Annotated in this window: 56 protein-coding genes (2 of these 56 running past the window's edge); 37 read left to right on the top strand and 19 right to left on the bottom strand. The window is 60.6% G+C overall.

The window, feature by feature from the left end:
• From tolQ to IU397_RS11565, 13 genes are all read left to right on the top strand, one after another.
• Positions 1–447, top strand: the 3' portion of a protein-coding gene (gene tolQ / locus IU397_RS11625; RefSeq protein WP_204413670.1) for a protein TolQ. The gene continues 249 nt to the left of window position 1, outside the view; 447 of the gene's 696 nt are visible here — the last part of the coding sequence; its start codon lies beyond the left edge, outside the window; the stop codon is at positions 445–447.
• Between the two features lie 3 nt (positions 448–450).
• Positions 451–921: a protein TolR gene (gene tolR / locus IU397_RS11620; protein WP_204413669.1), complete on the top strand. Its 471-nt coding sequence runs from the start codon at positions 451–453 to the stop codon at positions 919–921.
• A gap of 6 nt (positions 922–927) precedes the next feature.
• Positions 928–2,136, top strand: a complete 1,209-nt coding sequence (locus IU397_RS11615; protein WP_204413667.1) for a hypothetical protein — start codon at positions 928–930, stop codon at positions 2,134–2,136.
• Positions 2,133–2,702, top strand: coding sequence for a hypothetical protein (locus IU397_RS11610; protein WP_204413664.1), 570 nt, complete (start codon positions 2,133–2,135; stop codon positions 2,700–2,702). Before IU397_RS11615 ends, IU397_RS11610 begins: the two co-directional genes overlap by 4 nt.
• Complete coding sequence (gene tolB / locus IU397_RS11605; RefSeq protein WP_204413662.1) at positions 2,699–4,021, top strand: Tol-Pal system beta propeller repeat protein TolB; 1,323 nt, start codon at positions 2,699–2,701, stop codon at positions 4,019–4,021. Before IU397_RS11610 ends, tolB begins: the two co-directional genes overlap by 4 nt.
• Positions 4,022–4,092: 71 nt before the next feature.
• A complete protein-coding gene (pal, locus tag IU397_RS11600; RefSeq protein ID WP_370541670.1) occupies positions 4,093–4,599 on the top strand; it encodes a peptidoglycan-associated lipoprotein Pal in 507 nt (168 codons plus the stop codon).
• A gap of 16 nt (positions 4,600–4,615) precedes the next feature.
• Positions 4,616–5,467, top strand: a complete 852-nt coding sequence (ybgF, locus tag IU397_RS11595) for a tol-pal system protein YbgF (RefSeq protein ID WP_204413658.1) — start codon at positions 4,616–4,618, stop codon at positions 5,465–5,467.
• A 3-nt stretch (positions 5,468–5,470) separates the two neighbouring features.
• On the top strand, positions 5,471–6,718 hold the full coding sequence (gene tilS, locus IU397_RS11590; RefSeq protein WP_204413657.1) for a tRNA lysidine(34) synthetase TilS: 1,248 nt from the start codon (positions 5,471–5,473) through the stop codon (positions 6,716–6,718).
• A 75-nt stretch (positions 6,719–6,793) separates the two neighbouring features.
• Positions 6,794–8,713, top strand: a complete 1,920-nt coding sequence (ftsH, locus tag IU397_RS11585) for an ATP-dependent zinc metalloprotease FtsH (RefSeq protein ID WP_204413654.1) — start codon at positions 6,794–6,796, stop codon at positions 8,711–8,713.
• Between the two features lie 112 nt (positions 8,714–8,825).
• Entirely contained in the window at positions 8,826–9,416 is a 591-nt protein-coding gene (locus IU397_RS11580; RefSeq protein ID WP_204413653.1) for an MOSC domain-containing protein, read from the top strand.
• 174 nt (positions 9,417–9,590) lie between these two features.
• Positions 9,591–11,267: a formate--tetrahydrofolate ligase gene (locus IU397_RS11575; protein ID WP_204413652.1), complete on the top strand. Its 1,677-nt coding sequence runs from the start codon at positions 9,591–9,593 to the stop codon at positions 11,265–11,267.
• Between the two features lie 184 nt (positions 11,268–11,451).
• The gene (folD, locus tag IU397_RS11570; RefSeq protein WP_204413651.1) at positions 11,452–12,342 is read left to right on the top strand and encodes a bifunctional methylenetetrahydrofolate dehydrogenase/methenyltetrahydrofolate cyclohydrolase FolD; all 891 of its coding nucleotides are present in this window, start codon (positions 11,452–11,454) and stop codon (positions 12,340–12,342) included.
• Positions 12,343–12,422: 80 nt separating this feature from the next.
• Positions 12,423–13,271 (top strand): LytTR family DNA-binding domain-containing protein, encoded by an 849-nt coding sequence (locus tag IU397_RS11565; RefSeq protein ID WP_239479740.1) that lies wholly within the window; start codon positions 12,423–12,425, stop codon positions 13,269–13,271.
• Here the strand turns inward: IU397_RS11565 and pdeM are convergent.
• The 5 genes from pdeM to IU397_RS11540 form a co-directional block, all read right to left on the bottom strand.
• Positions 13,268–13,924, bottom strand: a complete 657-nt coding sequence (gene pdeM, locus IU397_RS11560) for a ligase-associated DNA damage response endonuclease PdeM (RefSeq protein ID WP_204413650.1) — start codon at positions 13,922–13,924, stop codon at positions 13,268–13,270. The two genes, IU397_RS11565 and pdeM, sit on opposite strands and share 4 nt — an antisense overlap.
• Positions 13,925–13,955: 31 nt before the next feature.
• Positions 13,956–16,370, bottom strand: a complete 2,415-nt coding sequence (locus IU397_RS11555) for a ligase-associated DNA damage response DEXH box helicase (protein WP_204413785.1) — start codon at positions 16,368–16,370, stop codon at positions 13,956–13,958.
• An 84-nt stretch (positions 16,371–16,454) separates the two neighbouring features.
• Positions 16,455–16,955 carry a CHRD domain-containing protein gene (locus tag IU397_RS11550; RefSeq protein ID WP_370541666.1) on the bottom strand — a complete coding sequence of 167 codons (501 nt, stop codon included), beginning with the start codon at positions 16,953–16,955 and terminating at the stop codon, positions 16,455–16,457.
• A 206-nt stretch (positions 16,956–17,161) separates the two neighbouring features.
• Positions 17,162–17,977: an NAD(P)-dependent oxidoreductase gene (locus tag IU397_RS11545; RefSeq protein WP_255569797.1), complete on the bottom strand. Its 816-nt coding sequence runs from the start codon at positions 17,975–17,977 to the stop codon at positions 17,162–17,164.
• Positions 17,978–17,979: 2 nt separating this feature from the next.
• Positions 17,980–19,290, bottom strand: coding sequence for an ATPase (locus IU397_RS11540; protein WP_204413648.1), 1,311 nt, complete (start codon positions 19,288–19,290; stop codon positions 17,980–17,982).
• A 140-nt stretch (positions 19,291–19,430) separates the two neighbouring features.
• Between IU397_RS11540 and IU397_RS11535 the strand changes: the two genes are divergently transcribed.
• Complete coding sequence (locus tag IU397_RS11535; protein WP_204413646.1) at positions 19,431–21,047, top strand: hypothetical protein; 1,617 nt, start codon at positions 19,431–19,433, stop codon at positions 21,045–21,047.
• 4 nt (positions 21,048–21,051) lie between these two features.
• On the opposite strand, the gene IU397_RS11530 is transcribed toward IU397_RS11535, so the two are convergent.
• Positions 21,052–21,915, bottom strand: coding sequence for a lytic transglycosylase domain-containing protein (locus tag IU397_RS11530; RefSeq protein WP_204413643.1), 864 nt, complete (start codon positions 21,913–21,915; stop codon positions 21,052–21,054).
• A 363-nt stretch (positions 21,916–22,278) separates the two neighbouring features.
• Here IU397_RS11530 and IU397_RS11525 point away from each other — a divergent pair, with 363 nt between their 5' ends.
• From IU397_RS11525 to IU397_RS11470, 12 genes are all read left to right on the top strand, one after another.
• A complete protein-coding gene (locus tag IU397_RS11525; protein ID WP_204413641.1) occupies positions 22,279–22,470 on the top strand; it encodes a Flp family type IVb pilin in 192 nt (63 codons plus the stop codon).
• A gap of 239 nt (positions 22,471–22,709) precedes the next feature.
• Entirely contained in the window at positions 22,710–22,895 is a 186-nt protein-coding gene (locus tag IU397_RS11520; RefSeq protein WP_204413639.1) for a Flp family type IVb pilin, read from the top strand.
• 178 nt (positions 22,896–23,073) lie between these two features.
• Positions 23,074–23,916 (top strand): Flp pilus assembly protein CpaB, encoded by an 843-nt coding sequence (gene cpaB / locus IU397_RS11515; protein ID WP_204413637.1) that lies wholly within the window; start codon positions 23,074–23,076, stop codon positions 23,914–23,916.
• Positions 23,917–24,111: 195 nt separating this feature from the next.
• Complete coding sequence (locus IU397_RS11510) at positions 24,112–25,527, top strand: type II and III secretion system protein family protein (RefSeq protein ID WP_204413635.1); 1,416 nt, start codon at positions 24,112–24,114, stop codon at positions 25,525–25,527.
• Between the two features lie 6 nt (positions 25,528–25,533).
• Positions 25,534–26,193, top strand: coding sequence for an OmpA family protein (locus IU397_RS11505; protein ID WP_204413633.1), 660 nt, complete (start codon positions 25,534–25,536; stop codon positions 26,191–26,193).
• A gap of 302 nt (positions 26,194–26,495) precedes the next feature.
• Positions 26,496–27,749, top strand: a complete 1,254-nt coding sequence (locus IU397_RS11500) for an AAA family ATPase (RefSeq protein WP_204413631.1) — start codon at positions 26,496–26,498, stop codon at positions 27,747–27,749.
• A gap of 29 nt (positions 27,750–27,778) precedes the next feature.
• Positions 27,779–29,215 carry a CpaF family protein gene (locus tag IU397_RS11495; protein WP_204413629.1) on the top strand — a complete coding sequence of 479 codons (1,437 nt, stop codon included), beginning with the start codon at positions 27,779–27,781 and terminating at the stop codon, positions 29,213–29,215.
• 5 nt (positions 29,216–29,220) lie between these two features.
• Complete coding sequence (locus tag IU397_RS11490; RefSeq protein WP_204413628.1) at positions 29,221–30,189, top strand: type II secretion system F family protein; 969 nt, start codon at positions 29,221–29,223, stop codon at positions 30,187–30,189.
• 9 nt (positions 30,190–30,198) lie between these two features.
• A complete protein-coding gene (locus IU397_RS11485) occupies positions 30,199–31,197 on the top strand; it encodes a type II secretion system F family protein (RefSeq protein WP_204413623.1) in 999 nt (332 codons plus the stop codon).
• A 126-nt stretch (positions 31,198–31,323) separates the two neighbouring features.
• Complete coding sequence (locus IU397_RS11480; RefSeq protein ID WP_204413622.1) at positions 31,324–31,887, top strand: tetratricopeptide repeat protein; 564 nt, start codon at positions 31,324–31,326, stop codon at positions 31,885–31,887.
• 34 nt (positions 31,888–31,921) lie between these two features.
• Entirely contained in the window at positions 31,922–32,779 is an 858-nt protein-coding gene (locus tag IU397_RS11475) for a lipopolysaccharide assembly protein LapB (protein WP_204413620.1), read from the top strand.
• An 18-nt stretch (positions 32,780–32,797) separates the two neighbouring features.
• The gene (locus IU397_RS11470) at positions 32,798–33,286 is read left to right on the top strand and encodes a prepilin peptidase (RefSeq protein ID WP_370541665.1); all 489 of its coding nucleotides are present in this window, start codon (positions 32,798–32,800) and stop codon (positions 33,284–33,286) included.
• A gap of 103 nt (positions 33,287–33,389) precedes the next feature.
• On the opposite strand, the gene IU397_RS11465 is transcribed toward IU397_RS11470, so the two are convergent.
• The 7 genes from IU397_RS11465 to IU397_RS11435 form a co-directional block, all read right to left on the bottom strand.
• Entirely contained in the window at positions 33,390–34,127 is a 738-nt protein-coding gene (locus IU397_RS11465; protein ID WP_204413615.1) for an SDR family NAD(P)-dependent oxidoreductase, read from the bottom strand.
• Positions 34,124–35,422, bottom strand: a complete 1,299-nt coding sequence (locus IU397_RS11460) for an FAD-binding oxidoreductase (RefSeq protein ID WP_204413613.1) — start codon at positions 35,420–35,422, stop codon at positions 34,124–34,126. Before IU397_RS11460 ends, IU397_RS11465 begins: the two co-directional genes overlap by 4 nt.
• A gap of 1 nt (position 35,423) precedes the next feature.
• Complete coding sequence (locus IU397_RS11455) at positions 35,424–36,398, bottom strand: lysylphosphatidylglycerol synthase transmembrane domain-containing protein (protein ID WP_204413611.1); 975 nt, start codon at positions 36,396–36,398, stop codon at positions 35,424–35,426.
• A 90-nt stretch (positions 36,399–36,488) separates the two neighbouring features.
• The gene (locus tag IU397_RS11450) at positions 36,489–37,460 is read right to left on the bottom strand and encodes a threonine dehydratase (RefSeq protein ID WP_204413608.1); all 972 of its coding nucleotides are present in this window, start codon (positions 37,458–37,460) and stop codon (positions 36,489–36,491) included.
• The gene (locus tag IU397_RS11445; protein ID WP_204413607.1) at positions 37,457–38,743 is read right to left on the bottom strand and encodes a 3-deoxy-D-manno-octulosonic acid transferase; all 1,287 of its coding nucleotides are present in this window, start codon (positions 38,741–38,743) and stop codon (positions 37,457–37,459) included. Before IU397_RS11445 ends, IU397_RS11450 begins: the two co-directional genes overlap by 4 nt.
• 70 nt (positions 38,744–38,813) lie before the next feature.
• Positions 38,814–39,587 carry a tRNA pseudouridine(38-40) synthase TruA gene (gene truA, locus IU397_RS11440; RefSeq protein ID WP_204413606.1) on the bottom strand — a complete coding sequence of 258 codons (774 nt, stop codon included), beginning with the start codon at positions 39,585–39,587 and terminating at the stop codon, positions 38,814–38,816.
• A 37-nt stretch (positions 39,588–39,624) separates the two neighbouring features.
• Entirely contained in the window at positions 39,625–40,251 is a 627-nt protein-coding gene (locus IU397_RS11435) for a LysE family translocator (protein WP_204413605.1), read from the bottom strand.
• Between the two features lie 123 nt (positions 40,252–40,374).
• On the opposite strand from IU397_RS11435, the gene IU397_RS11430 reads away from it, so the two are divergent.
• The 8 genes from IU397_RS11430 (at position 40,375) to IU397_RS11395 (ending at position 49,594) form a co-directional block, all read left to right on the top strand.
• A complete protein-coding gene (locus tag IU397_RS11430) occupies positions 40,375–41,787 on the top strand; it encodes a YcjX family protein (RefSeq protein WP_204413604.1) in 1,413 nt (470 codons plus the stop codon).
• Positions 41,788–41,803: 16 nt separating this feature from the next.
• Positions 41,804–42,889, top strand: a complete 1,086-nt coding sequence (locus IU397_RS11425; RefSeq protein ID WP_204413603.1) for a YcjF family protein — start codon at positions 41,804–41,806, stop codon at positions 42,887–42,889.
• A gap of 129 nt (positions 42,890–43,018) precedes the next feature.
• Positions 43,019–43,888, top strand: a complete 870-nt coding sequence (locus IU397_RS11420) for a dihydroneopterin aldolase (RefSeq protein ID WP_204413602.1) — start codon at positions 43,019–43,021, stop codon at positions 43,886–43,888.
• Entirely contained in the window at positions 43,885–44,877 is a 993-nt protein-coding gene (gene folP / locus IU397_RS11415) for a dihydropteroate synthase (protein WP_370541664.1), read from the top strand. The genes IU397_RS11420 and folP overlap by 4 nt, the downstream gene beginning before the upstream one ends.
• Positions 44,878–44,904: 27 nt before the next feature.
• A complete protein-coding gene (gene glmM / locus IU397_RS11410; RefSeq protein WP_204413600.1) occupies positions 44,905–46,248 on the top strand; it encodes a phosphoglucosamine mutase in 1,344 nt (447 codons plus the stop codon).
• A gap of 81 nt (positions 46,249–46,329) precedes the next feature.
• On the top strand, positions 46,330–47,034 hold the full coding sequence (locus IU397_RS11405; RefSeq protein ID WP_204413599.1) for a hypothetical protein: 705 nt from the start codon (positions 46,330–46,332) through the stop codon (positions 47,032–47,034).
• 77 nt (positions 47,035–47,111) lie between these two features.
• Complete coding sequence (locus tag IU397_RS11400) at positions 47,112–48,320, top strand: multidrug effflux MFS transporter (RefSeq protein WP_370541663.1); 1,209 nt, start codon at positions 47,112–47,114, stop codon at positions 48,318–48,320.
• A 41-nt stretch (positions 48,321–48,361) separates the two neighbouring features.
• Positions 48,362–49,594, top strand: a complete 1,233-nt coding sequence (locus tag IU397_RS11395; RefSeq protein ID WP_204413598.1) for an MFS transporter — start codon at positions 48,362–48,364, stop codon at positions 49,592–49,594.
• Here the strand turns inward: IU397_RS11395 and IU397_RS11390 are convergent, their stop codons facing one another.
• Genes IU397_RS11390 through IU397_RS11380 form a run of 3 tightly spaced genes read right to left on the bottom strand, consistent with a single transcriptional unit; the run spans position 49,595 to position 52,796 of the window.
• Positions 49,595–50,206 carry a LysE family translocator gene (locus IU397_RS11390; RefSeq protein WP_204413597.1) on the bottom strand — a complete coding sequence of 204 codons (612 nt, stop codon included), beginning with the start codon at positions 50,204–50,206 and terminating at the stop codon, positions 49,595–49,597.
• 51 nt (positions 50,207–50,257) lie between these two features.
• Positions 50,258–51,178, bottom strand: a complete 921-nt coding sequence (locus IU397_RS11385) for a DMT family transporter (protein ID WP_204413596.1) — start codon at positions 51,176–51,178, stop codon at positions 50,258–50,260.
• Between the two features lie 49 nt (positions 51,179–51,227).
• Positions 51,228–52,796 carry a winged helix-turn-helix domain-containing protein gene (locus tag IU397_RS11380; protein ID WP_204413594.1) on the bottom strand — a complete coding sequence of 523 codons (1,569 nt, stop codon included), beginning with the start codon at positions 52,794–52,796 and terminating at the stop codon, positions 51,228–51,230.
• 684 nt (positions 52,797–53,480) lie between these two features.
• Here IU397_RS11380 and IU397_RS11375 point away from each other — a divergent pair.
• Entirely contained in the window at positions 53,481–53,651 is a 171-nt protein-coding gene (locus IU397_RS11375; RefSeq protein ID WP_204413592.1) for a hypothetical protein, read from the top strand.
• Between the two features lie 129 nt (positions 53,652–53,780).
• On the opposite strand, the gene ilvC is transcribed toward IU397_RS11375, so the two are convergent.
• Complete coding sequence (ilvC, locus tag IU397_RS11370) at positions 53,781–54,803, bottom strand: ketol-acid reductoisomerase (RefSeq protein WP_204413590.1); 1,023 nt, start codon at positions 54,801–54,803, stop codon at positions 53,781–53,783.
• Between the two features lie 132 nt (positions 54,804–54,935).
• Here ilvC and IU397_RS11365 point away from each other — a divergent pair, with 132 nt between their 5' ends.
• Together IU397_RS11365 and IU397_RS11360 are read left to right on the top strand one after the other, a co-directional pair.
• Complete coding sequence (locus IU397_RS11365) at positions 54,936–55,394, top strand: Lrp/AsnC family transcriptional regulator (protein ID WP_204413588.1); 459 nt, start codon at positions 54,936–54,938, stop codon at positions 55,392–55,394.
• On the top strand, positions 55,391–55,849 hold the full coding sequence (locus tag IU397_RS11360; protein WP_204413587.1) for an Lrp/AsnC family transcriptional regulator: 459 nt from the start codon (positions 55,391–55,393) through the stop codon (positions 55,847–55,849). The genes IU397_RS11365 and IU397_RS11360 overlap by 4 nt, the downstream gene beginning before the upstream one ends.
• Positions 55,850–56,038: 189 nt before the next feature.
• On the opposite strand, the gene IU397_RS11355 is transcribed toward IU397_RS11360, so the two are convergent.
• Positions 56,039–56,842: a serine protease gene (locus IU397_RS11355; RefSeq protein ID WP_204413586.1), complete on the bottom strand. Its 804-nt coding sequence runs from the start codon at positions 56,840–56,842 to the stop codon at positions 56,039–56,041.
• A 101-nt stretch (positions 56,843–56,943) separates the two neighbouring features.
• Positions 56,944–57,671, bottom strand: partial view of an FAD-dependent monooxygenase gene (locus IU397_RS11350; RefSeq protein WP_204413585.1) — the 3' portion only. It continues 469 nt past the right edge of the window; 728 of the gene's 1,197 nt are visible here — the last part of the coding sequence; the start codon falls outside the window, past its right edge; the stop codon is at positions 56,944–56,946.

Raw genomic sequence — 57,671 nt, 5'->3', positions numbered from 1 at the left:
AACGGTCAGAGCGAAAAGATCTTTGCCGCCGGCATGACCGAATGGCGCCGCAGCCACAAATCTGATGGCGGATTGATCGCGGGTGCCACGGCCCGGATCGATCGGTCGATGGATGTGGCCATCGCCAAACAGGCTGAAACGCTTAATGGCGGGCTGTCTTTCCTGGCAACCGTCGGCTCCACCGCGCCGTTCGTGGGTTTGTTTGGCACAGTCTGGGGCATCAAGCACGCGTTTGAGCAAATCGCCATTGCCCAGAACACCAACCTGGCCGTCGTCGCCCCCGGTATCGCAGAGGCGTTGTTGGCCACCGCGCTAGGTCTTTTGGCGGCGATCCCCGCGGTGGTCTTTTACAACAAGCTCAGCGCCGACAGTGATCGGATCATCGGCGGCTATGAAAGCTTTGCTGATGAATTTGCGACGATCCTGTCGCGCCAGTTGGACAGTTAAGCCATGGGCGGCGGAGTGGTTCAGAAATCCGGCGGCAATCGGCGGGGGCGGCGCAAATCCCGCCCCGCCGCGATGTCCGAAATCAACGTGACGCCGTTTGTCGACGTCATGCTTGTCTTATTGATCATCTTCATGGTCGCGGCCCCGCTGTTGACGGTTGGTGTGCCGGTCGAACTGCCCAAAACAGCCGCCCAGGCTCTGCCAACCGAACAGGAAGAGCCGCTGACAATAACGGTGACCGCCGAAGGCACCGTCGCCATCATGACGACTGAAACGGATGAGGCCGATCTGATCCCCAAGCTGCGGGCCATCGCGGCGGAACGCGCGGATAACAAGGTCTACCTGCGCGCCGATGAAAGCGTGCCCTATGGCCGGGTTGCCACCATCATGGGGGCGCTCAATCAAGGTGGGTTCAACGATATCGGCCTTGTCACCGATACAGGCGGGCCGCGTCTTGACGGGCAGGGCGGGTAACCCCCCGTGCAACCGGGCACCTATATCTCCGGGGCCGGTCACCTGTTGTTGATCGGATGGGCCGCTTTGGCGGGCTTTTTTGATGCGCCGCCGCCCCCACCCGTCACCACGACCAATGTTTCGGTCATGACCGGACAGGAATTTGCAGCGCTGACCAATCAGCCTGTCGAGACGCCGCCTGACGCCATCTCGGAACAGCCCCAGGCCCCCGATACACCGGAGGCGACGGAAAGCCCGGCCGCCCCGGCACCGGAGACGGCACCTGACGTGGCCGCGGCACCGGATGTCACCGAAACACCGCCACCTGATGATGCGCCCGATGTTTCAGAAGTTCAGCCGATCCCCCGGGCAGAGGTGACGCCCGATGCGCCCGAGGCCCCGGATCAACCTGATACGGTCCCCGGTGCCTCCCTGGTGATCGGTGATAGCGACACACCAACGCCGCGCTCGGTCCCGCGGATCGCACCGGAAGCTGCCCCCGAACCCTCGCCCGAGGCCGAAATCGATGAGATCGTTCGGGAGGCCACGCGTTCGGACGACGCAGAGCAGGCCCCGGATCCTGTTGAGGATGAGCCCGAAACCGCGCCCGAAGCTGCAGCGACCGAAACCGTGACCGAGGCGGAGGAAGAAACCGGCGGCACCCAGATCTCGACCCTGGCACCTGCGCAGTCGCGCCGTCCACCGCAGCGCCCAAACCGGCCTGAACCCACACCTGCCGCACAGCCGGTTGAGGAAACGCCCGAGGTTCGGGAAACCCCTGCAGCCGAGGAGCCCGCGCCACAGGAAGCAGAGCCCGAGACGCCGCCGTCGGATGCCATCAATGACGCGCTGAACGAGGCGCTGGCCGGTGGCGGCGCTGACACTGACGCTCCCGCCCCCGCCCCGTCCGGCCCACCCATGTCCCGCGGTGAAAAAGATGCCCTGCGCGTTTCTGTCCAGCGCTGCTGGAATGTCGGCTCGCTGTCATCCGAGGCGCTGCGTGTAACTGTCGTCGTTGGCGTGTCGATGCAGCAAAATGGTCAGATCGTCCAAGGCTCGATCCGGCAGATCGAAGCTTCGGGTGGATCAGGTGCCGCCGCTAAACAGGCGTTCGAGGCCGCGCGCCGTGCGATCATCCGCTGCGGCGCCAGCGGCTTCCCACTGCCAGCCGAAAAATACAGCCAGTGGCGTGAGATTGAGATGGTCTTTAACCCCGAAGGAATGCGCCTGCGATGACAGCTATCCGTACCAGCACCTTGGCCTTGGCGGTTTTGACCGCAACCTCTGGGCAATCGAATGCAGAGACCCACAAACCAGGCGACGTTCAAACCAGTGTGTCGGCGCCCAATACGTCGCGCCATCCCGAGGAGCGTCCACGCAACAGACCCGTTACCCAGCCCTTCGCCCGCGGCAAAGCGCAACCAAAAGCGCCGCGTGGATATGAACAAGCCCAGATTGCCAGCAACATGCCCGAATCCGAGCCCCTGACTGCCGATGAAATCGCCGCCTTCCGGACCAGCATTCAGCGCTGCTGGAACATCGGTGGCCTCTCGAAAGAGGCGCAGGGCATATCCCTGAATATCGGGCTGACCCTGGATCGCGACGCAAAGCCCGATCCCGCCTCCGTGACCCTGATTAGCGCTTCCGAAGGCTCACAGGAAGCCGTTGCGCAGGCATTCAATGCAGCCCGCCGGGCAATTATCCGCTGTGGTTTGCGCGGTTTCGATCTTCCCAAAGACAAGTACGCCCAGTGGCGCGACATAGAAATGGTATTCAATCCCGAAAGGATGCGGATCAAATGACGATAGCCCGCCTGTTCCTGGCCGCCCTGCTGGCACTACCCATTGCTCCGGCACTCGCCCAAGACGGTCCTTTGCGGATCGACATCACCGAAGGCGTGATCGAGCCGCTGCCTATCGCGGTCCCAACTTTTGTCGCCGAAAATGCCGAAGCGCAGCAACTGGCGCAGCAATTGGCGCAGGTGGTTGTGGATGATTTGGTGGGCACGGGTTTGTTCCGGCAGATCCCGCAAGAAGCGTTCATCAGCAACATCACCAGCTTTGACAGCCCGGTCCAGTATGCGGACTGGAAGGCGATCAATGCACAGGGCCTCGTAACAGGATCCGTCAATGTCGGCAGCGGCGGGCGGGTCAACGTCAAGTTCCGTCTCTTTGATGTCTTTGCCGAAACGACTTTGGGGGATGGTTTGCAATTGGGCGGGTCCACCGATGCATGGCGCCGCATCGCGCACAAGGTCGCCGACCAAGTCTATAGCCGGATCACAGGCGAAGACGGTTATTTCGATAGCCGCGTCGTCTTTGTGTCTGAAGACGGTCCCAAGAATGCCCGTCAGAAACGCCTCGCGGTGATGGATCAAGACGGGGCGAATGTGGCCTATCTGACCAGCAGCGACAGTATCGTTCTGGCGCCTCGGTTTTCGCCGACAGGGAACCAAGTTCTTTATACCAGCTATGAAACGGGCTTTCCCAAGATCTACGTTTTGGACGTGGGCACCGTGCAACGCCGGGTATTGGCTGATCAGCCTGGCACCATGACCTTTGCCCCGCGTTTTGCGCCCAATGGCCGGACGGTGGTGTTTTCGCTCAGCCAAGGCGGCAATACGGATCTTTATTCGCTGGATATTGGTGGTGGGTCGCCGCGCCGCCTGACCGACGCGCCCTCGATTGAGACCGCGCCCAGCTTTTCCCCCGACGGCAACCAGATCGTGTTCGAAAGTGACCGCTCGGGCGCGCCGCAGCTTTACATCATGCCCGCCGCGGGTGGAGAGCCGCGCCGGATCTCCAACGGGGCAGGTCGCTATGGCACGCCGGTCTGGTCGCCCCGCGGCGATTTGATCGCCTTTACCAAGCAGAACCAGGGCCGGTTCCACATCGGTGTCATGCGCACCGACGGATCCGAGGAAGTGCTGCTCACGGCATCGTTTCTGGACGAGGGGCCCACATGGTCCCCCAATGGTCGCGTAATCATGTTCACGCGGGAGACATCGGGGGCGGGCGGGGCTCCAGCCCTTTACTCGGTCGACATTACCGGAAGAAACCTCAAGAAAATTCCAACGCCATCCCTGGCCTCAGATCCGGCCTGGTCGCCCCTGCTGCCCTGACAAGGCGAGATCACCGTGATAGACTTCCGTTTAACGAGCATCAGACAAATAAAAACAGGACACCTGAAATGATCCGCTCCCTTCGCCTTCCGCTTCTTTTGGTTGCCGTCCTTGTCGCAGGCGCCTGTACTGATCCCGACCGCCTGCGCGGGGGTGCCGGGGCCAATGACCCTAACGCCCTAGGCTTGAATGGCGGCGGCGGCGATCCAGCGTCACCCGCGTATTTCCAGTCCACCGTCGGAGACCGGGTCCTGTTCGCCGTGGATCAATCCACCCTGGGTGACGAGGCCAAGCAGGTTCTGGCCGGGCAGGCCCAGTGGCTGAACAACAACACCTCCTATTCGGCCATCGTCGAAGGCCATGCGGACGAACAGGGTACGCGGGAATATAACCTTGCCCTTGGTGCGCGCCGTGCCAATGCCGTGCAGGAATACCTGATCAGTCAGGGCGTGGCAGGCACCCGTTTGCGGACCGTCACCTATGGCAAGGAACGCCCGCTTGAAATCTGCTCCGAAGAGGCATGTTATGCCAAGAACCGCCGCGCCGTGACACTGCTCAACAACGCCACTGGCAGCTAATCCCAAGGGTCCGCCCATGCTGAATGCCTCTCGCCTGTCCCATTCGATCCGGGCCCTTCTTGTGACAGCGGCGCTTTTGGCGCCTCTGCCGCTTGCCGCGCAGGACACCCAGACGCTGGCCGACATCAAACAGGAGCTGACCGTTCTGTCGGTCGAGATGCAAAAGCTCCAGCGTGAGCTATCAACCACCGGCAGCCCCAATGTGCCAACCCTCGCAGGCTCGGCCCTGGATCGGCTGACCGCGATGGAAAGCCAGCTTCAACGCCTGACCGCCCGCACCGAAGAGCTTCAGTCAAGGATCGACCGGGTGGTGGCCGATGGCACCAACCGGATCGGCGATCTGGAATTTCGCCTGACCGAGCTGGCGGGCGGTGACCTCAGCAAACTGGGTGCGACCGAACCGCTGGGCGGCGGCGCTGGCGCGGCCCCGACCGCGATCACTCCCGCCCCTCAGCCGGGGCAAAACAATGGCGGTCCCCAACTGGCCGCGAGCGAACAGTTGGACTTTGATCGGGCGAAGGAGGCGCTCGATCAGGGTAGCTTTCGCAGCGCCGCAGACCTCTTTGCGGCCTTTGCCCAGGCCTATCCGGGCGGACCGCTGACCGGGCAGGCCCATTTCTACCGTGGCGAAGCTTTGACTGAACTGGGGGACACGGCCCCGGCAGCCCGCGCCTATCTGGAAAGCTTTTCGGGCAGCCCGGACGGCGCACTTGCACCCTCCGCCCTTTACAAACTTGGAACAACGCTCGAAGAGTTGGGCCAGGTTGACGAGGCTTGCGTGACCCTGGGTGAAGTCGCCACCCGCTTTCCCGGCACCGATGTCGCTTTCGACGCCGATGCCGACCGTTTGGCGCTTGGCTGTTCCTAACCCATGACCGGGCCGCGGGATCTCGGCCAGACTCTGGACCGCTTGTTTGACGGTCAGGTGCCCTTGGCCCTAGGCGTGGCCGTATCGGGGGGTGGGGACTCGGTCGCTCTTTTGGCCATGCTGGCGGACTGGAGCCGGACCCGCCGCAATATTCTGTTCGCGGCCACTGTGGATCATGGTCTAAGGGAGGGCTCGGCGGCAGAGGCGGCTTACATTGCCCAATTATGCGCTGAACTCGACATCGGTCACACAATATTGCCTTGGACCAACCGGCCGGACAGCGGAAACCTGCAGGACGCCGCCCGACGCGCCCGCCAGTCATTGCTTGGGGCCTGGGCCAGGAATCTGGAATTGCCTGCCATTGCGCTGGGGCACACCCGGGACGATCAGGCGGAAACGGTGCTCATGCGGCTTGCGCGCGGGTCGGGCGTGGATGGCCTGGCTGCCATGGCTGAAACGCGCCGCGATGACGGCTTCCTCTGGATCCGCCCCCTTTTGACCCGGAAACGCGCGGCGTTGCGCCGCTACCTGAAGGATCAAGGCATCCGCTGGCACGATGACCCCTCGAATGAAGATGACCGGTTTGACCGGATCAAGGCGCGCCAGGCGCTCCAAACCCTCGCCCCCCTCGGGTTGACGACCGAGACACTTGCGCGCACTGCAGGCCATATGGCCGATGCCCGTCACGCGCTGGAATGTGCGACCCAAGATCTGGCGAGCCGGGCCATGACCCTTGATCACGGCGACCTGCTGATCGATCGCACAGCCTTGGCCGTGGCTCCGTTCGAGTTGCAGGCCCGCCTCATGGCTCATGCGCTTGGCTGGGTCGCCTCGACCGATTATCGCCCCCGGTTCCGGGCGCTGACAGCGGTGATGCAGGCCTTGGCGGAGGGGCGGACCCAAACGCTGCAAGGGTGCTTGGCCACTGCAAATCAACGGTATTTTCGCGTTACGCGGGAATTTAGCGCCGTTGAAACGCTTCGCGTCCCCGCGAGCCAACAGGTCTGGGATACCCGCTGGCGCATCACTGGCCCCGCCACTGAAGCGACCTGGATTGCGCCGCTTGGGGAGGCCGGTTTGCGTCTGCTGGACCATCCCGGGCCGCTGCCCCGATCCAGCCGCATCGCTCTGCCCGCCATCTGGGATGGTGATGATCTCATCGCTGCACCGCTGCCCGATGAGGGCTCTGATTGGTGCTTGACCCTGCGCCACGGGGCAGAAGATCCGTTCACTTCTATTATATCGGATTGAAGAGACGAAATTGTTTTCTATCTTAGAGGCAACGCGCTAAGACCGCGCGACAACCATCTCAAGGAGCATCATCCAGTGGGTAACGCGCGCAATATCGCATTCTGGGTCGTCCTTTTTCTTCTGATCCTCGCCCTGTTCAATGTGTTCAGTGGCGGTCAGTCGAACATGTCTTCCCGGTCGATGGACTATTCGGAGTTTGTAAACGCCGTTGAATCTGGCCAGGTTACGACTGCGACGATCGACGGGGAACTGATCGAATTCCGCCAAAGTGACGGACAGACCTACAACACGGTTATCCCTCCCGAAGAAGACGTGACTGCCCGCCTGATCGAAAATAACGTGGCTTTCAGCGCCGAACGTCAGCAACAGTCGGGTCTTCTGACCTACTTGTCGACGCTTCTTCCCTTCATCATCCTGATCGGTATTTGGATTTTCCTGATGAACCGAATGCAGGGCGGTGGGCGTGGTGGCGCCATGGGCTTTGGCAAGAGCCGGGCCAAGTTGCTGACCGAAAAACAGGGTCGGGTCACCTTTGACGATGTCGCTGGCATCGACGAGGCAAAGGACGAGCTCGAAGAGATCGTCGAGTTTTTGCGCAACCCGCAGAAATTTTCGCGACTTGGCGGCAAGATCCCAAAGGGTGCATTGCTCGTCGGTCCTCCGGGGACAGGTAAAACGCTTCTGGCGCGCGCGATTGCGGGTGAGGCTGGCGTACCGTTCTTCACCATTTCCGGCTCTGACTTCGTTGAAATGTTCGTGGGTGTCGGTGCGAGCCGTGTCCGTGATATGTTCGAACAGGCCAAGAAAAATGCCCCCTGCATCGTGTTCATCGATGAGATTGATGCCGTTGGCCGCTCCCGCGGCGTCGGCTATGGCGGCGGCAATGACGAGCGTGAACAGACCCTCAACCAGTTGCTGGTCGAGATGGACGGGTTTGAGGCAAATGAAGGCATCATCATCGTTGCGGCCACCAACCGCCCCGACGTGCTGGACCCTGCCTTGTTGCGCCCGGGCCGTTTTGACCGTCAGGTTCAGGTGCCGAACCCGGACATCAAGGGTCGTGAAAAGATCCTGGGCGTCCATGCCCGCAAGGTGCCCCTCGGCCCCGATGTGGATCTGCGTGTCATCGCCCGCGGTACGCCCGGCTTCTCTGGCGCCGACCTCGCCAATCTGGTGAACGAGGCCGCGCTGATGGCTGCCAGGATCGGTCGACGCTTCGTGACGATGGAAGACTTCGAGATGGCCAAAGATAAGGTCATGATGGGCCCCGAGCGCCGCTCCATGGTCATGACCGATGACGAGAAAAAGCTGACTGCCTACCATGAGGCTGGCCACGCCATCGTCGGCATCCACGTACCGCAGCACGACCCCGTGCATAAGGTCACGATCATTCCGCGCGGTCGCGCCTTGGGTGTGACCTTTTACCTGCCCGAGCGTGACAAGCTGTCGATGACTCGAGAATCCGCGATCTCGAAACTGGCCTCCGTCATGGGTGGTAAGGCGGCTGAGGAACTGGTCTTTGGCGCCGAGAACGTGACCAACGGCGCCTACAGCGACATCCAGCACATGACAAACTTGGCCACAGCCATGGTCTCGCAATGGGGCATGTCGGATAAGTTGGGCAACATCAACTACACCTCCACCCAGGAAAGCTATCTGGGCAACCAGTCGCAATTCAACGCCTCTGCCGAAAGTCGCAAACTGATTGACCAGGAAGTGCGCCGCCTGAGTGATGAGGCCTATGACCGTGCAAAACAAATCCTGACGGACAATTGGGACGAGATGGAAAATCTGGCCCAAGGTTTGCTGGAATATGAAACGCTGACCGGTGACGACGTGAAGCGCGTGATGCGGGGCGAGCCGCCAGCGCAGGATGATGATGATGAGAGCGGACCGAGCAAGGATGACAAGCCATCCCTGACGGCCATTCCAAAGACCAAGCCCAAAAAGCCGCCCACCGCGGATCCGGGCCTGGAACCGGAACCCTCGACCTGATCCACGAAAACCTCGGCCTCTGCGCCGGGGTTTCTCTTTCAAAGGTGGCTTATTCCGATTCAAATATGCGCTGCGCTGGGATATCCCTCCCGAAACGGAGAGAGCGGATACGATGCCAGCCTTGAAACCCACAGAGTTTATCGGAGAGATCACCTGGCTGGGCTGCGTCCCACACCGGGACCAGCCAGAGATTGATGGCCACCCGGTCCAGGCGATGCAACTGACCTTTGCCGGACTGGCGGGGGAGGTGCATGCTGGCCTGACGCGCCCCTCCTGCTCCCGCGTCCTGTCGCAATATCCGCGCAAAACCACGATCCGCAATACACGCCAGATCTCGATCATCAGTACCGAGGAACTGTCCCAGATCGCCGCCAAACTTGGCCTGCCGCGTATCGATCCGGCCTGGCTTGGCGCCTCGATCGTGATCAGTGGTATTCCCGATTTCACCCATATCCCGCCATCGTCCCGTCTGCAGGCCCCGACGGGCACCACCCTGACCGTCGATATGGAGAACCGTCCCTGCCAATTTCCCGCCAAGACGATCGAAGCGCGTCATCCCGGCCATGGCACCGCCTTCAAGGCCGCCGCCAAGGACCGGCGCGGTGTGACCGCCTGGGTCGAGCGGGAAGGGGACCTGATCGTTGGCGACCAATTGCGCCTGCATATCCCTGATCAGCGGGGGTGGTCGCCAGAGGGTTCGTGAAATTATGCTCGTAACTTTCATAGAGGTCATAAATTTCTGATCCGAAACTTCAGCCGATCAGAACGGCGCGGATCGCAAGGGATATGTCGAAAACGGACTGTGGGTGCTTGCAAATCGGTGCTAAACTCTGTGGTATACCAGAGACCACAGAGTCCACCCCGGGGAGACAGCGCCATGAGTTTCAAATCAGATATCGAAATTGCCCGCGAGGCGAAGAAACGCCCCATCCAGGAGATTGGCGCAAAGCTGGATATCAGCACCGACGATTTGCTGCCCTATGGCCATGACAAGGCCAAGGTTAGCCAGAACCTGATCGACAGCGTCAAGGACCGCCCCAATGGCAAGCTGATCCTGGTGACTGCGATCAACCCGACCCCGGCCGGTGAAGGCAAAACCACCACGACCGTGGGCCTGGGGGACGGGCTGAACCGGATCGGCAAGAAGGCGATGATCTGTATCCGTGAGGCCTCACTGGGCCCGTGTTTCGGGATGAAGGGCGGGGCGGCTGGCGGCGGGTATGCACAGGTCGTGCCGATGGAAGAGATGAACCTGCATTTCACCGGGGATTTTCACGCCATCACCTCGGCCCATAACCTGCTTTCGGCGATGATCGACAACCACATCTATTGGGGGAACGCGTTAGAGATCGACACACGCCGTGTCGTCTGGCGCCGGGTCATGGACATGAATGACCGTGCCTTGCGGACGATCACCGCCAGTCTGGGCGGTGTTGCCAATGGTTTCCCGCGGGAGGCCGGGTTTGACATCACGGTCGCGTCCGAGGTGATGGCCTGCCTGTGCCTGGCCCTGAACCTTGAGGATCTGCAAAAGCGGCTGGGCGACATCATCGTCGCCTATACCCGCGACCGCCGCCCGATCTATGCCCGTGATATCAAAGCCGATGGTGCCATGACCGTGCTGCTGAAGGATGCGATGCAGCCTAACCTGGTGCAGACCTTGGAGAATAACCCCGCTTTCGTCCATGGTGGCCCTTTTGCGAACATTGCCCATGGTTGTAACTCGGTCATCGCCACGACGACGGCCTTGAAGCTGGCCGATTACGTTGTGACCGAGGCTGGTTTTGGCGCCGATCTGGGGGCCGAAAAGTTCATGAACATAAAATGCCGTAAGGCTGGGTTGGCACCGGACGCGGTGGTGATCGTTGCCACGGTGCGCGCCATGAAGATGAATGGCGGTGTGGTCAAAGCCGATCTGGGGGCGGAGAACGTCGCCGCTGTCGAAGCCGGTTGCGCCAATCTGGGCCGCCATATCGAGAATATCAAAGACTTTGGTGTACCCGCGGTCGTGGCGATCAACCACTTTGCCGGGGACAGCGACGCCGAAGTGGCCGCCGTCAAAGCGTATGTCGAAAGCCAGGGATCCGAGGCGATACTGTGCAAGCATTGGGCTAATGGCTCTGCCGGCACCGAAGATCTGGCTAAGCGCGTGGTCGAGCTGGCCGATGGCGGCACGTCGGATTTCAAGCCGCTTTATCCTGATGAGATGTCCTTGTTCGACAAGATCGAAACCATCGCCAAAGGGATCTACCGCGCCGATGGCGTGGTCGTTGACAAGAAGATCCGCGATCAGTTGAAGCAATGGGAAGATCAGGGCTATGGCCATCTTCCGGTTTGCATGGCCAAGACCCAGTACAGCTTTACCACCGACCCGAACCGTCGCGGGGCGCCTGAGGGATTTTCGATCCCGGTGCGGGAAGTGCGGTTGTCAGCCGGGGCCGGTTTCGTGGTGGCGATCTGCGGAGAGATCATGACGATGCCGGGTCTGCCGCGCGTGCCGTCAGCGGAGGCAATCATGTTGAATGATGCGGGCCAGATCGAAGGTTTGTTCTAGGAAGGCAGGCGGTCATGCCGCGCCATCGAGGCCGTGGCATGACCGCTGAGACCGGCGCGTGGCGCGCGTGGTCTCAGGGGGGTTAACGCAACGCGCGTTGCGCAATCTGGCCAATCATATGCATAGGATATGTATGGGATGTGCATGATTTGTGTATCGCTAGAATACAGGATCTGAGGCGGATATGAGCGCAACGATCATCGACGGCAAAGCCTTTGCGGCGCGGGTGCGCGCGCAGGTGGCAGAGCATATCACACGGCTGAAATCGGAGCATGGACTCACCCCGGGCCTCGCAGTTGTTCTGGTGGGCGAGGATCCGGCCAGCCAAGTCTATGTCCGTAACAAAGGCAAGCAGACGGTTGAGGTTGGCATGACCTCAATCGAACATCGGCTGGAGGCGGATACGTCAGAGGCCGATTTGCTGGATCTGGTGCGCAAGCTGAACGTTGATCCGAAAATTCACGGTATTCTTGTGCAGTTACCGCTGCCGGATCACCTGAACTCTGAGCTTGTGATCAACACGATTGACCCGGCCAAGGACGTTGATGGCTTTCACATATCGAACGTTGGGTTGCTTGGGACCGGTCAGACGTCGATGGTGCCGTGCACGCCGTTGGGATGCCTGATGATGTTGCGCGATCACCATGGCTCCCTCAGCGGTCTGAATGCGGTGGTTGTTGGCCGGTCGAATATCGTGGGCAAGCCGATGGCACAGTTATTGTTGGGTGACAGCTGTACGGTGACGATTGCCCATAGCCGCACCAAGAACATCGCGGAAGTTGTTGGAAAGGCTGACATTGTCGTGGCGGCTGTGGGGCGGCCTCAGATGATTACGGGGGATTGGATCAAGCCCGGGGCAACCGTGATTGACGTGGGCATCAACCGTATCCCCAATGGCGAAAAGACCCGTCTTGTGGGTGATGTTGACTTTGACAGTTGCGCGGCCGTTGCCGGGGCCATCACGCCCGTTCCGGGCGGTGTGGGGCCGATGACCATCGCCTGCCTGTTGGCCAATACGCTGACAGCGGCCTGCCGTGCCAACGGACTTTCTGAACCAAGCGGTTTAACTGCCTGAAATATAAGCGCTTTGCCGGGTAGGGTTTTACGGAATTTTCACATTTCGTGCGTGAACTTGCGAGATCAAGCATTGAAAGGATGGATGCGCTCTTTTATCCCGATCCGCGGGGTCGTTTGTTTCTGGGGTATCATTGGGTGTTTCGCGCGGTTTGGGAGGAGTGTGTCGACACGCTGAAGTCGCCGGCACCTTGGCTGTTTTGGGGCGTGGCGTCGATCATCGTCACTTCGATCGGTCCATTTGGCACCTATCTGACCATGGATATGCGATCGCGCGGGATCTACTGGACCAGTGTGATTGGGGCCGCTCTCCTTATTGTGGTGGTGGCGCGGACGGTCATCCGTCATGTGTTTCATGACCTTGACGCCCCCACACTGGCCACGGCGGACGTGGTCACATTCGGGCTGACTTTCACACCGTTTCTTTATGTTTTCACCATATGGTTCACCGGCTTGGCCAGCAGCCCGATGCCGGGTTCGGTGATGTTTGCGTTGGTTCTGTTGATCGCGATCGGCATTCGGTTTCTGGAATTCGTTCTGCCGCGGTCTGGTCGTAAGTTACCGGATAGGCCAACAGCGCCGTTGGCGGAGGAACAGACCGCGCCGCGTTTGGTTGCACGGCTGCCTTTGGGCCGCAGGGGCGCCTTGATCCGACTAAGCGTGCGGGATCATTACGTCGATGTTGTCACCGACCTGGGCGATGCGACACTTCTGATGCGGTTTGGCGACGCCTTGGCAGAGCTGGAAGGCGCTGACGGTCTACAGGTGCACCGGTCCCATTGGGTGGCTGTAAAGGCAGTGGATCGTCTCATTCGCAAAAAGGGGCGGGTTCTGTTGGTCCTGATCGACGGGACCGAAGTCCCTGTAAGCCGCCCTTTCCTTGCTCAGGTCCGGGATCGCTTCACCTCGCCAGAGCCCCCACAGCACTAGGCTGGAACGGCGGCGACAGATTTTCCGACCAGAATGGCCACGGCATCGGGCCCAACAAGATCGGCCAAGACCGGTGTTTCGCAATCCAGACCCCCAGTATAGGCCCCGTAAGCGGGGAGTATGACCCGTTTTTGATCGATCAGGAAACACGGGCGCAGAACTGAACGACCGCGTCCGGTGATCCGTTTCTTGGGGTGGTAATGGCCTGAAACTTCTCGATCTGCGCCGGGCTGCGCGATATGCCGGAACAACAACGGGGGCAGAGACAATTCCCGCATATGCGTGCCGCCGAACCCCATGGGGCCGGGATCATGGTTGCCCTCGATCCAGATCCAATCGCGCCCCGCCATCAATGTCACCAGCGTCTGCGTGCTTTCGGCATCCAGATGATCAGCGGCGCGCAAGTCATCGAAACTGTCTCCCAAACAGACCACCACACGGGGATCATAGCGGTCCAGGTCGGTTTGCAGACGGCCAAGGGTTTCGCGGTTCTCATAGGGCGGCAGCAGCGTACCGCCCCGTCGGGCGATCCGTTCCGACTTGCCTAGATGCAGGTCAGAGACACACAAAACCCGCTCGGTGGCCCACCACAAGGCGCCGGACGCCGTAGCGATCAATGGGATGCCGGCAAATGCGATCTGATACTCGTTCATGATCTGTTCACATCACGACTGCGCGCCAAATTCAAGAGGCAAGACCCGCCGCCATCATCAATCGTTCCGCCTCTTCCGCGATCACCCGTTCGGTGCCGGAGCCATGGATGGCAATCCGACCAGGTTCCAGAAACAGGGGTGCGGCCAGCGGTGTGACGCGATCCAGAATGCTGTGGTCGATCCGGCCCCCGATCCGGTCAATCATGGTTTCGATCCGGCCAAAGTCGATCAAACCGCGCAAAGCCTCCTCTCGGGTGATCTGCAACAATAGGTGGTTGGGATCGTATTTATGGAGCGTGTCGTAAAGAATGTCGGAGGAGAATGTGGCCTGTCGCCCTGATTTACGCGCCGATTGGGGGAAGTTCTTGTCGAGAAGCCCCGCAATATAGGCGCTGGCCTTGAAGGTGCGTTTCATCACGGCATTACCGGACAGCCACTTTTCCAGCCCCTCGCGCAGACCATCGGGATCGAACAGAGGATCGGCATTTTGCAGCGGGTCAAGGCCCCAGATCAAGGTCGCATAATCGGTTGCGACGAAACCGAGGGGGTGCAGACCCTCCTCCTCCATCCGCTGGGTGACGATCAGGGCGAGGGTTTGCTGAGCGTTGCGCCCGGCAAAACCATAGACGACCGTATGGTTGCGCCCGTCATGGGGAAAGCTCTCCACCAGCAGGCGCTCGGGTTCGGGTAATTTGCTGACCTTGCGCTGCAGGCGCAGCCAATTGGCCGTGTGTTCGGGCAGGTCCGGCCAGTCCTCCTGTTGGAAAATCCGCAAGATCCGGTCGCTCAGCTGGGTGGAGGTGGCGAACTTGGTGCCGTTGAACGTCGCGACCTTTGGCTCCTTGTCGGCGCGGCGGGTAACCTCGACCGTCAGTTCGCGCATCCCCTCGAACCGGACCACCTGGCCGCCGATCAGGAACGTGTCGCCGTGGGTCAGGGTGGAGGCAAACCCTTCTTCGATTTCGCCCAACGGTCTGCCCCCGCCACCGCGCCCTTTCCAGGCAACCTTCAGGGTCTCATAATCCCAGATCGTGCCGATATTCATGCGGATCTGGCGAACCGCGCGGGGATCGCGCAACTGCCATTGCCCATCGGGGCGCTGCATCAGGCGTTGCCAGCGGTCATAGGCGCGCAGGGCGTAGCCGCCCGTGGCGCAGAAATCGAGGCAATCGTCGAATTCCGGGCGGGTCAGGTTGACGTAGGCGCCGGTCGTGATCACCTCGGCGTAAAGTGTATCGGCCTCAAATGGCCCGGCACAGGCGGTGATCAGGATATGCTGGCAGAGCACGTCGCGGGGGCCGCGCCCGCGCGGATCGCCATCCAGGTCATGCTCTTTGACCGCTTCCAGGGCAGCATGGCATTCGACGATTTCGAACCGGTTGGCCGGCACCAAAAGCGCCTTGGAGGGCGCGTTATAGCGGTGGTTTGCACGCCCGATTCGCTGCACCAGCCGTTTGACGTTTTTGGGCGCACCGACCTGGATCACCAGATCAACATCGCCCCAGTCGATGCCCAGATCCAGCGATCCGGTGCAAACGATCGCCCGCAGATCACCGGCGACCATGGCGGCCTCTACCTTTTCGCGCTGTTCGCGCGCGAGGGAGCCGTGGTGGATCCCGATGGGCAGGTCGTCTTCATTGGCGAGCCAAAGGGCATGGAAAAAGATTTCGGCCTGGGCGCGGGTATTGTGGAAGATCAGTGTGGTGTTATGCTTTTTGACCTCATCCAGCACGGCGGGGATCGCGTAGCGCCCGCCGCCCCCGGCCCAGGGGGGCGGATCGTCGGTCATCAACATGGCGATGTCGGGGTCCGGGCCGGGATCAGCGTTCAAAATTTCGCACGGATCTGGGTGACGCGCCAGGAGGCGGGCAATGGCCGCGGGATCCTCAACCGTGGCAGAGAGCCCAACGCGCCGCAGCCCTGGGCAAAGCGAATTGAGGCGCGCGAGGCCCAGCATCAACTGATCACCACGCTTTGATTCCGCCAGGGCGTGAATTTCATCGACCACGACCCGTTGCAGCCCTTTGAACATGCGGGGCGCATCTTCGTATGAGGTCAGCAGGGCAAGGCTTTCCGGCGTTGTCAGCAGGATATGGGGCGGATCGGCGCGTTGCCGTTTCTTCTGTGTCTGGGAGGTGTCGCCGGTGCGGTCTTCAATCCGGATCCGCAGACCCATCTCCTCGACCGGGGTGCGCAGATTGCGCTTGATATCGGCAGCCAGGGCCTTGAGCGGGGAGACATAGAGGGTGTGCAACCCGTCCGCTGGATCCTCCGACAGTTCGATCAGGCTGGGCAGGAACCCGGCCAAGGTTTTGCCCCCGCCCGTCGGGGCGATCAGCAGCAAGGTCGGCGCGCCGGAGCGATCCAGCATCTGCTGTTGATGGGGATGGATCGACCAGCCGCGGGAAGCGAACCACGTCTGAAAGGGAGGAGGAAGCGTTACCATGGCGCGGATGTAGGCCGTCACCCCCGGAAAGGAAACCTGTGCGCCAGCCGAAGCCGGGGGTGACCAGCGCATAGGCGCGACGCGTCAGCCCTGACCGCGGCGCATCGTCACCAAACTGCCGAGCCCGGCAATCAGCAGAACAGCCGAAGCAGGCAGTGGAACCGGTGACACCCGTCCGCTCAGTTCCCCGCTGGCAAAGGCGTCCGTGTGGATGTTGATATAGACCGCGCTGCCCTGTAGCAGGCTGACGAAATCACCAAAGCTCAGGTCACACCCGGCAAGTGCCGCCGCATCCCCATAGGCAAGGTTCACCACGTTCAGGCCGAAGCCATCCTCGGTATCGTTGTAGGTGTCGGTGTCCAACGCAAGGGGCACCATAATCGGGCCGTTCGATCCCGCAGGCGCATTGTGAAGATGCACAGGACCAACGGGCGCTTCGACCAGGGTGTCAAACAGGCCGTCCAGGTCGATGCCGATCACATCAAGTGAGAAATCCAGTGTTGCGGCTGCCTGATCGACTGTCAGCGTCGCCGTGCCGTGGGCATCGGTGACGACTAGAGGCACTTCTTGATCCCGGCTAAGCACCGAAGTGAAGGACAGGATGGCAGCTTGGGCAGCCCCCGGCAGAACGAAAAAAAACGGTCAAAGCGACCGTCCATATATGTGAAAATACGATAAAACTCGCCAAAATGGTATGGATATCTCGCCATTCGAGATACCACCGGAGGCGAATGGCAGGCGCCCGACAAAAATTTCACCGATTTTCAAAATAGTTGAGGGTTGGGGGATTTTTAGGGTTTGGAGCGCGGCTGCAGGGCGCGGATTGCCGCGCGAATGCTGGCGGGCAGGTGCGTGTCGGCATTGTCCGGGGCGGCATCCAACGCGGCATCAATATCCTTGGTCAGGATAGCGATGGAATTGTCGGCTTCCCATCCATCGCGCGCGAATTCGATTGTATCCATACCGCTGGCCAGCCAGTTCTGGCCGGACGACGCCTCGATCAGGCGTAACAGATCCACCTCGTTCAGGCCCGCCTGATCGGCCCAATCCAGAACAAGCCGGGTCATCGCCGTGTGAGAAGCTGCCAGCAGGTTGTTCAGCACCTTGGCCTGTGCGCCGCTGCCAAGTGGACCCATCCAGTGAAAACTTTGGCCCATGGCATCAAAGAGCGGTTGCAGAAGGTCAAGGTCCGCTGGATCGCCCCCGAGCATGAAGCTGAGCCTGCGTTCAACGGCTCCTGCCACTGCCCCAGACATGGGCGCGTCGATCAGCCGGATGCGGTCTGGCAGCCGATTGCCGAGATCCCGGATGTAGCGCGGCGACAGCGTGGAACTGATGACCACATGGCGCAGGGCAGGGGCCTTGCGCACCAGATCACCGGCACCAAACAAGACATCATCGGTTTGATCGGCGTCGCGCACGACGCTGATCAGAACGCTCAGATCCCGACCAAAGACTGCGGGATCGGTTCCCATGATATCGGTCAGATCCCCGAAACCCTCGGGTGGTTGCAGATCGTAGCCGCGCACGGCAAACCCGGCATCGCGCAACGCGCGCAGCATTGGCGCGCCCATGCGACCGCATCCGGCCAGGCCGATCGGGCCCAACGTCAATGCTCGATATGCTCTTCTTTGACGAACATGTTGGCCCAGGCCCGGTCCACCAATTCCGGCGTCATCTGGTAAGGGATTTGTTCAAATTCACAAATGGCGCGCATCTGGTCGATCAGGAAGATCGGCTGGTAGTTCGCATATATATTGTGGATCGTCGGGTACTTTTGCTTCAGCAGGTGGATGAGGGCGTCCTGATCCAGCGGCATCTTCTTCTTCTTCGCGACCATGGCAAAGATCTTCAGGAAGTCTTCTTGGGTCGGGCCATCGATCTTGATCTTGAAAAAGATACGGCGCAGGGCCGCCTTATCGAAGATCTCGTTCGGGTGGAAGTTTGTGGAGAACACGACCAGGGTATCAAATGGCACCTGGAATTTCTCACCCGATTGTAACGAGAGAATATCGCGGCTTTCTTCCAGCGGCACGATCCAGCGGTTGACCAGCGCCTGGGGCGGTTCCGCCTGACGGCCAAGGTCGTCGACGATAAAGATGCCGCCGGTCGATTTCAACTGAAGCGGCGCCTGGTAGGTCCGCGCAGTAGGGTTATAGACCAGATCGAGCATCGAAAGGCTCAATTCACCGCCGGTGATGACGGTGGGCCGCTCGCAATAAACATAGCGTGTGTCATAGCGGTTGCCGGTCCGGCGCAGCGAATTCGGATCGTCGGACTGTTCCTCAGCCGCGGTATGCACGATCGGGTCGAAAACGGTGATGACCTGGCCGGAATATTCGATGGCGCGCGGGATATAGATCTTGTCGCCCATCGCGTCGCGGATCCCGTTCGAGATGGAGGATTTACCGTTGCCCGGCGGTCCGTACATCAGGATTGATCGACCAGAGGTCACCGCGGGGCCAAGCTGGTCCAGCAGATCATCGGGCAGGATCAGGTGGCCCATTGCGCCGGTCAGTTGGTCGCGGGTCATCTGAATGTTGCGGATGGACTGGCGCTTGACCTGTTCGGAATACACTTCCAGCGGAACGGGCATCGCCCCGTAATATTCCGACTGACCCAGCGCATCCAATGCGCGGGCTTTGCCGCCGTCGGTCAGTTGGTAGCCCATCTCGCCGCCCGAATTGGCGTGCAGGGTGCCAGTCGCTTCCAGCAGCTTTTGTTCGCGGGCCACATCCACCAGTTCTTGCGTCACGGGGATCGGCAGGCAGACCGCCTTGGCGATGGCGCTGACATTATCAACGTTCATGCGGAACATCGTCTTCAACAGAATGTCCCGCATCATGACGGGTGGCAGTTTCATCCCCTCCAGCCGTTTGGGCGCGGGAGGTGCCGTGACATTGCCAGCTTCCATGTTCATCGCATCACCTATTCAGTGGTAATTTATCGTCTTCAGTTTTCGCGGTTTTTGCCCGTATTTGGACACGTTACCTTGCCATAGGCTGGCATTGTGCACGGTATGGCCAAGAAAGATGGCCAAATGATGGAGAATGCGCAGCTATGACAAAGCCAAAATCAGGCGTCGTTTTTCTTTTCCTTGTCGCGATCCTGGTCGCGATGGGGGGCTCGGCCCTTCGGCCTGGGGTTTTCATGATCGGCCAACATGAAGGCGACGCCATGCATCTGCTGGAAATCGTGTTGCGCATGGCCGATGGCGACATCCCCCATGTGGATTTCATGACGCCGCTCGGGGCCTTGGGTTTTGCCCCGATTGTCCTGTTTGTCGAGGCGGGGTTCGGCATGGGGCAGGCGACCCTTTGGGCACAGATCCTGGTGGCAGCGCTGTTCTTGCCGGCGATCTGGTGGGTGGCCGTCTCCCGGTTTTCTGGTGTTTGGCCCTATGTGTTCGGGGTCATCATCGTGTCGCTTATTCTGGCGGTCGTCTATGGCGACGCCATTCGCGCCCTCACCATATCGATGCATTACAACCGTTGGGCCTGGGCCGCGTCATTCGTCGTGATTGCCTGCACGATGCTGGCATCGATCCATAGGCGCAGCGCCATCGCCGATGGGTTGGTTGTGGGGGCGCTGATGTCTTTCCTGGCGCTCACCAAGATGACGTATTTCGCGGCCTTCCTCCCCGCTGTGGCCGTTGCCCTGTTGGTGCGCCGTCAATGGGGCGCAATCGGGGTCACCGTGGCGGTGGGTGTCGTTGCGATCTTTTGCATGACGGCGCTGTACGGTGTCAGTTACTGGGGTGCCTATATAGGCGACTTGCTGAGTGTTGCCAGGTCCGAGGTGCGCCCCTTCCCAGGCGATCCCTTCGTGGCCGTGCTTGGCGCACCGGCTTATATCGGCGGTTCCTTGATCCTGCTTGCCGGTGTGGTGTTGCTGCGGCAAGGGGCGATGGAGGTCGAGGGGCTGGTTCTATTGCTCCTTGCACCGGGTTTCTTTTACGTGACCTTCCAGAACTTCGGGAATGATCCGCAATGGCTGGTGTTGCTCGGGCTTTTGATGTTTGCGGCCTTGCCATCGGCGGACATGGTCAATGGCTGGGGGTGGAACATGCGCCAGGCCGTATCGGCCATTGGTGTCGCGGCTATCGCTCTGTCTCTGCCTTCCATGGCCAACGTGCTTTACAGCCCCTTCCGGCATGGCGCGAGCGATCCTGATAAGCATACTGCGATCCTGGCCAAGTCAGAGCGCCATAGCGACCTCATGATGAATCTCGAACGGTACTACGTAGTGAATACGCTCGTCCCTTACGCAGATATGGGTGATGTCTTCCTGACATATAAAGAGAGTGCTGACCGGCCCGAATTGGTGGCGCTTGCAGGCGAGGTGCCGGATCGGTGCCAGATCGAACGGGGGTTACCGGCGGTCTTTCAGGCCATGGCCGATGACTTGACCGAGGCGGGCTTTGGCGGTGCCACGATCCTGAGCGTGGATATCTTCAGCTCGCTTTGGCTGTTTGGAGACTTCCAGCGCTTGCCGGGCGGGGCACCCTGGTATTACGGAGGCGCACCGGGCCTTGATGCCGCTACCCATGTCTTGATGCCGGATTGTCCCGTTCTCCCAAGAGTCCAAAAGATCCTGACGGAACATATCGAAAAGGCCGATATCTCACTGGTCGAGGTGCGGCGGACACCGCTCTACATTCTATATCGCAAGGAATGATCGCCTAGCTGCCCGTGCGGAACACACAACCGTCATGGGCAAGCTGCGGGGGCGTGATGCACAGGCCCCGTGCGACATTCCACGCGGCGAGCACCTTGGGCACGTAATCCCGCGTCTCATCATAGGGTGGGATGCCCTTATGCTTTATCACCGCATTCTCACCGGCATTGTACCCTGCCAGTACCAACAGCGGGTCACGCTCGAACTTGTTCATCAGCCAATCAAGGTAGGCTACGCCGCCCTTGATGTTCTGGCTTGGGTCGTTGCTGTTGCTGACACCAAACCGTTTGGCGGTGGCTGGCATGAGTTGCATCAACCCCTGCGCCCCGGCTGAACTGACTGCATTGGCCCGGCCCGCACTTTCAACCGAAATCACGGCCAGTGCCAGCGCGGGCGACACCTCGGTCCCCACAGTCGCTTTGAGTATTTCGGTGCCGTGGGCATTGGCCAGCTTTTGCAAGGTGGACAACCTAGGCGCGCGTACCGATCCGCCTTTGGGATCGCTGGCCAATGCGATCACAGCCTCTTCAAGGCGCCCTGGCCCGGTCTGATCGGTCGAAGGTGGGATACTGTCCCAGAACCATCCATACGCGGCCTTGCTGGACTTGGGCGCGTCGTCACTGGGTGTCTCCGCCTGATCATCCGTCCGCTCGCGTTTCTTGGCATCGGGCAAAGGCGGGGGCGGCGCCAATGCCAAAGCCTGCTCGACCGGATCAATTTGAACGGTAATTCGCTTGCCTGGTTTGGCATCACTGACTTTAACACGCTTGAATTTGAAATCTTTGACCTGAGGAAGATCTTGGGCCATCACCGAACCCGCGCCGACCGACAACCCCAGCAGAATGCCGGCTAATTTCGCATACGTCATGAATAGGGTCTCACCGCTCGATTTTTTGTTTGAATTATAGTGACAGCAGTTCGACTCGAAATTCCAGAAAAACCCCGGATTCATGGGGTCTGCTGCACAATTTGCGACATTATTCACGCATGCTATGGGGTGTTCCTTGCGTCAACTTCAGAAAAAAATATTTGTTAACAAATAGATAAATAGATTTTTTGCTGATTGATGGATGGCTGAAAAATTACCGCTGACCTGCCAAACTCTCGCCCCAATCCGACGTGCATATATCCCACATACCGAGACGGGGATTGAGCCAATAAGAGGCCGGTTCGAGACGATCCGCTGAGGTGAACTGAAACTTGAGCGTTTGATCCTTTGGAGGGACACAAAATGAACATGCTGAACACATTCAAGAACTTCATCAACGACGAAGACGGTGCGGTCACCGTTGACTGGGTTGTGCTGACTGCTGCCATCGTTGGCCTGGGCATCGCCGTTCTGGCTTCCGTCTCCGGCGGCGTCCTGAACCTGTCGAGCGAAATCTCCTCCGCTCTGTCCGACACGACGATCGCTTCTTACTAATAGCGATCCGGTTCTATCAACGGCTGCGCTCGAAAGAGCGCGGCCGTTTTTTATTGTTTATCCATTTTTTGCGTCTGTTTCTATTCATTAAACATAGAGGTAACGCGCAAAAAAGTGCCCCGCTTCCATCTCTAACTTAGCCAAAGCGAACCTTCGTTTCGCCATATTTGACCACCACTTCTGATTGCAACGAAACATTAATAGCCACCATGGCGAGATGCCTGGTTTTGGAGATAAGCATGATCAAGACAGTGACAAAGTTTCTGAAAGACGAAGACGGCGCAGTTACGGTTGACTGGGTTGTGTTGACCGCAGCTATCGTCGGGCTTGGGATCGCCGTCGTGGGCATCATGGCGCAGGGTACACTGACCGCAAGCGGCTCGCTGGGTAGCTCGCTCGAAGCGTTGACCGTCGCCAATTACTGAGGTGATACGGGTATACTGACCGGCTCTGGGGGCGGCCGAGCGGTTTAGATTTGATAGACGCGACTGCGTCATCCCCTTGCCTAGCTTATGCCAGATTTAGCCTCTAAGAACGAATGAGCCGAGTTGGCGATATTCGTCGGTAGGGCGGTCACAAGAAGTAAGGCAAAGGATCTACACCATGCGCTTCGTTTTCGCTTTGGTACTGTTGGTTGGCGTCGGGCTCGCTGGCTTTGCGGTCTACATGGCGCAAGGCTATCTGGCCAAGACTTCCCGGGAACGGGATGCGTTGATGGCGGAACGCGCGTTGGCAAAACCGCTGATCCAAGTCTATGCGGTGACAACTCCAAAAAAATACGGCGAGCGGATCACAAAAGAAGATGTGGTCAAGATCCTTTGGCAAAAGGACAGCGTGCCGGAAGGGGCCTTCCTCGAAGAAGAAGCACTTTTCCCTGTCGGAGCCGAACCTCGGGTCGTGTTGCGCCAGATGGAGCAGTTTGAGCCGATCCTGGCCGTCAAGGTCACTGAACCCGGTGAAGATGCGGGTCTGACGTCCCGCTTGGGCAAGGGTTTTCGTGCCTTTACGATCAGCGTTGATGTCTCGTCAGGTGTGTCTGGCTTTTTGCGGCCAGGCGACAAGGTTGATGTGTACTGGACAGGGCGTGCTTTCGGCCGTGGTGTGACCCGTCTGATCGAGGCTTCCGTGCCGATCATTGCCGTTGACCAGGTTTCCGACAGTGCTCGGTCCGGGCCGCAGATCGCACGGACAGTCACAGTTCAGGTGTCGCGCCAGCAGGTTGCGGCCCTCGCACAAGCGCAATCAACCGGACGCCTATCGTTGTCCCTCGTTGGTACAGATGATGACGCGACCGAAGAAGTGGTCGAGGTCGATCAGAACACGCTCCTGGATTTTCAAGAACCTGTGCAAGTTCAAGCGCCAGCCCCAAAGCGCGTCTGTTATGCGCGTGTTCGCCGCGGCGCCGAAGTTGTGAATGGCCCTGTGATCCCCTGTCCCGACGAATAAGCGGCGTTTTCCAAACGCAATTCTTGAAAAACTGCTCTTCAAAAACCCGCGACAGTGAATAACTGTTGCGGGTTAACTACATCAGCAATGCCGTTCAACCTGTTGATTATTGCAATGAAACCGAGCGTCGGGCACGTTTGGTTTAATTGCAGGCTCTAGACCTGCGTAAATCTCGTGATCAAGAGGCAGGTCACAATGGCATTAAGAGCACTAGTTCGGGCGGGCCTTATTGGCTTGTCCCTCACAATCGGACTGGCCGGGGTTGCCCCGGCACAAACATTGCGCGTTATGTCCGGCGCGCCTTCGACAAACCTGAAGGTTCCGATTAACCGAGCGGTCGTCGTCCAAAGCGATGCACCTTTTGCGGAACTTTCGATTGCCAATCCTGGCATCGCAGATATCTCGACACTGTCTGAGACAACGATTTATGTCCTGGGTAAAGCACCGGGTAGGACCACGCTGACATTGTTGGCGCCCGACGGCACGCTGATCACCAATGTGGAGGTGCAAGTCACCGCCGACGTCAGCGAACTGAAAGAACGGCTTCGTGAAGTTCTCCCGCGGGAAAGCATCGAAGTGCGGCCCGCCAATGATGGTTTGGTGATGTCCGGCATCGTGTCGTCGTCGCAAGCACTGGATCGTGCACTCGACTTGGCACAGCGTTATGCGCCCGGTCGTGTTTCGAACCTGATGCATGTCGGCGGAACACAGCAGGTCATGCTGAAAGTACGGTTCGCCGAAATGAGCCGTTCGATCAGTAAATCGTTATCGGCAAGCCTGGGCATTGGCGATTCCGGTGCTGTTGCCGCGGGATCAGGTGCGATCAACAACGCTGACAGTCTGAACAACCTGTTTGCAAATGGTCAGATCCTGAACGCACCGGTTCAAGGCAATGGTGGTGGTACCACCTTAATTTCCTTCGGAGGCAGCGATATTCGTCTTAACCTCTTGTTGGAAGCTCTTGAAACGCAGGGTTTTGTGCGGACTTTGGCAGAACCGAACCTGTCGGCGCTATCTGGTCAGAACGCTGAATTCCTGGCAGGTGGTGAATTCCCTGTTCCGGTATCCGACGGCGATGGCAACGTTTCTGTAGATTTCCGGCCCTTCGGTATCCTGATGAACTTCACTCCGCGTGTTATCGGCCAGAACATCAACCTGCGGATGACGGCCGAGGTGAGCAATATCGACACAACGTCAAGCGTGACAGCCAACCAAATCACCATTCCGGCTTTCAGCGTGCGGCGGACCCAAACCACAGTCGAATTGCAAGATGGCGAAAGCTTTGCCATTGCTGGTTTGATCGAGGACAATTTCCGCGACGACAGCAGCCAGGTACCTTGGTTGGGTGATGTTCCAATCCTCGGCGCGCTGTTCCGCAGCACCAGCTACCAGCGGGATCAGTCTGAACTTGTTGTGATCGTTTCGGCCCACTTGGTGTCGCCCACCCGCGGAGAGGCCTTGGCCTTGCCGACGGACCGTGTCCGGCCCCCGACCGAGCGTGAGCTTTTCCTTGGTGGCAAAACCGCTGCCTCTAACCTGCCCCGCCGTGGTGCAGCCGGCGAAGTGGCCCGGCAGGACTTTAGCGGATCCTACGGCTACGTGATGGAGTAAGCAGATATGCGTTTCCCACTTATCCTTGCCTCCGTTAGTGCGCTCGCACTTGCCGCAGGCTGCACCCCCGAGGCTAATGTCAATGCCAGCCGCGTTGCAGGAGCCGGACTAGACGAAGGTTCCTTCGGCAACACCACGATGAACAACCATCTGGTGATGACCGGGCAACAGAACGCCGTCGTCAACCTGTCCCGGCAGTTCGCTGCCGAGGCACCCACCATGGTCAACTTTGAGTTCAACAGCTCGGCCCTGGATGCGACGGCACGCTCTGCGCTGGATCAACAGGCGGCTTGGATTTCTGGCTATCCGGGTGTCCGGTTCCGGGTCTACGGCCATACCGACAAAGTTGGTGGTAATGCGTTTAACCGCCGCCTGGGCCAGCGTCGCGCAAACACGGTGGTCAACTATCTGGTGTCACGCGGTATCAGCCGCTCCCGTCTGGAGGCAGTTGTTTCCTTCGGCGAAACACAGCCTCTGGTGGTGACGCAGGGCCGCGAACGTCGCAACCGGCGCACAGTGACCGAAGTATCGGGTTTCCTGAAAGGGCGCCAACAGGTCCAGGACGGCAAATATGCCTTGTTCTCGTACACAGAGACCATCACCAGCGCGGCTGAACCCCATGATCTGGTGATCATCGATAGCGAAGGCCAGGCCGAAGAACGCTAAGACTCAATACCCTGACGACTCAGTGCGGGCGCGGCTGGACACAGCCGCGCCCGCATTACTGTTTCCGCATGGTCAACAGCGTTTGATTTGGAAACAAAACAGCGATTTTCGCCAGGACCATCCTGATTCCAAACAAATTCGGCTTTCTGGCCGCAATCTTGCCCGATTCAAACGGCATTGAGATGCCGAGGGGAGCGGGGCGCTCTTCGTCCGAATGTCAGACCCGGAAAACCGGTACTGTATGGCTTTAAGGGTCGTATAGCTGATGTATCCGGAGCTTTTGAAAGAAGGGGCAAGAGAACATGACCAGCAGCGCCGCAGCGCAAGCAGAACCAGCGCCGATATCGGCCTGTACGATCTCGCGCGATGTGCAGAACTTTGATCTGCTGATCGAAGACATGGAAACAGCGCTGGGTGAGGCTTGGGGCGATCTTCCGCTGAACGAAGCCGCCGCCTTCCTGACGCAGCTTGAATCCGGCATGCTGGAATTCGTGGCACTCGCGCTCGACTCCGAAGACGAAGACGATCTCGCGACCATCAATGAAATCATCGCCGTCGCAAAAGAACGCAAGATCAAGATTGTGATCATCGCCGAAGATGTCACACCCGGTGTCCTTCACCAGTTGTTGCGGCAGGGTGCTGACGATTTTGTGCCCTATCCATTGCCCGAAGGTGCGTTGGACGAGGTGATCGATCGCTTCCGCACCGCGGAAGATCTGGCCGAAAAGGCGCCCGCTGGCGCTGGTCAATCGCCTGCACGGCCGACCGGCGACCGGGACGGGGTGATCCTGCCGGTGCACGGCCTGGCCGGTGGCGTCGGTGCGACCAACTTTGCCGTCAATCTGGCATGGGAATTGGTCGCGTCGTCCAAAAACAAAGAGGATCCCACCCGGGTCTGCCTTCTGGATTTCGACTTTCAGTTTGGCTCCACCTCCACCTACCTCGACCTGGCCCGCAAAGACTCCGTCTATGAATTGTTGGCCGACACGTCGAGCATGGATACAGACAGCTTCATGCAGGCTTTGCAGGTCTACAATGATCGCCTGCATGTCCTGACAGCACCTGCGGATGTCCTGCCGCTGGATATCGTCGGACCCGAAGATATCGAACGCATGATCGAAGTGGCCCGCCTGAACTTTGATTTCGTGGTCATCGACATGCCCACCACCCTGGTGGCTTGGTCTGAATCCGTGATGCATGCGGCGCACGTGTATTTCGCTCTGATGGAGCTTGATATGCGCTCCGCCCAGAACGCACTGCGCCTGATCCGTGCAATGAAATCCGAAGATCTCCCGCTTGAAAAGGTCCGGTTCGCCTTGAACCGCGCACCGAAATTCACCGACATGTCCGGCAAGGCCCGGGTCAAGCGAATGGCAGAAAGCCTAGACATCGATATCGAATTGCTGCTTCCGGACGGGCTGAAACAGGTGGATCAAGCCTGTGACCACGGCACGCCGATTGCTGAAATTGCTGGCAAGAATCCGTTGCGCAAGGAAATTCAGAAACTTGCGATCTCGCTGCACGATATCACGCATTCCGAACAAACGGGGATCTAATCCTCCCCTCCTAAGGATGGGCTTCAACAATGTTCTCGCGCTACAAAAAACCAGGCGGCTCTCCGCAGACTCCGGCACCGTCAGCATCGCCCGAAAAGGCCGAACCTGCGGCCCAGCTGAACCGGAAACCCGTTGCCGCGGCCAAACCGATGCAGGCGGCCAAGGCGGCACCGGCGGATAAGGAAAAAAAGCGCAAGGAGCGGTTGGGCGAGATCAAGGTCGAGCTGCACAAGCGCCTTCTGGATAACCTAAACCTCGCCGCACTTGAAACCGCCTCGGCACAGGATCTGCGCCAGGAGATTGTCGCAATCTCCGCCGAGGCCCTGGAAGAGCTCAGCGTCGTCCTGAACAAAGACGAACGTGCGACGCTCCACCAGGAACTGTTCGACGAGGTGACGGGCCTTGGCCCGCTTGAGCCTCTCCTGAAAGACGAAAGCGTCAACGATATTCTGGTGAACGGGCCACAGCAGATCTTTGTGGAACGCGCCGGTAAGCTGCAATTGACGGATGTCCACTTCAAGGATGAACGCCACCTTCTGCGGATCATCGACAAGATCGTGTCGGCCGTGGGCCGCCGGGTCGATGAAAGCAACCCTTACGTTGACGCCCGTCTTGGCGACGGCTCCCGTTTCAACGCAATGGTCCCGCCGATTGCCGTGGATGGCAGCCTTGTCTCCATTCGTAAGTTCAAGAAAGACAAGCTCGGCGTCGACGATCTGGTCAAGTTTGGCGCCTTCACCGAAGAGATGGCCGCCTACTTGCAGGCCGCCGTTGCCTGTCGCCTGAACGTTATTGTGTCAGGTGGTACGGGTTCGGGTAAAACGACCACGCTGAACGCCCTAAGCTCCTTCATCGACAATGCCGAGCGTATCCTGACGATCGAGGATACGGCCGAACTTCAGCTGCAACAGACCCATGTGGGCCGAATGGAAAGCCGCCCTGCCAACGTCGAAGGGCGCGGCGCCGTCTCCCAGCGGGACTGCCTGAAAAACGCCCTGCGGATGCGCCCGGACCGGATTATCGTGGGGGAGACCCGGGGTGAAGAGGTTATCGACATGCTCCAGGCCATGAATACCGGCCATGACGGGTCGATGACCACGATCCACGCCAACTCCGCCCGTGATGCTGTCAGCCGTCTGGAAAACATGATCGCCATGGCCGGGATCGAAATGCCGCTCAAGGCCGTGCGGTCCCAGATCGCCTCGGCTGTGAACCTGATCGTGCAGGCCAGTCGTCTGCAGGACGGGTCGCGCCGCATGGTGTCGATCACCGAGGTGACGGGGATGGAAGGCGAGGTGATCTCCATGCAGGAGGTCTTCCGCTATGAACGCCTTGGACTTGCGCCAGACAACAAGATCATCGGTCGCTTCAACGCCACCGGTGTGCGGTCTTACTATTCCGAGCGCTTCAAGCAGTGGGGTTACGACCTGCCTGCATCCATCTATGAACCCATCGCGGCGGAGTAAGCCCCATGCAAATTAGTGCTGAGCCGATTATTTACGGCCTGATTTTTGTTGCGGTTCTGGTTCTGGTCGAAGGCATCTATCTGACGGTCTTTGGCAAATCGATAAGCCTCAACAGCCGTGTGAACCGTCGGCTTGACCTGCTGGAAAAGGGATCCGCACGGGACGAGGTTCTGGAACAGCTCCGCAAGGAGATGTCCCAACACCTCAATTCCAAGGGTATCCCGCTTTATTCGATCCTGGCCGACAAGGCGCAAAAGGCCAATATCGCCTTCTCTCCGCGGCAATTGATCATCATCATGGCCATCCTGTGCGTTATCGCCTTTGTCGGTTTGACGGTCGGCACACAAGCCGGTCTGCCTGTGCGGATCATCGTGGCCATCGGCATGGGTGTGGGCGGTGTCTATGTCTGGGTCAACAACAAGGCCAAGAAACGCCTGGCGCTGATCGAAGAACAACTGCCCGATGCCGTCGAACTGATGGTGCGCTCCCTGCGCGTTGGTCACCCGTTCTCCTCTGCCGTGAACATCGTGGCCAAGGAAGTGCCAGATCCGCTGGGCTCTGAATTCGGCGTCATCGGGGATGAAAGCGCCTATGGCCGCGACATCACTGACAGTTTGAAATCCCTGGCCGAACGCATGGATATGCAGGATCTGCGCTTCCTCGCCGTGGCTGTGACGATCCAGCAGCAATCTGGCGGTAACCTCGCCGAAATCCTCCACGGTCTGGCCCAGGTGATCCGCGCGCGCTTCAAGCTGTTCCGCCGCGTCAAGGCGATCACGGCCGAGGCAAAGTGGTCCGGTATGTTCCTCAGCGTCTTCCCGATCCTCGCCCTGGTCATGATCAACGTCATCAAGCCCGACTATTATGACGAGGTCAGAGATACGGCCGCCTTCATTCCGGCCTGCCTGATCGTTGGCACATTTTTGACCGTGAACGTGATCTTCATGAAGATCATGGTCAACATCAAGGTTTAGGGGCGCGATATGGAATTTCTGTCTCAAATCAATGATTACCTGATCACCAACTTTGGTGACCTGGGCCCGCTTTACGCCGTTGGCGTGTTGGGTATTGTCCTGATCTCGCTCACTCTGCCGATCTTTTTGAAAAAGCAATATGACCCGCTCGACAAGCTCAAGGGGCAAAATGTGCGCGGCGCCAGCTTCGGCGGGGCCACCGGCGACAAGAAGGACCTCCGCTTCAAAGAGATGAAGGGCGCCGAAAAGCTCGACCGCTTCGCATCCTTCCTTGAGCCGCAAGACGAAGAGGAAATGTCCTCCGCGCGTCTGTTGATGATGCAGGCAGGGTATCGCAGCAAATCCGCCGTGCGGACCTTTCATTTCGCGCAATTTGCCCTGGGCATCCTGTTCCTGATCCTTGGCGTGCTCTATGCCATCGTCAGTTCCACCACGGGTGAGGTGACCACCCAGCAAATGGTGCTTTCCATCATCATTCCAGGTGCGGTCGGCTATTACATCCCGAAATACTGGGTGAACCGTCGACTTCAGACGCGCCAGCAGGAAATTACCAACGGCTTTCCCGACGCGCTGGATATGATGCTGGTCTGCGTCGAGGCGGGTCAATCCGTCGAACAATCGATCATTCGCGTGGCCAAGGAATTGCGCGCCGGTTTCCCGGCTCTTGCCGACGAATTTGAAATCGTCGCGAACGAGACAAAGGCGGGCAAGGACAAGGCACAGGTCCTCAAGGATATGGCCGAACGCGCGGGCGTGTCTGACGTGGCCTCCTTCGTGACGGTGATGATCCAGTCGGCCAGTTTCGGTACATCAATTGCCGAAGCGCTTCGGGTCTACGCGGCCGAAATGCGCGACAAGCGCGTGATGCGGGCTGAGGAAAAGGCGAACGTGCTGCCGACAAAGCTGACGCTGGGCACGATGATGTTCACCGTTCCTCCGCTGATGATCATCCTCGTGGGGCCGTCGGTCTACGACATCTATATCACGCTGACCAACTCCAATTTCTGATCCGGTCTGGCGCGACGCCACCACAAAATCTGCCACATTTGCGCCAAGGGCACCCAGCCCTTGGCGATTTTTGTAAAATCGCACATACTGTGCGCAAGAACGAAAAACGAGCAGCCGATTGCGCCCATGCGCCCATCTTTGATCCTTTTGATCACAACTGTCCTGTTGTCCGCCTGTGCGCAGCAGAACCGGTTGGATGCCTTTGGCCAGGGGCCCAAGGCACCACGCGGAACGGCGGAGATCGAAGACACCGTCGATGGGCTGATCGTCGGGCATCGCCTCATGTCATCGGGCCAGTATGAGCTGGCAATCCGGGCCTATCTCAGGGCGGCAAATGAACAGGGCTTCAACGTGGACGTGCTGTCTGCCTTGGGCTCTGCCAACCTCAAGCTCGGGCGCCTGAACCAGGCTGAAAAGCTGCTGCGCAACGCGATCGAGAAAGATGAACGGTTTGTACCGGCCTGGAATAATTTGGGTGTGGTACTTATGGAACTGGATCGCGCCGGAGAGGCGCGTCAGGTCTTTAAAACCGCTTTTGCACTGGACAGTGGCCAAAGTGCCGATATTCGCGAAAATCTTCGCGTCGCTATCGCCAGAACCGAAGATTCTGCTACTAATGATCAAAATAACTATAATTTTTCGTTGGTGCGGCGGGGCAGTTCAACCTACGAGCTTCTCAGCACGCCATAGGCCAAGATACGAGCAGCAAAAAGGACGCAGAAAAATGCGCCAAACGATCCTGATCTCACTGGCCATGGCCAGCACCCTCGCAATATCCGCATGCCAAAAAGCCGCCGATGGCGAAGTCAATCGCGCGATACAGGCTGTGAACGCGATCGATGACAACAACCTGAGCGAGATTATGTTGACGGTCGCCGACCCGAACGAGGCGGTGACCTATTTCCGGCGTGCGACATCCGAGCAGCCGAACCGCATCGACCTGAAGCGCGGGCTTGCTACGTCTTTGATCCGTGCCAAGAAAAACCGCGAAGGGGCCCGGGCCTGGGCCGAGGTCGTGTCGATGCCTGAATCCGGCGATACAGATCGCGTGGAATTGGCCGATGCCTTGATCCGTTCTGGCAACTGGGACGCGGCCGAGGCCACGCTAGATGCCGTCCCCCCCACCGTCGAGACCTTCAAGCGCTACCGGCTCGAAGCGATGATCGCCGACGGCAATAAGGAGTGGAAACGCTCCGACAGCTTTTATGAAACCGCCGCGGGTTTGACGACCACGCCGGCCAATGTCCTGAACAACTGGGGATATTCCAAGCTCAGCCGCGGCGACTACAAAGGGGCCGAAGAGTTGTTTATCGAGGCGATCCGCTACGACGGCACCTTGTTCACGGCCAAAAACAACCTCGTCCTGGCTCGTGGTGCCCAGCGAAAATACCAATTGCCCATCGTCGATATGGGGCAGACCGAACGCGCACAGCTTTTGCACACCAGCGCCCTGACCGCCATCAAGCAAGGCGATGTGCGCACGGGTAAGGGGCTGTTGCAAGATGCGATCGATACCCATCCCCAGCACTTTGAAGAGGCGGTTCGGGCCTTGCGCGCGCTCGAAGACAACGTCACAAACTAGGTCATGGATGATCTCGTCATGCCCGCTTCGGCGGCGTTGTGGTTTCTACCCTTCGCCGTTCCCATCGCCCTCTGGGCGGCCTGGAACGATATGCGCGCCATGAAGATCCCGAACACGGCGGTGCTGTTGCTGACACTCGCCTTCACCCTGGTTGGTGTCATCGCACTCCCTTTTGACGAATATCTGTGGCGGTGGCTGCAGCTGGTCATTGTTCTTGTTGTCGGTTTTCTGTTGTCCACCGCTGGGTTGATCGGGGCAGGGGATGCGAAATTTGCCGCTGCAATGGCGCCCTATTTTGCCATGCAGGACGGGCTTGCCATCACCTTTCTGTTTGCAGGCATTTTGATCGTGTCCTTCGGTGCCCACCGGGTGGCGCGCGTGACACCCGCGATCCGTGATCTCACACCCAATTGGGAAAGCTGGACCCGGGGCGATTTTCCCATGGGGTTGGCGCTGGGATCATTGCTGATCGTCTACTTGCTGCTCGCCGCGATGGGCGGATCCTGACGGATCGCATGCGCGATTGCCCTGGATGCAGACCGTTCCAAATGGGCTTCAAGATTTAACATAACCTGTCCCCGCGGGGACAGGTTGTTTGTGTGACCTGCTGTCAGATCGACATCTTTTTGAAGATCGGTTCCGGGACGGATCGGATGATCATCATGATGTACCTCCAGAAGAACGGCGTGTAGATGATGTTGCGCTCCTTCTCGACCGCTTTCAGGATCGAGGCGGCAACGGCGTCCGGCGGGGCCACCAGGAACATGCCTTCCAGGCCCCAGGTCATTGCGGTATCCACGAAACCGGGTTTGACGGTGACCACGTGACCGCCGGATCGTGTCAGCCGGTTGCGCAGCCCCGAAAGGTAGGTGTGGAAACCCGCCTTTGACGATCCGTAGACGTAGTTACCGACGCGGCCCCGATCCCCGGCGACGGAGCCCACACCGACGATGCAGCCCATCTGGCGCGCTTCGATCATGGGGGCCAGCGCGGTCAGGAACCGGGCCGGACCGGTGAAGCTGTCGGTGATGACCCCTTCGATCAGGGACGGATCGGCATCGATGTCGGCTTGCGGTGGCATGGAGCCCACGAAGCAGGCGCAGTTCAGGGATCCGTCTTCTTTGCCCAACCGCTCCAGGATCGGCCCGAAGGTGGAGGGATCCCGGGCGTCGAATTTGACGGCCTCAGCCAGCCGCGCGCCGCGCAGGGTGCAATCGGCGGCCGTGGCCTCCAGATCCGCCATGTCGCGCCCGGCCAACAGCAACCCCGCGCCGCGATCTGCCAGGGCGCGGGCCAGGCCGCGCGCCATGCTGGAGGTTGCCCCTAAAATGACCCAGGTTTCCATCATGTTGTTGTCCTTAATTCCAAACGTTTCACCAGATCGGTGACCAATGCCTTCTCCGGGTCGACCGCGTCGCAGGCCTTTGCCCAAGTCTGCCAATCGGGATACATCGCTTTGACCTGTGCGGCGGTCGCCACGCTGTCCTTGGCCAGGTAGATCCGGCCGCCCGCATCGAGCGTCATGGCGTTCAACTCATGCACCAGGGAGGCCGCGCCTTTGCGGTTGGGGAAGTCCACGGCCAGCGTGTACCCTTCCATCGGGAAGGAGAGATGCCCTGCCGATCCCGGGCCCATCCGCTTCAACACGGCCAGCGGCGAGGCGAGCCCTGCTTTTGAGATCTTGGCCATCATCTCTCGCAGGACAGGGCGTTGTTCCACAGGCAGGACGCATTGGAACTGGTGAAAACCGTTCTTGCCGTAAAGCCGGTTCCAGTCGTGGATCTTGTCCAGAGGGAAGAAAAAATCGTCAATTGGCTTGACGACCGTGCGTCCTTTCAGGGGGACCCGACGATAGTAAGCGGCGTTGAAGGTTTTCACGACAGGGGCTGACAGGGCCCAGCCCGGCGCATCCATGGGGATCTTTTTGCCGCGTTTGGCGGCGGGGACGAGGCCGGAGCCTGTCTCTCCTTCTTCGAGAATGCCGCGGCCCAGACCTTCACCGCGGGCTGTCGCATCAATCCAGCCGACTGTGTAGGTGGCCTCGCTTTCGTCCAGCAGATCGCAGAATGTCTCAAGATCGGGGACGCGCCGTTCGGTGACCATCATCAGATCGCCCTTGCAGGCTGTCAGCTTGAGTGTGGCCTGGGTGATGATACCGGTCTGGCCAAGGCCACCGACCGTGGCCAAAAAGAGTGGATCACCAGGGCGGACGGTTTTGCGCCCCTTGGGCGTTTCCAATTCAAATTCAATGATGTGGTCGCTAAACGCACCGGCACCGTGGTGGTTCTTGCCGTGCACATTCATGGCGATCCCGCCACCCACGGTCGCAAATCCGGTGCCCGGCATCACAGCGGGCAGCCAACCGCGTGGGGCGAAGTCGCGGGCGATCTGACCCAAGGCGCAACCCGCCTCGACCGTCAGCAAACCTTGTTCGGCGTCAAAATCCAAATACCGGTCGAGCCGCCCCATATCGACGGCTTTGCCACCGTCGACCAGGCAGGCATCGCCGTAGGACCGGCGTTTTCCCAGGGCGGGACCCTCTGCCGCCAATGCGGAGAGCGCGCGCGCCCGTTCCGGTCGGGCCAATTCCCCTTGCGCCTTGTGGACCCGGCCCCAGCCGGCATACTCACTTGCCTTCCACACGTCATTTCTCCTGAATTGAGATGCGTTCCGCCAACGGGAACACACATAAACCAATGGCAATGGCAAACCACAGGGTGGTCAGTCGCACAACCGCGGTAGCCGCAGCAGCGACTTCGAGCGGGATGCCCTGCAAGCCAAGCAATGCAACCATTGTCACCTCGGCCCCGCCAACACCACCTGGCGCGCCGGTCAAGCCACCGGCCAGGGTCGAAAACACAAAGATCGCGACAGCGGTGAAAAAGCCGATATCGACGCCCATCCACATCAGCAGCAGATAAAGCGCCCAGCCTTCGGCGAGCCATCCGGCCAGACCCAGCGCCATGGCACCGCCCAGGATGCCGGGATGGGAAAACCGGTGCAGCGACCGCGCGGCCAGCCGGATCCGCCCGAAAAGGCGCGGCCATCGCCCGATGACCTGATAAAACAGCGTCACACAGCGGGCCAGCAAGACCGGGCGCGTGACGATATAGGCCGCGGCAAAGGCGAATATCACCACCGGCACGGCCCCTGTCATACCACCGGCAGAGAGCGCCAGTGCGACGCCCAGGATTGCGGCCATGGCGGCCAGATCGGCGGCACGGTCGACCAGGACCAGAGGCGCGGTTCGTTCAAAGGGCCAGCCGGTTTCGCGCCGCAACCAGCGCAGGCGGACCAATTCACCGACCCGGCCTGGGGTGACAGTCATGGCGAACCCGCCCAGGAAATGCCGGATGTCCTGCCAGACAGAGGTCGGCAGGCCCAGGCACCGGGCAAACATGTGCCAGCGCAGACCACGCGACAGGTAGTTGATCATCGAAAGCGACAGCAGCCCCAGGACTTGCAGCGCGGTGAGCTTGCCCAACTCTCGCAGCGTCTGCTCCCACCCGGTGGCGAGGAACAACCCGACCGAACCTGCGAGGAACAGGACCAGCAGACCGCCCAGGACCAGCGTATCCCGGTTGAACCGTTTGACCGCAAAAAGGGGATCATATGGCATCGGTGTTGCGATCATTCCTGCGCGCTAGCAACGGATTGGGGCAATACTATGAAGTGTTATGGCCCGATTTCCAGCATTCTACCCCAAGGGTCATATCACAGGTGTATCACCGGCCAGTATCGTCTGCATCCAGCCGGTATCGATATTGCCGCCGCACAGGATGACGCCAACCTTGCGCCCGGCCATGCGATCTTTGTCCTGCATCAGTGCGGCAAGGGGGGCGGCTCCGGCGCCTTCGGCCAGATTGTGGGTGTCGGTATAGTAGATGCGGACGGCCTCTGCGATGGCGTCATCGCTGACGCTGACAAAACGTTCGGCCCCTTTTGCATAGATTTCGAAGGCTTCCGCCACGGGTACGCGCACGGCCATGCCATCGGCAAAGGTGTATGCCGTTTCGGTTTCGATCAGCCGACCGGACTGGGCCGACAGCATCGCCGTTTGCGCGCCATCGGCCACCACGCCGACAACATTGGTCGCCAGCCCCAGCGCATCGCGGGCCGCAATCACACCGCAGATGCCCGAGCCACAGCCGATGGGCACATAGATGGTGTCGAGGTCCGGCACAGCGGTCAGCAATTCGAACCCATAGGTTGCCACGCCCCGGACCAGCTCGGGATGGAACGGTGGCACGATGGTCAACCCTTCGGCGGCGGCCACGCGAAACGCTTCTTCGCGGGCCGCGTCGAAATCATCTCCAAATTCGATGAGCTCTGCGCCAAAAGCCCGCATGGCCGCGTTTTTCTCAACCGAGTTGCCGAGGGGGACATAGACCAGGGCGCGCAGGCCATTGGCGGTGGCGGCCATGGCCTGCCCCTGGCCGTGATTGCCCCGGGTGGCCGTGACGATGCCGGGTGTCTTGGGTTGGGTGCGCACGAGCCAATCCATGAAGGTCAGCGCGCCGCGCACCTTGAAAGCTCCGGTGGGCGTGTGATTTTCGTGCTTGACCCAGACCTGTGCCCCGGTGCGGGCCTGCAGAGTCGGCCAGGCATATTGCGGTGTTGGCGTCATCCGGGTGTGGACAAAGGCCGTGGCCGTTTGCAACGCGTCTTTGCTGAACATCATCTGCCTTTCGGTGTACTGCTGAGACATGAGAGGCCGGGCAGGGCTGCCAGCCCGTCGATCACCCGGTCAAGCTGTGCGATGTCACCGGGGCCGAGCGTGTCGGTCGCCTTTTGCGTCAGGGTGGCCCTGTCATCGGGGCTCAAGCTGCCGAGCGCGTGGCCGAGGGCCTGGGCATCGCTGACCTGGATCGCGCCGCCGCCGGCCTTCAGGGCCGCATATTCCGCCGCGAAATTCGACAGATAGGGCCCATGCAGGATGGCTGATCCCAGAAATGCGGGTTCAAAGGGCGTGTGCCCGCCTTTATCGACCAGCGATCCACCCACAAAGGTTGCTCCGGCCAGGTGATACCACAGCGACATTTCCCCCAGCGTGTCAGCGAGATAGATCGTGGTTGCGGCATCCGGGTCTTCGCCTTGGGAGCGGACGCGGTAGGGGATGCCGGTCGCCGCGATCAGCGACTGGATCTCGGCCGATCGCTGGGGGTGACGCGGCGCGAGGATCAGGCGCAGGTCCGGGCGCGGCTTTCGGGCGATGGTGAAGGCATCAAGGATCTGCGCCTCTTCCCCGGCATGGGTTGATGCGGCCAGGACGGTCTCTGCGCGCGGCAGGATGGTGGCATAGTCGGTGAGGGTTTGGGCGTGAGGCGGCGGCAATCGCACCAGCGCCTTGAGCACCAGTTTTGGCCCCACCCGGTCGGACGGGAGGCCAAGCTGCGCGAACCGGTCCTGTGAGCCCGGATCCTGGGCGGACAGAAACGCGATATTCCGCATGATGTGCCGAGCCAAGGCGCCGAGGTGCTGCCATCTGGCCTGACTGCGGGCTGATAGCCGTGCTGCGATTACAGCGACGGGTTTGTCCCGGCGGGCCAGTGCGGTGATCCGGTTTGGCCAGATCTCGTTTTCGAGGATGATAAGCGCTATGGGTTTGAGACGTGTCATGTGGCGGTGCAGTGCCCAGCGGTAGTCCAGCGGGGCGAGCTGGACCGTGATGCGGTCAAGGCCCCAGTCCTGCACGGTTTGACGGCCTGTCGGCGTGTTGCAGGTGATGGCGAGCGAAACCTCGGGCGCGCGGGTCAGCAGGGCGTCGATAAGGGGCCGGGCGGCGTTCAACTCCCCGACCGATGCGCTGTGCAGCCAGATCACCGGGCCCTCCGGCCTGTCTGGACCGGCCCCCAAACGCTCTGCGATGTCTGACGGGGTGGTGCGCCCGCGCAGCCTGTCCCAGCCGAACCGCGCCAGCACCAAGGGGGCGGCCAAGGTCAAAAGCAATCGGTAGACGAACATGGAGGTGCTTTCCGGCAGTGGCCCGACTTGGCTAACTGTTGGGCCCTGGGGTTACAACCGCCGGTGGCGATCAGGGCATGGGAAACGGGTCTTCGGGGTAGGTGACACCGGTCAGGTACAGGCCCTGGGGCGGGCAGACCGGGCCGCATTGCGCGCGGTCCCGAGCGGCCAGGACGCGGGCAACATCGTCTGGCTGCCAGGCCCCGGCGCCCACGCGCTCCAGCGTGCCGACCATGCTGCGCACCTGGTTGTGCAGGAAACTGCGGGCGCGAAAGGTAAAGCGCACTTCCTGTCCATGGGGGATGGCATGGGCGGTCACCTGTGCCTCATCCAGCGTCTTGACCGGGGAGGCCGCCTGGCATTCGGAGGCGCGGAAGGTCGTGAAATCATGCTGCCCCACCAAGTGCTGCGCAGCCTGGGCCATGCGGTCTGGATCCAGCATGTGATTGACCTGCCAGACCAGCCCGGCCTCGTGGGTGGTTGGCGCGCGACGGCAGATCAGGCGAAAGAGGTAGCGCCGTTCGGTCGCCCCGAACCGGGCATGCCAGTCATCTGGCACAGCGGAAACGGCCAGGATAGCAACGGGCACAGGTTTCAGATGATGGTTCAGGGCTTCGCCCAGTCGAAACGGATCCCAGTCGCGCGCCATGTCGCAATGGGCGACCTGGCCGGTGGCATGCACACCCGTATCGGTGCGGCCCGCAGCACCGATGCCGGGATGGTTGGTGTCCAACTTGCGCAATGCATCCTCGACCGCGCCCTGGACCGTGGGCAGGGCAGCCTGCCGTTGCCAGCCCCGGAACGGGCCACCATCATATTCGATCTTGAGCGCATAGCGGGGCATGGCGCGCTTTAGCCCGGGCCGGACCGGCGTGCAACGCTCAGGCGGTGCCGCGGCGCATCACGGCGGTGGCAAGGCCCATCGCGACCAGCGCGCCGCCGCCTGCCCGGGTCAGCCAGGTCAGGATGCCGGGCCGCCCGATAGCCGTGCGCATCCGGTCGGCCAGCAGCGCGTAGACGAGCGCGTTCACGGTGGCGAGGCCCACGAATGTACCGATCAAGATGATGAATTGCGGCATCAAGGGGCTGGCTGGATCCAGAAATTGCGGCACGAAGGCGATGAAGAACACGATGGATTTGGGGTTCAGCGCCGTTACCGCCGCCGCATGGGCAAACACGCCGCGCGCCGGGCCCGCGCCGGACAGGCTGCCCAGCCGGGGGTCGCTGGCACTGCGGAACAGTTTGATCCCCATCCAGATCAGGTAGGCTGCGCCGATCCATTTGATGACGGTGAACAGCGTGGCTGAGGTCAAGACAAGCGCACCCAGACCCGCAAGGGAGGCTGTCATGGCGATGAAATCCCCGACCGCCACCCCGGCTGCCGTCGCCACGGCGACGTTGCGCCCCTGGCTGAGCGCATAGCTGAGAACCAGCAAAACCGTAGGCCCCGGGATCAAGAGCAGTGCTGCCGAGGCTGCGACGAATGTGAGCCAGACCTGGATATCCATGGATCATCCTCCGTTTCCGGGCCGAGGGAACAATACGCGGGGACAGAAGTAAATCCCGCAAGCTCTAGGCACTGTGTGCTGCTGGGCCTATGTAGAGATCCAAAGAAGGTAAGAGGCGCACACGTGGTTCTGGGACAGATTGCCGACGGGGTCGGCCGCGGCATCGGTGCCGTCACGGATACGCTGACAAGCCCGTTCGTTGATCCCACCATCCGGTTGGGTGTGACCGGCCTAAGCCGCGCGGGAAAGACGGTGTTCATCACCGCGTTGATTGCCAACCTGATGGATCGCGGGCGCATGCCTGGCCTGTCGGCTGCGGCGCGCGGCAGCATTCGCACCGCGTTTTTGCAGCCCCAGCCTGACGATACCTTGCCGCGGTTCGAATACGAATCCCACCTGGCGGCCTTGACCGGGCCCACCCCCCATTGGCCGGACAGCACGCGCAGCATTTCGGAATTGCGATTGTCGCTGCGGGTGCAGCCCCAGGGGATGCTGGGCGCGTTGTCGGGCATTCGCACCGTCCATCTGGATATCGTGGATTATCCGGGGGAGTGGCTGCTGGATCTGGCGCTGCTCGATACCGATTATGCGGCCTGGTCCGTGGAGGCGCTGCGCCGCGCAAAGGAGCGACCGGCCGCCGCCGAATATCTGGCGCTTATCGAGGGGACGGATGCCACCGCGGCCCTGGAGGAGCCCACTGCGCGCCGTTTGGCCGATGCCTATACCGCCTATCTGCAGGCGGCCCGGGCTGCGGGGTTTTCCGATTGCACACCGGGGCGGTTCCTGTTGCCCGGCGACCTTGCCGGATCGCCTGTTCTGACCTTTGCGCCGCTGCCGAAATCCGGATCGCCGCGCGGATCCCTGGCGCGGGAGATGGCGCGGCGCTTTGAGGCCTATAAGCGCGAGGTGGTGAAACCGTTTTTTCGCGACCATTTCAGCCGGATCGACCGGCAGGTGGTTTTGGTCGATGTACTGGGTGCGATCCATGCGGGGCCTGCCGCGTTGGAGGATTTGCGGCGCACAATGGCGGATATCCTGTCGGCGTTTCGACCGGGGCGGAATGCCTGGCTGACCTCGCTTTTGCTGGGCAAGCGGGTGGAGAAGATCCTTTTTGCCGCCACCAAGGCCGACCACCTGCACCACGCCCAGCACGGCCAGTTGACCGCGATTGCCGAAGCGTTGCTGCGGGAAGCCCGGGACAAGGCCGATTTCGCGGGTGCCAAGACCAAGGCGATGGCGCTGGCCGCCTTGCGCGCCACAACAGAGGAGACGCGCGCCCATAACGGTCACCAGATCGATGTCGTGCGCGGGACGCTGTTGGACAGTGGCAAGCAGGCGGCATTTTACCCCGGTGATCTGCCCGACGATCCCGCGCGCCTGTTGGCACCCGCTCGCGACGGGGCGCAAGGTTGGCTGGATGCGGATTATCAGGTGATGCGGTTTGCTCCGGCGCCGGTGAGCCTGAAACCCGGCGAAGGGCCGCCCCACATCCGGTTGGATCAGGCGGCCGAATTTCTGATCGGTGACCGGCTGTGAGCAAGGGGATGGCCCGATGAGCAAACCACCAAGCGGCCCGGTTCTGTTTGAAACAGGCGATGCACCATCCGACCCGGTGCTGCGCGGCGCAGATGAGCCTGAGACTGATCGGGCCCGATCCGGCCCGATCCTGTTGGATCTGGAGGGGGATGATGCGTCGCCCAGCCCGGCCCAGGCCCCCCCCGTACCCGATGCCGTACCGGTGCCCCGGGGACAGGCGATGCAAACGCTGGCCACACTGGCGGCCCGGCGCCCCTCGCGTTTGGCGCGGTATTTTTGGGCGGCGCTCACCGGGCTGATCGGGGTCATGCTGGCGATCGCGGCCTGGGATTTTGCGACCGCGATGTTGGAGCGCAACCCGGTGCTGGGCTACGGTGTGCTGGCGTTGATCGGGGTCGTTTTGGTCACGCTTTTGGGGCTTGCAGGCCGCGAGGCGGCGGCGTTGTTTCGGCTGCGTCGGCTGGACGAGATCCAGGCTGCGGCAATGCAAGCCCTGGCAGGGCGGGATCTTCCTGCTGCCCGGCACGTGACGGATCAGTTGGAGACGCTCTACGCGGATCGCCAGGACCTGACATGGAATCGGGAGCGTTTCGCCGAGCGGCGCGGCGATGTGTTTGATGCGGATGCCTTACTGGAGCTGGCGGAGACCGAATTGCTAGGCCCCATTGACCGCGCGGCTTTGCGGGAGATCGAGGCGGCCTCCCGTCAGGTGGCCCTGGTCACAGCGATTGTTCCGCTGGCGCTTGCGGATGTCGTGACCGCGTTGACGGCGAATTTGCGCATGATCCGCCGGATTGCCGAGCTATACGGCGGTCGCGGCGGCACCTTGGGCAACTGGCGTTTGACGCGCACGGTCCTGACCCATCTGGTGGCCACCGGGGCGGTCGCCGTCGGCGATGACATGATCGGTTCGATTGCGGGCGGCGGGGTTCTGTCGAAACTGTCCCGCCGGTTTGGCGAAGGGATCGTCAATGGGGCGTTGACCGCACGGGTTGGTGTTGCGGCGTTGGAAGTCTGTCGACCCCTGCCGTTTTCCGCCGCCAACCGACCGTCAGTGACGGGTTTGGTCAAGCGGGCCCTGACGGGATTGTTCGGGCAGTAAATTTGGGAACGATGATATTTTGTGCCTCCGGCGGGGATATTTCTAAACACATGATGGGGATGTCATGCCGCGAATGACCGTCGGCATGGCGCTATCCCACTGGCGCCCGTGATGGTCCTATGACACATCATGGGCATGAATACCGTGCTGCCCGCTGACCGTATCCGTGACCGCATTTCCGTGCGGGATTATGTCTTGGAGGTCGAGATCGGCGCGTTTCAGGCGGAACGGGGCACCACACAGCGGATCCGATTGAATGTGGAGGTCGAGGTCGCCCGTTCGGACGAGCCGGTATTGGATGATGTCGACCGGATCCTGAGCTATGACACCATCACCCAGGCCATTGATGCGGCGCTCGCGGCAGAACGGCTGAACCTTCTTGAGACCCTTGCGGAACGGATTGCCGATCTTTTGCTGCCTGAACCGCGGGCGCGCCGGGTGCATATCCGGATCGAGAAGCTGGATCGCGGCCCCTTTGCGCTGGGCGTGGATATCACGCGGGACCGGCAGATGGCGGCACGGGTCGCGGTGGATCGGCCTGCGCCCATCGTTGTCCATTTGGCGCAGGCGGCCATCGACGATACCCGGTTGCCCGGCTGGCTGGACCAGATCGAACGCCTGGGGCGGCCCGTGATCCTGACGGTCGTATCCCATGATCTGGAGCTTCCCCCGGCGGCGATCACACCGGCCCGACGCCGCATTGCCCTTCTGGCGATAGAACAGAATGCCTGGGTGCTGGCGGGACGGGATCCGCGTTGCGTCGTCGTGTCGACGCGCACGGAGATCGATTGGGCGATGGAGAATGGTCAGATGACCGTTTGGGCCCCTTCGAAAATGGTGCTGGATGCGGTCGAGCGCCCGGATACGGCATCCCAGGATGCCACGGCGCTGGCGTTATGGTTTGCCGAAGTGGTGGATGCGTGCCGGGTTCTGATGCTGGGGGAGACGGCTGTTGAAGGTGGCGAAGCGGTCGCGCTGGCGGATCAGCTGGCCCTGTGAGCGATTATTATCGACCGATCCCGTTATTGGGTGAGCAAGCGCTGGGCCACGCCTTGGCGGGCGGTGCGGTGCGGTTCAGCCATGTCGAGCATCTGCGCCGGGACGCTGCCCCCATTGTCATTCGGGCGGAGGATATGCCTCGGGACATTTTGAGGCGTTTGACAGCGGATCGGCCCCCGTTTTGCGGCCTGTCCTTTGAACGACCGCGATTGATGGGCATCCTGAATGTGACGCCCGACAGTTTTTCGGATGGGGGCCGATTTGATGCGCCGGAGGCTACCAATGCCCAGGCGCGATCCATCGCAAGTAGCTGTGATATCCTGGATATCGGGGGGGAAAGCACCCGCCCGGGCGCCGAAACCATTGAGGTGGCAGTGGAGATCGAGCGGACCGCGCCGGTGATCGCAGCCATTCGCGCCACCGGGCTGGATCTGCCGATCTCGATTGACACGCGCAAGGCGGGCGTTGCCACCGCGGCCTTGGCCGCAGGGGCGCAGATCGTCAACGATGTCTCGGGATTGACGTTCGATCCGGAACTGGCAGGTGTCGCGGCCCGGGTGCAGGCGCCGGTGATCCTGATGCATGCCCAAGGCACGCCGCAGACCATGCAGGATCGCCCCAGCTACGATGATGTCTTGTTGGATGTGTATGACCATCTGGCTGCGCGGATCGCCGTTGCCGCGGCCGCGGGGATCCCGCGCCACCGGATCGCCGTCGATCCCGGGATCGGGTTTGGCAAGACGCTGGAGCACAACCTTGCGCTGCTGCGCGGGTTGAGCCTGTTTCACGGCCTGGGCTGCCCGATCCTGTTGGGGGCATCCCGCAAGGGGTTCATCGGAAAGCTGGGCAATGCGCCGGATCCTGCTGACCGTGCGCCAGGTTCCATCGCGACGGCCTTGCATGCCGTGGCGCAAGGGGTGCAGATCTTGCGTGTTCATGATACAATTGCCACCAAACAGGCAGTGTCGCTATGGTCGGCGTTGACCTGATAACCGGAGCAAACCGGAGGCGGAGACATGAGCAGGACTCTTTTTGGTACTGATGGCGTGCGGGGACGCGCCAATACCCACCCGATGACAGCTGAGATGGCCTTGCGCCTTGGTGCTGCTGCGGGGCGTTATTTCAACACCGGCGGCAGCAATGGCAATCGGGTGGTGATTGGCAAGGACACACGGCTGTCGGGGTATATGTTTGAGACGGCATTGACGGCCGGATTGACCTCGACCGGTATGAATGTGCTTTTTTTGGGGCCCGTTCCCACACCGGCAGTGGGCTATCTGACCCGGTCCATGCGGGCCGATCTGGGGATCATGATTTCGGCATCCCACAATCCTGCGCCGGACAATGGCATCAAGTTCTTTGGCCCGGACGGCTTTAAGTTAAGCGATGAGGCCGAGGCCGAGATCGAGGCGCTGGTGGCGTCCGGTGTCGAACTGGCCGATGCGCCCCAGATCGGGCGGGCCAAGCGGATTGATGATGGGCGGCATCGCTATGTCGAACGGGCGAAATCGACCTTTCCGGCCAGCCGTCGCCTGACAGGGCTAAAGGTTGTTGTCGATTGCGCGAACGGGGCTGCCTACAAGACGGCGCCGGACGTGCTGTGGGAGTTGGGGGCGGAGGTCATCCCGCTGGGGACGTCGCCCAATGGCCACAATATCAACGACAAATGCGGCTCCACCCATGTGCAGACCGCGGCCGAGGCGGTGGTGGCCCATGGCGCCGATGTGGGCATTTGCCTGGACGGCGATGCGGACCGCGTGATGATCCTGGACGAGACCGGTGCGGTGGCAGACGGGGATCAGATCATGGCGCTGTTTGCCATGCGTTGGGCCGAGGCCGGGCGACTGACCGGCGGGGCCCTGGTGGCGACCGTCATGAGCAACTTGGGTCTGGAACGGTTTCTGGAAGGCCACGGATTACGCCTGGAACGCACCCCCGTTGGGGACCGATATGTCGTGGAGCGGATGCGCGCCGGGGGGTTCAATCTGGGTGGAGAGCAATCGGGACATATCGTTATGACGGATTATGCCACAACCGGCGACGGTCTGGTGGCGGGTCTGCAATTCCTGGCTGCCATGTCTGAGACGGGGCAGGCGGCGTCTATCCTGGCGCGCCAGTTCGAGCGTTGTCCGCAACTGTTGCAGAATGTGCGCTATGGGGCTGGGGCCGATCCGCTGGGGGCGGCGCCTGTGCAATCCGCTATCGCCATGGCAGAGGGCCGGTTGAACGGCCATGGCCGCCTGTTGATCCGAAAGTCGGGGACGGAGCCGTTGATCCGTGTCATGGCCGAATGCGAGGATGAAACGGTGTTGACCCAGGTTGTGGGCGATGTGGTGGCCGCAGTTGAGGCCGCGATCTAGCCTGGTCATCTGATGCTGCGGCCGATCGGGCGGCTTGTTCCGGCGGATGCGCAGGGTCGATTGCCGCGATTGGGCTGACCATTGACGCAGCCTTGGCGGGATAGCGTCGCTGATCTGGCGGGCCTGTTGGCGGATTATCACGGTGCCAATTTACATGCCGTCGCTGCGCGTGGATCTGTCGCCAGGGGAACGGCAGTGATCGGCGTCTCTGACATCGATCTGGTCGCGCTGTTGCACGAGGATTTGGGGGCGGTGCCTTTGGATCTGGCAGTGGACCGGGACATTACGGTCGGGGCGGAAACAGTTACCCTGACGCAGGCGGAGTTTTCCCATGGCCAACGGGGCCCGTGGCTGCAATTTGCCCTTGGGTTTTCAGGGTGCAGCATCCGGAGGCCAGATGTGGTGGCCGGTGTGCCGGAGCCTGTGTTGGGGAACCATGCGGTCGCGCATCTGAAAGCTGCGCCCAAATGGTTGGATCGCTGGCGGGATCCCTTTGAGCAATCCGGTGATCCCCAGATCCGCCGGAAGATCTGTCAGTGGTTGGCCAAACGGATTACCCGGGCGATGTTCGAGGCGATCATGGTGGATCTGAACGCCTATTCCAGCAATATCTATCCCTGTGCCAAGGCGACGACCGCCTGCTTTCCCGAACATGCAGCCGCATTGTGGCAGGCCGCAGACCTGGCCGTCGCACCGACCGACGACCTCGCCCGCATGCTAGGGATGGTGGAACCGCTCGACCTCGTCCTGCGGCAGCTTCATCAAAGACGGCGGGGCGCTGTCTGACCTCTTTCCGCTTGCCTTCCGGTGGCGGAGCCGATCAACTCGACCCGCTTGATCTACCCCAAACATCGAGGCCTCGCGTGCATCCGCCCGCCCCTTCTCCACCGCGTATGGTGACGCTTGTCGTGCTGACGGGCGTGTCGCTGATGTCGTTGAACATGTACCTGCCGTCGCTGGCGGGCATGGCGGTGACGTTTGACGTGGATTATGCGGTCGTGAATGCCTCCATCTCGGGCTATCTGGCGATTACCGCGGTGTTGCAGCTGATCCTCGGGCCGCTATCGGACCGGTTTGGGCGGCGGCCTGTCATTCTGGTGGGCATCGCGTTCTTCGCGCTGGCCTCGGTCGGGTGCGCCTTGGCGACGGATATCCGCGTGTTTCTGGCGTTCCGCATCTTGCAAGGGGCGATCATCGTCGGATCGGCTCTGTCGCGCGCCGTGATCCAGGACATGTTTCCCCCGCAAGAGGCGGCCAGCCGAATGGGATATGTCTCCATGGCGATGGCGCTGGCCCCGCTTTTGTCCCCGATGGTCGGGGGTGCCCTGGATGAATTGTTCGGCTGGCGCGCCAATTTCTGGCTCTTTACCGGGGTGGGTGCGGCCTTGCTTGCCCTGTGCTGGTGGGATCTGGGGGAGACCAATGCCACCAAGTCCGAGACATTCGTCAAACAGTTCCAGGCCTATCCTGATCTGTTCCGGTCCCGCCGGTTTTGGGGATATTCGCTGTGCATGATGTTTTCGGTCGGGGTGTTCTTTGCTTTTCTTGGCGGTGCACCGCTTGTGGCCACGACGGAGTTTGACCTCACTCCCGCCATGCTTGGCTTGTGCATGGGGGCCACGCCCCTGGGTTTTTTGGTCGGTAGCTTCCTGTCGGGGCGTTACGCGGCGCGGATGCCATTGATCCGCATGATCCTGATCGGGCGCACGGTCGCCGTGTTTGGGCTGGCCACGGGGCTGATCCTGATGCTGATGGGATATGTCACCGTTTTTGTGATGTTTGGATCGGTTATCTTTGTCGGTCTGGGCAACGGGCTGTCCATGCCCAGCACCAGCGCGGGCGCGCTGGCCGTCCGGCCCAAGCTGGCGGGCAGTGCGGCTGGCCTGTCCGGGGCCATGATGGTGGGAGGCGGGGCCATGTTGAACTCGATCGCGGGGGCGGTTCTGGTGGAGGGCCATGGTATCTTCCTGCTGTTCGGGGTTTTGCTGGTATCTGCCGTGATGGCCTTGCTGATGGCGCTTTACGTTCTGTCCGTGGATCAGGCGGAGGCGCGGGCGGCAACCGCCTCCTGATCGCAATTGACATCCGCGCTGACCTGACCTCCCGTTGGGATATGTTGCTTGCCTCAAACCGCAATTACCGGCTGCTTTTCTCGGCCTCTGCCATCTCGAACCTGGGTGACGGGATTTCGGCCCTGGCCTTCCCGTGGCTCGCAACGCTCATCACCCGCGACCCGGGTCTGATCGCCTTGGTGGCATTTGCCACCCGGTTGCCCTGGTTGCTGTTCGCCATCCCGGCCGGGGTCATCACCGACCGCGTTGACCGCAAGATGCTGATGATGCGGGCAGATCTGTTTCGGCTATTGCTGACGGGTGCGGTTATCGCGCTGATCCTGTCGGTGCCGTCTTTCCCGCCTGAAAGCGACGCGGCCCTTTATATTCTTGCCCTGTCTGCCTTGGCCTTTCTGCTGGGCACGGCGGAGGTCTTGCGGGACAATGCCGCCCAGACCGCGTTGCCGTCGGTTGTTGAAAAAGCGCAACTCGAAAAGGCCAATGGCCAGATCTGGAGCATTGAACAGATCATGGGGTCCTTCGTCGGGCCACCCCTGGCAGGGCTGCTGATCGCCTTTGCCGTGCCTGCGCCCTTTGCCGTCGATGCCCTGACCTTTGGCCTGGCGGCCTGGATGATCTGGTGCATCGCAATGCCCCCGCGGATTGCACCCGCCCGTCGCAGCCTTTGGGTGGAAACGGTCGAGGGCGCGCGCTGGGTCTGGGCTCATAAGACAATCCTGCAATTGGCGATCATGCTGGGGCTTTTCAACTTTGCCGCGATCATGGCCACGACGATCCTGATTCTGTATTCGCAGGAGATCCTGGGCCTGTCCGCTGCGGGATATGGCCTGTTAATGACCGCGGGCGCCTTGGGCGGTGTCATAGGCGGATTGGTTAGCCCGGCCATTGCAACGCGGCTGGGCCGACGCCTTAGCCTGTTTGTGGCGATGGGCGTGTCGACGGTCCATTTCTTTATGATCGCCGTCACTGCGACCCCCGTGGTCGTCGCATTCGCGCTGTTTCTTGAAATGCTCGCAGCCTTGTTGTGGAACGTCGTGACCGTCTCTTACCGACAGCGATTGATCCCCGATGACCTTCTGGGCCGGGTGAACAGCATCTATCGGTTCTTCGGCTGGGGCACGATGCCCCTTGGTGCGTTGATCGGCGGTTGGCTGGTGGCCTGGGGGGAACCGGATCTGGGCCGCGACATGGCCTTGCGCCTTCCTTATGTCGTGGCGGGTGCGATCACTGGCCTGATGTTGATCTATGGTCTGTTCCGGTTGCGGCTGGCTTAATCACCGGTCAGCCAGGGCCAATCGCACACCCAAGAGGCCGAATGTGCCGGCAAAGGCGCGTTTGATCCACGCCATGATCCGGGGGCGCGTGATCACGTAATCCCGCGCAAGGGCGGCGCAGGCCCCGTAGCCGACGAACACGATAAAGGTCAGCGCCATGAAAACAGCGGCCAGCAGGATAAGTGACTGCGTGGCCCCCGCCGCATCGGCAGACATGAACTGCGGCAGGAAGGCCAGAAAGAACAGTGAGAGTTTGGGGTTGAGCACATTCAGCAACATGCCGTTCAGCGCGATCCGGAAGGCGCTTTGGGGCGTGCGATCCTCTCTCACGTCAAGCGCACCGCCGTCGCGCAGGATGGTCCACGCCATGTAAAACAGGTAGGCGACGCCCAGATATTTGAGCACCTGAAAGGCCAGCGCGCTGGTGTGCAGCAGAGCGGCCAATCCCACGATGCTCGCCAAGGCGGCTGGCAGAATGCCGAGCGTGCAACCGAATGCCGCTGCGATGCTTGGCCTGAAACCTTTCCCCAGCCCAATGGCAAGTGTGTAAAGAACGCCGGTTCCCGGCAGCACAATCACGACCATTGAGGTCAAAAGGTAGTCCAGTCCCATCACGCGTGCTCCCGTATTTCTCCTGACTTTAGGGAGTGTCGCCTGTTTTGGCTAGCGGCGCAGAAATGCGATCAGGGCACGGCTTTGGCTGACGGCGATCCCGGCAAGGATCAGGGCCAATGCAAGGAACAGGCTTGGGCTAAGCGCCTCGCCCCGCAAGGTGATGCCAAAGATCACCGACCAGACCGGCACCATATAGCTGGTCAGCGACATGAACAGCGATCCGGCCGTTGTGATCACGCGCACCCGAATGACAGAGGCCAGCGCCGTGGGAAACAAGGCGGCATAAATGAGTGCGCTGAGCGGTGTGGCTGGCCAGTCGGCGGGTAGCCCTTCCTGCCAGAGCGCCAGCGGCACCAGCAAGGCCGCCGCCATGACCAAGGTTCCGGAGGCAAAGGCCAGCGGGGGCATCTGTGGCGCGCGTCGGGTCAGAACCGAACCGATGGCATAGCAGCCCGCGGCACCGATACAGGCCAGCTGTCCCCAAAGCTCCAGTGACGCGCCACTGCGCTGGAACGCGGCGGGGCCGACCAGGATCAGCAAGCCGACAAAACCCAGTATCAGCCCAATGATCCGCCGCGGCCCGATCCCTTCCTCTGGTGAAAAGATCGCGACCAGTGGCAAGACGAGCAACGGTACACATCCCATCGCGACCCCGGCAAAGGCAGAGGCCACATGCTGTTGCCCCCAGGCCAGCAATCCAAAGGGCATCGCCACGGCCCCCCAACCAATCATCGCGCAGTAAAGCCAGGCCCGGCCCGATCCCACCTTGGCCAACCCTTGGCCAAAGGCGGTTCCGATGGCCGCCAGAACGGTTGCGCCCAAAAGAACGCGCCCCGCAGCAACGGTCCAGGGGCCGAACCCGTCCAGGGCAAAGCTGACACTCAGAAAGGCGGCCCCCCAGATCACACCAAGAAACAGGATCAAGAGCCAGTTCAGCAGGCCGGGCGCGTCAGGGGAGGGAGAGGTCATGGACCGTAAAGACCCCAGCCCGACGGTGGGGTCAATCAGATCTCAGACCCTATTGTGCGGCCCATTTCGTGCATTCGGCCAGAACCGCGTGCGGTGTGGTGTCATCCAGCCGTGTGACCCGGGCCACTGCCTGATAGTATCGCGCCAGCGCTTCAGGGTGTGCGATTGGTAAGTTGTTGGCATAGCTGCGAAAATCAAACGCCGCATCATGGCCGCGCAGCGTTGCCAAGGTCTGCGATGCGGCGTCAAGATCATCCGACATTGCTTGCGACAGGCATCGAAAGACCAGCGCGGTAACATGATCTCTGCCTGCCATGGAGGCGTCGACGGCCCGGCTATAGTCACCCAGAAAGAAGGCCAACCGCGCCTCAAACATCCGGTGCCACCCAGCGGGCAGCGTGATGCGAGACAACCCGTTGTCGAGCGCTTCGAGGGCCGCGTCGGGGTTCCAGTCGATTAGGATGCAGAGTGCAGATATGGCAAGAAAACTGCGGGCATCTGGGGAATGCTGGTCCATAGCCCGCCGGATCAGGCTGTGCGCGGTCACTTGATCACCGCTCCGCGCGGATTTCAAGGCGAGGATATAAAGGATGTATACGTCGTTTGGATCCAGCGTGAACGCCTTTTCCACGGCGCGGTCGTACTTCTTCAGCAGAGCCTGATCTTGGAAACCGGACATCGTACTCAGGCAATGGCATACCACGCATGTCATGACCCAAGCGCTGACTAGATCCGGCTGACGCGCCAAGCATTGGTCCAGGTGCTGCAGGGACTTGCGCAGCCCGTTCGCATCGCGCTGTAAGTTGGGGTCGCAGGCGCGCACGAAATGCTGGTAGCCATTGAGGCTGGCATCGTCGCGCCCAGCGATCATCCGGAATTCGGCGCGGTGGACCTCCCCCTGCCAACCGACAAGCGCATTGGCGACCTGACCCACGATCTTATCACCAAGGGGCAGTAGTGCGCCGATCGGGTCATCGGAACGGTGGGACCAGATGTAGCCCCCGGTCCGGCCATCAACGAGTTGGAACACGATACGAGCCGTATCATCAAAAACGGCGATTGAGCTGACCAGCAGGTAGCCAGCACCGAGATGCGTAGCCACATCCCTGAGATCTTGGCCCGTATCGATGGCAAAGCTTGAATGGCGCGATACGACCGCGATCTCCCGCGCGCGGGTCAGCATAATGGTGATGTCCTCGGCCACGCCATCCATGAAGCCCTGCCATTGGGGCGCAGTATCGTAACAGTCCGGGCGGAGCACTGCGATCATTGGGCGAATTTCGCCTTTGCTGGCCTCGTGGGGCACCATATCCCGGCGGGTCGTTGGGACGATGTCACCGATCAGGCGAAAGCCTTTTCCACGGACCGTTTCGATATAACGGGGGGATTTTGCGTCATCTCCCAAGGCTGCACGCAGGTCAAAAATGTATTCCCGCACCAGATCCGGGGTCACGTGTAACCCCGGCCAAACGGCGTCGATCAGCTCCTCCCGCGGGACGATCTTGTCCTTACGGGCGGCCAGATGACCCAGCACAGCCGCGGCTTTCGGAGTGATTCCAATCACCTCCGATCCGCAAATCAGCGTCCTGTCTTCTTCGATAAATTGCCAGCGTTTCACGGTATCGCGCCTTTCGTTGCGCCGTGCGTTGCGATCAAACTCCACGAAAACTCAACGTTAACGCTAGCGAAAGCTAGGATAGATTTCAATCACGGCCCGATTTGGCCGTTAAACGCGATTGAACATCAACGTCTATTTTACGGAGGACGATTGCCATGCTGGGGGCTGATTTTGTCTGGCTGAATTTCGATCACATCTGTTTTGGGATTGATCAGGACACCTGCGGGTTTCGAACTGATGACCACCTCTGCGATGCACATTCGCCAGGTCAGCGGATGGCATATGACGGGTTCATGCCAATCCCGGCTAAGGACAATGGGCCAATACACCGTCCGACGGGCGGTGATCCCCCTCACATTCCTTGCGCGGTTGAGCAACAGCGATGGACTGGTGGCCATCTTGGTGCGTCGGATTTGCAGGACTGACAGTCTGACCTTGAGAGCCGTTTAAATTCCGCGCGGGGAAGAGTGGGTTCCCCGCGCTGCGGCAGAATCGGGTGGGCTCAGAGGTCGGAAATTATGCCGAAAACTCAGGCTCTGTCCCAGTTTTTCCCGAGATGTCGTGCTTTTCATGACGCACCGCCCGGCGATCCCCAATCGCCGGGCAATTTCCGTGATGCGCCTCTTTCGTGGGAACCAGGCCGATCCTCGCGGGTTTGTTTTGCGCAACCTGACGGAGGTCAAAATGGATATCTGGTTTTTTCTGCCCTTGCTGGCCCTGATGACTCTATTGGCCGGCACGGTTTTTGGGCTGATGGGGAAACGGGCTGTCGAGAAACGTCTTGATGACCCCGATGCCCCCAAATCGACGCTTGCTTCCGATGTTCCGAGTGATGCTGCGCCGGCAGACGTGTAATGAGTACTGGCCCGGCGATCCCCTCGCCGGGCCATTCGTATCAACCTCATAAAGATATGTTGCGCATCATGATCACGCCGCATCCCTTTAAAGGCACCCAGTATTAGCAAAAACCGCGGGGCCGCCCCCTTAGTTCTTGGCTTTATCGACCATCTTGCCAGCGCTGATCCACGGCATCATGTCGCGCAGCTTTTCCCCGACTTCCTCGATCTGGTGGGCGTCGTTCATGCGGCGTGTGCCTTTGAAGAACGGCTGGCCGACCTGATTTTCCGCCATGAAATCACGTACGAATTTACCGGTTTGGATATCGGTCAGAATGGCCTTCATCCGTGCCTTGGTCTCGTCATAGGGCAGAACCCGCGGGCCGCTGACATATTCACCATATTCAGCGGTATTGCTGATCGAGTAATTCATGTTGGCGATACCGCCTTCATAGATCAGATCGACGATCAACTTCACCTCGTGCAGGCACTCGAAATAGGCCATCTCGGGTGCATAACCGGCCTCTACCAGGGTCTCAAAGCCCATGCGGATCAACTCTACCAGCCCGCCGCACAGCACGGCCTGTTCGCCGAAGAGGTCGGTTTCGCACTCTTCCTTGAAGTTGGTCTCGATGATGCCAGAGCGTCCACCACCAATTGCCGAGCAGTAAGAAAGGCCAATTTCCAGGGCCTTACCGGACGCATCCTTATCCACGGCCACCAGGCACGGCACGCCGCCACCCTTGGTATATTCGCCGCGCACGGTGTGGCCTGGGCCCTTGGGTGCCATCATGATCACGTCGACGCCCGCCTTGGGTTCGATCAAACCGAAATGGACATTCAGACCATGGGCAAAGGCGATGGCCGACCCCTCCTTGAGGTGGGCATGGACGTGGTTGCGGTAGGTTTCAGCCTGCAACTCATCGGGCATGGTGAACATCATCAGGTCGCACCAGGCCGCCGCCTCTTCGATCCCCATGACCTGAAGACCCTCACCTTCGGCCTTGGCGCGGCTGGCGGAGCCTTCGCGTAAGGCAACAACCAGGTTTTGTGCCCCTGAATCCCGCAGGTTAAGGGCATGGGCGTGGCCCTGGCTGCCATAGCCGAGGATCGCGACCTTCTTGTCTTTGATCAGATTGATATCGCAATCGCGATCGTAATAAACGCGCATGGAAACTCTCCCGTCCGTTGTGTTCTGGCAGGGGAGCATAGGCAAGTTTTGCAGAGACAGAGATCAAATATACCAAAAAATACTTAATATACACCAGTTTCATGTGCAGTATTTGATGTTTAGTATAATTTCATGCAGATCACAGATACTGATCGCCGCTTGTTACGTCAGCTCATGGCGGCCCCCAATGATACCACGGCCGCCTTGGCCGAGCGGGCGGGTGTTACGCCATCAACTGCAGCGCGGCGATTGGAAAAGTTGAGCCAAAACAAGGTGCTACTGGGTCAGGAGCGGGTGATCAACTGGGCCGCGTTGGGATTTGCGGTACAGGTCTCGCTTCGGATCACGCTGGACAAGACGGACCCCCGGGCCTTTGACGAAATGCTGGGCGCGGCGAGGGGCGTGCCGGAAGTCATTGAGATACAAACATTTTTGGGGCGTGTTGATCTAAGGTTGCAGGTTCTGGCGCGGGACATGGCGCATTACCAGGAGGTTTACCGGACCCGGATCCTGGCCCTTCCCCATATCACGGATATCGAGGCGTTGATGCATGTGGCGACGATCAAGGATGATGAGGCGCTACCCTTGTGATTGATCTGGATGACATCGACCGCGCGATCCTGCGCAAACTGGTAACAGATGCCACCCTTGGCACGGGGCAAGTCGCGCGTGATCTGGGGATGAGCCAGCCTGCAACATGGCGCCGTGTGCGGCGGTTGGAGGAAGCAGGGATTCTGGGTGGGCGCAGAATTTTGTTGGATAAACAGGCGCTTGGCTTTGGTGTGACCGTCTTTCTGGGCGTGAAGCTGGCCACCAAGGGCCGCGTCAGTTTGGAGGATTTCGAGCGAGCGGTTACCGCCATCCCCGAGGTGCAGACCGTTGAGCATGTGCTTGGCCTTTACGATTACCGCCTGCGGATCGTCGCCCGCGATCTGCCTGATTTTGAACGGGTGCTGCGCCGCCGGATCATGACATTACCCGGTATTGGCGAGGTCGAGGCCAATGTCTTGTTGAGTGAGGAACGCCTGCCTGGTCCCTTGGGCTAATGTGCTTTAGCGCGCATTCGTCCCCTCATCGCCGCTGAGTGTGCGAAAAGACGGATACACATTCCATACATATGCCATACATAAATCATGCATACAGATGGCATATCCACGTTCGGGCTGGCGCTTGGGAGCAACCGGTTTTTCAGCTTCGCTGCACAGAATTTTCTGCAAGCCTGTCGCTCGGTGAAATCAGCCGCCGGGGCGGACGAAACGGGCGCCACCCTCTGTCCGCTCTCCGATCCTGACCCGTCGCGCCCCGACACCGACGGGCGCAAGCGCCCGCCTGTTGCGCAGAACCTGCAGCAGCTTGGGAACATGCTTGGCCAGTTCGACGCCGTAGGTTATCTTTTCACCGGTCTCTGAATTGGTGCCGCTTGATACGATGGAAAAGATCCGTTGTGTCCCGGCAACCTGGACGAAAACCGGCGCGCCGGAGGATCCGAATGTCGCATCACAATCCATACCCACGATGCCTTGGCGGTATTGCGTGTTCAGGGAGCAGCCGCGTTCCAGGGTCAGTGCCTCCATCCGGCCCTGGCCGTAGGAGGCCAGGGTCAGCTTGGCCCCTTCCCGCGGGGTCTTGGCAAGTTGATAGGGGTTGGCGCCATGGTCGTAGATCGGGATGATCAGCCGAACGAGCGCCACATCATTGGCGATGGCACTGACCCAGTCGCCTGTCTTCTTGGCCTCAAGATAACCCGGGGCGATCACGACATCCACGGCCTTGCGGGTCGCGATGGCAGCGCCGTCGCTGTAGCCCGCACGAAAGACAAAATCCGTGCCTTTGCGGTAGACACAATGGGCGGCGGTCAGTGCCACGTCGCGGGTGATGAGTGCCGCCGTGCAATTGCCACCGCGGCTTTCAAGTCTGCCAACGGATTCGAATCCAAAAAGTTTGTCGCGCCGGTCCAGACGATCCTTGGTCTGCGTGAGGCCTGCCTGCGGCCCGCCCATAAGCAAGGCGGCAAGAATGATCCAAATCCCGTGTCGCATACTATCATTTCCGTTAAATCCACCCCATGCCTGAGGTTAGGCCGGATCTAAGGGCGATTAGCGGTGAGATTGCGGCGAAACTGTGATCTGCGGGCCGCCAGCTACCCTCCTATCCCGGCGCGCATCACGCTGCGGCGCAGAGGGGCCGCATCATGGACCAGCTTGAGCCCGTTCAGCCGCAGGGATTGGAGCCATGGTGTACCGGATTTCGTCACCCGGTTGAAAAGGTCGATGGCGGCGACGCGCGCCCGGATATCAGCGGTGCGGGCGCGACGATACGTGGCCAGCACGGTGTCGGCGCCGGGGTCACCGGGATGGGCGGTCAAAGCGCCCATCAGCGCCGCGATATCATTGAGCGATGTGTTGAGGCCTTGCGCGCCGATGGGTGGCACGACATGGGCCGCTTCAGCCAGCAATGCGACCCGTGGAGCCGTCAAAGCCTGGGCGCGTTGGCTGATGATGGGCCAGATCCGGCGTGGTGATTTCAGCGTCATCGGGCCCAGCCAGTGACAAGACCGTTCGCTGGCATGGGCGGCGAAGTCGGCATCCGGCAGGTCGGCCAGTTCCAACGCCTTGGCAGACGGGTTCATCCAGACGATGGCAGAGGCGGGTTGCCCGTCCTGATCGGGCAGGGGGACCATGGTGAACGGCCCCCCTTCGTTATAAATCTCGGTCGAGACATTTTCGTGCGGGATCGCGTGCCCCACGACAAAGGCGAGCGCCTTTTGCCCGTAGCGGGTTGTTGCGACATCGATCCCGGCGGCGGCGCGCACGGCGGAGTTACGACCATCGGCGGCGACGACCAGGCGCGCGGCGATACTGTCCCCGT

The organism is Actibacterium sp. 188UL27-1 (genome assembly GCF_016901225.1).
Taxonomy (GTDB): domain Bacteria; phylum Pseudomonadota; class Alphaproteobacteria; order Rhodobacterales; family Rhodobacteraceae; genus 188UL27-1.
Note: the sequence above shows the minus strand (reverse complement) of the source record. Positions and strands in the feature narration are given on the sequence as shown.

Bases quoted from the DNA above. Each gene is read 5' to 3' on its own strand.
- cpaB (WP_204413637.1), top strand. From the start codon at position 23,074: ATGCGCTTCGTTTTCGCTTTGGTACTGTTGGTTGGCGTCGGGCTCGCT.
- IU397_RS11355 (WP_204413586.1), bottom strand. From the start codon at position 56,842: ATGCGACACGGGATTTGGATCATTCTTGCCGCCTTGCTTATGGGCGGG.
- IU397_RS11470 (WP_370541665.1), top strand. From the start codon at position 32,798: ATGCCCGCTTCGGCGGCGTTGTGGTTTCTACCCTTCGCCGTTCCCATC.
- IU397_RS11395 (WP_204413598.1), top strand. From the start codon at position 48,362: ATGTTGCTTGCCTCAAACCGCAATTACCGGCTGCTTTTCTCGGCCTCT.
- IU397_RS11475 (WP_204413620.1), top strand. From the start codon at position 31,922: ATGCGCCAAACGATCCTGATCTCACTGGCCATGGCCAGCACCCTCGCA.
- IU397_RS11555 (WP_204413785.1), bottom strand. From the start codon at position 16,370: ATGGTAACGCTTCCTCCTCCCTTTCAGACGTGGTTCGCTTCCCGCGGC.
- IU397_RS11375 (WP_204413592.1), top strand. From the start codon at position 53,481: ATGGATATCTGGTTTTTTCTGCCCTTGCTGGCCCTGATGACTCTATTG.
- IU397_RS11575 (WP_204413652.1), top strand. From the start codon at position 9,591: ATGAGTTTCAAATCAGATATCGAAATTGCCCGCGAGGCGAAGAAACGC.
- IU397_RS11565 (WP_239479740.1), top strand. From the start codon at position 12,423: ATGGATGCGCTCTTTTATCCCGATCCGCGGGGTCGTTTGTTTCTGGGG.
- truA (WP_204413606.1), bottom strand. From the start codon at position 39,587: ATGCCCCGCTATGCGCTCAAGATCGAATATGATGGTGGCCCGTTCCGG.
- IU397_RS11525 (WP_204413641.1), top strand. From the start codon at position 22,279: ATGAACATGCTGAACACATTCAAGAACTTCATCAACGACGAAGACGGT.
- IU397_RS11480 (WP_204413622.1), top strand. From the start codon at position 31,324: ATGCGCCCATCTTTGATCCTTTTGATCACAACTGTCCTGTTGTCCGCC.
- IU397_RS11465 (WP_204413615.1), bottom strand. From the start codon at position 34,127: ATGATGGAAACCTGGGTCATTTTAGGGGCAACCTCCAGCATGGCGCGC.
- glmM (WP_204413600.1), top strand. From the start codon at position 44,905: ATGAGCAGGACTCTTTTTGGTACTGATGGCGTGCGGGGACGCGCCAAT.
- IU397_RS11425 (WP_204413603.1), top strand. From the start codon at position 41,804: ATGAGCAAACCACCAAGCGGCCCGGTTCTGTTTGAAACAGGCGATGCA.
- IU397_RS11505 (WP_204413633.1), top strand. From the start codon at position 25,534: ATGCGTTTCCCACTTATCCTTGCCTCCGTTAGTGCGCTCGCACTTGCC.
- IU397_RS11485 (WP_204413623.1), top strand. From the start codon at position 30,199: ATGGAATTTCTGTCTCAAATCAATGATTACCTGATCACCAACTTTGGT.
- IU397_RS11520 (WP_204413639.1), top strand. From the start codon at position 22,710: ATGATCAAGACAGTGACAAAGTTTCTGAAAGACGAAGACGGCGCAGTT.
- IU397_RS11450 (WP_204413608.1), bottom strand. From the start codon at position 37,460: ATGATGTTCAGCAAAGACGCGTTGCAAACGGCCACGGCCTTTGTCCAC.
- IU397_RS11390 (WP_204413597.1), bottom strand. From the start codon at position 50,206: ATGGGACTGGACTACCTTTTGACCTCAATGGTCGTGATTGTGCTGCCG.
- tolB (WP_204413662.1), top strand. From the start codon at position 2,699: ATGACGATAGCCCGCCTGTTCCTGGCCGCCCTGCTGGCACTACCCATT.
- IU397_RS11495 (WP_204413629.1), top strand. From the start codon at position 27,779: ATGTTCTCGCGCTACAAAAAACCAGGCGGCTCTCCGCAGACTCCGGCA.
- IU397_RS11435 (WP_204413605.1), bottom strand. From the start codon at position 40,251: ATGGATATCCAGGTCTGGCTCACATTCGTCGCAGCCTCGGCAGCACTG.
- IU397_RS11500 (WP_204413631.1), top strand. From the start codon at position 26,496: ATGACCAGCAGCGCCGCAGCGCAAGCAGAACCAGCGCCGATATCGGCC.
- IU397_RS11445 (WP_204413607.1), bottom strand. From the start codon at position 38,743: ATGTTCGTCTACCGATTGCTTTTGACCTTGGCCGCCCCCTTGGTGCTG.
- IU397_RS11610 (WP_204413664.1), top strand. From the start codon at position 2,133: ATGACAGCTATCCGTACCAGCACCTTGGCCTTGGCGGTTTTGACCGCA.
- tolR (WP_204413669.1), top strand. From the start codon at position 451: ATGGGCGGCGGAGTGGTTCAGAAATCCGGCGGCAATCGGCGGGGGCGG.
- IU397_RS11530 (WP_204413643.1), bottom strand. From the start codon at position 21,915: ATGACGTATGCGAAATTAGCCGGCATTCTGCTGGGGTTGTCGGTCGGC.
- IU397_RS11420 (WP_204413602.1), top strand. From the start codon at position 43,019: ATGGGCATGAATACCGTGCTGCCCGCTGACCGTATCCGTGACCGCATT.
- IU397_RS11510 (WP_204413635.1), top strand. From the start codon at position 24,112: ATGGCATTAAGAGCACTAGTTCGGGCGGGCCTTATTGGCTTGTCCCTC.
- ilvC (WP_204413590.1), bottom strand. From the start codon at position 54,803: ATGCGCGTTTATTACGATCGCGATTGCGATATCAATCTGATCAAAGAC.
- IU397_RS11455 (WP_204413611.1), bottom strand. From the start codon at position 36,398: ATGCCATATGATCCCCTTTTTGCGGTCAAACGGTTCAACCGGGATACG.
- IU397_RS11580 (WP_204413653.1), top strand. From the start codon at position 8,826: ATGCCAGCCTTGAAACCCACAGAGTTTATCGGAGAGATCACCTGGCTG.
- IU397_RS11365 (WP_204413588.1), top strand. From the start codon at position 54,936: ATGCAGATCACAGATACTGATCGCCGCTTGTTACGTCAGCTCATGGCG.
- tilS (WP_204413657.1), top strand. From the start codon at position 5,471: ATGACCGGGCCGCGGGATCTCGGCCAGACTCTGGACCGCTTGTTTGAC.
- IU397_RS11490 (WP_204413628.1), top strand. From the start codon at position 29,221: ATGCAAATTAGTGCTGAGCCGATTATTTACGGCCTGATTTTTGTTGCG.
- IU397_RS11540 (WP_204413648.1), bottom strand. From the start codon at position 19,290: ATGAACATGGAAGCTGGCAATGTCACGGCACCTCCCGCGCCCAAACGG.
- IU397_RS11535 (WP_204413646.1), top strand. From the start codon at position 19,431: ATGACAAAGCCAAAATCAGGCGTCGTTTTTCTTTTCCTTGTCGCGATC.
- folD (WP_204413651.1), top strand. From the start codon at position 11,452: ATGAGCGCAACGATCATCGACGGCAAAGCCTTTGCGGCGCGGGTGCGC.
- ybgF (WP_204413658.1), top strand. From the start codon at position 4,616: ATGCTGAATGCCTCTCGCCTGTCCCATTCGATCCGGGCCCTTCTTGTG.
- IU397_RS11385 (WP_204413596.1), bottom strand. From the start codon at position 51,178: ATGACCTCTCCCTCCCCTGACGCGCCCGGCCTGCTGAACTGGCTCTTG.
- pdeM (WP_204413650.1), bottom strand. From the start codon at position 13,924: ATGAACGAGTATCAGATCGCATTTGCCGGCATCCCATTGATCGCTACG.